This window comes from Clostridioides sp. ZZV14-6150 (assembly GCF_020657875.1).
In the GTDB taxonomy this organism is placed as follows: Bacteria; Bacillota; Clostridia; order Peptostreptococcales; family Peptostreptococcaceae; genus Clostridioides.
Window position 1 is genome coordinate 57,672 of the sequence record NZ_JAGWDA010000007.1, and the last position, 57,671, is coordinate 115,342.

Genomic DNA, 57,671 nt, shown 5'->3' on the forward strand with positions numbered 1-57,671 from the left:
TAAAATAAATATTCAATTTTATAAAAGATTTAAAATTAGTGTTATGTTATACTAATTTAAGGGTATTTTTTAGACGTATTGATAAAGGAGGATTTAAAACTTATGATAAAACAATTTGTCAAATATTATAAACCATATAAGAAAATCTTTACATTAGACCTTATAGCAGCATTCTTATTTTCTTTATGTGATTTAGTTTATCCTATGATAACTAGAAATATAATGGATGACATTGTTCCAAATAAAAATTTAAGAATGCTAGTAGTTTTTGCAGTTGTACTTATACTTATATTTATAGCAAAAGCAGGACTTAATTATTTTATGCAATATTGGGGACATGTCATTGGTGTAGATATGCAAGCTGATATGAGAAATGAGGTATTTACACACTTACAGAGGCTTCCAAATACTTATTTTGATAATAATAAATCTGGTGTAACTATGTCTAGAATAGTAAATGACTTAATGGATATAACAGAACTTGCACATCATGGTCCTGAAGATTTATTCATTTCTATAGTAATGTTAGTTGGTTCATTCTTTATACTTATAGATATAAATATTCCTCTTACTCTTATAATATTTGCTATATTGCCATTTATAATTTGGTTTGCGATAACAAAAAAAGATAAGATGAATATAGCTTTTATGAAAAGTAGAGTTACTATAGGTGATGTAAATGCAACTTTAGAAAATAGCATAGCTGGAATGAAAGTAACTAAGTCTTTTTGTACTGAAAAGGAAGAATTAAACAAGTTTGTAAGAAGCAATAAATTATTTAGGAGAGCACGACAAGATTCTTATAAAGTAATGGCAGAATACTATTCTGGTATGAACTTATATATGGATATTTTGGAATGGGTAGTTGTCATAGCTGGTGGATACTTTACTTATCTTGGAAAAATTACTTTAGGTGATTTTGCTGCATATATATTATATGTAAAAATGTTTATACAACCTATGAAGAAATTGATAAACTTTACAGAACAATATCAAAATGGTATGACAGGTTTTAAAAGATTCATAGAGATAATGGAACAAGACCATCAAAAAGAAGCTAAAAACCCTGTTGAGCTTGAACATGTAAAAGGTAATATCGAGATAGAAAATATATCTTTTACATATGAAGATGATACTCAAGTATTAGATAATCTGAGTCTGTCTATAGAAGCTGGTAAAACTATAGCTCTAGTTGGACCTTCTGGTGGAGGAAAGACTACATTATGCAATTTATTGCCAAGATTTTATGAATTTGATAAAGGTGATATAAAAATTGATGGAAAGAGTATAAGGGATGTAAGCTTAAAATCATTGAGAAAAAATATAGGTATAGTACAACAGGATGTATTTTTATTTACAGGGACTATAAGAGATAATATTCTTTGTGGAAATCCTAGTGCTACAGATGAAGAGATGATTGATGCTGCAAAAAAAGCTAGAATACACGATTTTGTAAAAACTCTGCCAGATGGATATGACACTTATATAGGAGAAAGAGGAGTAAAATTATCTGGTGGGCAAAAACAAAGAATTTCAATTTCGAGAATCTTTTTAAAGAATCCTCCAATAATAATATTGGATGAAGCTACTTCCGCTTTAGATAATGTAACAGAAAGAGAAATTCAAGAGTCTTTAGAAGAATTAAGCAAAGATAGAACAAATTTAGTTGTTGCACATAGATTGACTACTATAAAAAATGCTGATGAAATCATAGTACTGACAGATAAAGGAATTGAAGAAAGAGGTACTCATGAAGAGTTAGTAAACAAAAATGGCGTATATAGTAGATTACACAATAACTAACATATAAATTAAATTTATAAACATAGAATATATTAAGATTCATAAAGCAAATTCATTTTATATTAATGAGATGTTTTATGAAAAATGTATTCTATGTTTTATTTTTTGCAAATTATGCTCAATTATCTTTATAAGAGTACTGTAAAATAGCCAATGTATAGGATAACGTTTTTACAAAAAGAATAATTTAGAAAACTAACTTTAATTAATAGAATTTATAGAATTTTATGAAAAAAATCGAATTTTGACTTGAAATGTTTTTCAAAAGTAGTAAAATAATGGATAACTATACATACATTGTATACAAATATATTTATTTATGAGGGGGGATTTTGTATGGAAGCAATAACAGCTTTTTGTCTAGTTTTAGTATCACTGACGATAGGAGATGTAGTTTCAGCAAAAACTAAAGCTTTTGTTCCATCAGTTTTTGTATCAGCAATTATATTTATAGTAGGATTTTGGACTTTTTTCCCAGAAAATATCGTGGACCTAGCAGCTCTAGGAACACCATTGGCACAGTTAGGTATGCTTTTATTAATAACTCATATGGGAACTATGATGAGTATTAAAGAGCTAGCAGGTCAATGGAAGACAATAGTAATAGCACTAGCAGGGATAGTAGGAGTATGTGTAGGAGCTTTAGCATTAGGAACTCTAGTGTTTGGATGGGATACGGCAGTAATAGCTACACCTCCTCTTACTGGAGGATTAGTTGCATCTATAATGATGGCAGATGCTGCTACAGCAAAAGGTCTTGCAAGCTTAGCAGTTCTAGCAATTTTAATGTATGTGGCACAAGGGTTTGCAGGTTATCCTATCACAGCATTAATGCTTAAAAAAGAAGGAAAAAGACTTTTATCAGATTTTAGAAGTGGAAAAGTGACTGTAACTAAAGTTGAAGAAGAAACTAAAAAAGTACCTGAGCAAAAGAGTAAGTTTAAGATAATTCCAGATTTACCTGAAAAGTATGATACTACATATATGATAATACTTAGATTAGGACTTGTAGCATGGTTAGCAGTGCAATTTACAAATCTTACACATGAAGTTGTATCAAGATATGTTATCTGTTTAATATTTGGTGTAATAGCATCAGAACTTGGAATAGTTGACAGAAAACCACTTAATAAATCAGGTTCATTTGGGTGGTTAATGACATCATTGATGGCTTTCATATTTGCAGGATTAGCAAAAGCTACACCAGCAATGCTTGCTGAAATGGCTGTTCCTCTTGTAGGAATTATAATTTTTGGTGTAATAGGTATGGGGATATTCTCTATTATAGTAGGTAAGCTTTTAGGTGAAAGTAAGGAAATGGCATTTTCAGTTTCACTTACAGCACTTTATGGTTTCCCACCAAATTATATATTAACTGAAGAAGCAGTAAAGGCCTTGGCTGAAACTCCAGAAGAAAAAGAATTTTTGATGGATAAAATGCTTCCAAAGATGCTTGTTGGTGGATTTACTACAGTAACAATAGCTTCTGTAGTAATAGCAGGTATTTTTGTAAATCTTATATAAATTTTAACTAATAAATAAGGCATTTAAATAATAAGAAGAATATGTTACACTTGGAGGTCTGGAATGAATATTAAAGAAATAACAAATGGATATAAAGATTATGTAATCAAACTTAGAAGAGAATTTCATGAAAATCCTGAAAAAAGTATGGAAGAATTTAGAACATCAAAGAGAATTAAAGAAGAACTTGATAAGATAGGAGTACCATATGTATCAGCTGGAGGCACAGGTGTAATTGCAACTATAAAAGGAGCTAATCCAGGAAAAACTGTAGCACTTAGAGGAGATATGGATGCACTTCAAGTTGTTGAATGTACAGGTGTAGAATACAAATCAAAAAATGAGGGGCTTATGCATGCTTGTGCACATGATGGTCACACATCAATGCTTTTAGGAGCAGCTAAGGTTTTGAATGATATTAAAGATGATATTAAGGGAACTGTGAAATTATTTTTTCAACCAGGAGAAGAAGTAGGTAAAGGTGCAAGAGCTATGATTAAAGATGGTGCTATGGAAGGTGTAGATGGTGTATTTGGAATTCATCTTTGGAGTGATGTGGAGTGTGGGACTGTATCAGTTGAAGAAGGTCCAAGAATGGCTTCTGCTGATTTCTTCAAAATTACTGTAAAAGGTAAGGGTGGCCATGGTTCACTTCCTCATCAAGGTGTTGATGCAGTACTTGCAAGTTCTGCATTAGTTATGAACCTACAATCCATGGTTAGTAGAGAAGTAAGTCCTTTAGAGCCACTAGTTGTAAGTGTTGGAGTTTTAAATTCTGGAACAAGATTTAATGTAATAGCAAGTGAAGCTGTTCTAGAAGGCACAATAAGATTATTTAATCCAGAACTTAGAAAACAAATTCCTACAATTTTAGAACGTATATCAAAATCTACAGCAGAAGCATATAGAGCAGAAGCTGAGTTAGAGTATGGATATTTAACACCAGCTGTTATAAATGACAAGGAATGTTCAAAGATAGCTACAGATGCAGTAATTAAGCTATTTGGAAAAGAAAGTATAGCACTATTTGAAAAAGTAACAGGAGCAGAGGATTTTGCTGAGTTTATGAATATTGCACCTGGTGCATTGGCATTTGTAGGCGCTAGAAATGAAGCCAAAGGAGCTTGTTATCCTCATCATCATGGGTGTTTTAATATAGATGAAGATGCCTTAGAGATTGGAACTGCTTTATATGTTCAATATGCAGTAGACTTTTTAAATAAATAATTTTAATATACTATAAAGAAAAAGCAGAGACTAAGTTTATACTCTGCTTTTTTATTGTCTATAATTACTATAAATGTTGACTATAAAAAAAAGATATGATATTATAAAAGAAAATGATAATCAATATCAATTAAAAAAGAAGGTGATTTAATTGAGTAATATAATGTTTGCGTTTTTAATAACTTTGTTTGCTGGTTTGTCTACTGGAATAGGAAGTTGTATAGCGTTTTTTGCTAAAAAGACCAATACTAAATTTCTTTCTGTAAGTTTAGGATTTTCTGCTGGTGTTATGATTTATGTATCTATGATAGAAATATTTCCTAAGGCACAAGATGCTTTAACGAAGTCTATGGGAGAAAAATTAGGAAGCTGGTCAACTGTAATAGCTTTTTTTGCAGGAATGGCTATCATTGCAATTATTGATAAGTTAATTCCTCAAGAAGAAAATCCTCATGAGATAAAGAAAATGGAAAATGTGGATGAAAAAAATATACAAAAAAATAAATCTCTCTTAAGAACTGGGATATTTACAGCAATGGCTATAGCAATTCATAATTTTCCAGAAGGATTAGCTACATTTATATCAGCACTTGATGATGCTACAATAGCAATACCAATAGCTATAGCAATTGCTATACACAATATACCAGAAGGAATCTCTGTATCTGTACCAGTGTATTATGCTACAGGAGATAAAAAGAAAGCTTTCTATTATTCTTTTTTATCTGGAATGTCAGAACCTTTAGGGGCAATTATTGGATATGTACTTCTTAGAAATTTTCTAAATGATACTACACTTGGAATTGTGTTTGCCATTGTTGGAGGTATTATGGTATTTATATCCCTTGATGAACTACTACCATCAGCTAGAGAATATGGTGAACATCATTTATCAATTTATGGATTAATTGCAGGAATGATTGTCATGGCTATTAGTTTATTGCTATTTAAATAGATTTTTAGATATCTAATTGTAACCTAAAATTAATATCAAAATGATATAATTATTAAAATAGATTATTATATGTCAAAAATATCATTTTGGAGGTGAATCTTATGGAAAAGAAAATGAAGTTTAAATTTGATTGGTATAGTTCACCTGATAGGATAGAAGAATGGTTAGAAGATATGGAAGAACAAGGATATAACCTATATAAGATAAGTAAACTTGGAGGAATCTTTTATTTTTATAAAGGAACTCCAAGAAAAATAAAATACGCTATTGATTATTATTATGATGCTGAGGAAGATTATTTTAATAAATATAAGTCTAGAGGGTGGAACCTTATATTTAGAAGTATTGGTAGTTTTATAGGTACATCTTCATGGTATGTATGGACTAAAACATATGAAGATGTACCTCCTAAATTATATAGTGGTTTAGATAACAAAGATAAAGTAAAATCAATTTTATTCATGAATTTATTTTTATTTACTATTTTAGTAGTTATTTTTATATATTTATTGTTCACTGAAATAAGAAATTTATTTAATGGTTATGGAGTAGATATTTGTACTATCGCATTACAAATTATGTTATTAACTTTGTATTTGGTACAATTATATAGAAGAATAATGTATTACTTAAGGATTAAAAAATTAAATAAATAAAGGGAGAAGTGTCTCGAAATAATTTTGAAAAATTATTTTGAGACACTTTTTTTATCAATAACTGTTATTCTTTATATATATTCATATCAGTTATAATCTTTTAGATTTTATTTGAATCTTGAGTATTGATAAGAATAATTTAAAAATGTTATTCTAAGGTATCAGATATTTAAAATCATATTTAAATATCTCAATAAAAAAATTCTAATAGTGTGTAATAAGAAAGTGCATTAGGAGGAACTTATGATTAGGATAGCAATTTGTGAAGATGAAAAAGAAACACAATGTTTAATAGAAGAATATCTTGATAATCTATTAAAAACTATGAATATAGAATATGAAGTACAAAAATATAGTTCTGGAGAAGATTTACTTAAAGGAAGCTTAAAAGATATAGATATACTGCTTCTTGATATACTAATGGAGCAAATGAATGGAATGGATACTGCAAGAAAGATTAGAGAAGTGGATAATAAAATGGAGATAATATTTATAACCTCTTTAATAGATTATGTGCAAGAAGGGTATGAAGTAAGAGCTTATAGATATTTGCTAAAACCCATAGAATTAGAGGAATTAAAAAAACATATATTAACTTGTATTAAAGATATTGAAACAAATAAAAGTAATTACGTTGTAATAAAGAACAAGTCTAATACATACAAGATTTATTTAAATGAAATAAAATATATAGAGATTCAAAAAAAAGATATGTTAATACACACAATAAATAAGGGTTTTGGAGTGAAGTATAGTCTAGGAAAAATAGAAAAAGATTTAAAACTAGATAAATTTGTAAGATGTCATAAAAGCTTTATAGTTAATCTAAGTTATGTAGAAAACATAAAGCCAAATATTGCTATTTTAGAAAGTGGCGAAGAAGTACCCATTAGTAGATATAGGTATAAAGAGGTTAAGGAGAAATTTTTAAAATTTCTTGGTGATACAATATGTTAAATTTTATGTCTGAGTTATTATTAATTGTATCTATATGTGTACGATTTATTATTATGAAAAGGATATTAATTTATAAAAAAGATAATAAAGAAGACAAACAAATTGTATTTTATACTTTATTGGGAATAATTTATATTGTAGTTAAAATAACTATATTATTTAATATACAAGAAAATTATATTAATAATATATATTATTTGATTGATGTTATAGTATTTATTGTCTGGGGGATATATTATAATTATTTTTACAACATAGGATATATTAAATACATAATTTTCTTTTTGCTATTTAATATTTATTATGACTGTTTTAAAGATGTTGCAGATAGAATTTTATTTTTTGTAGTTACAGGTAATGTTGTTTCATCTAAAGAGTGGCTTTTAGCATCTTATTCTGATAATATGAAAGTTTACATATACAGGAATCTATTTATTATATTTGTATATATGATACTTAGTTTTTTGTATAATCGATTAAAATTGCTTAGTCAAGATAAAAGAAATTATGTATATTTATTATTTGCTTTAATAGCCAACACAATGAATATAATTGGAGTCTATATATCAAGGAAATTAGAACGGTTTAGATGGTTACATTCAGAACCATATTATTTTGAGAATTTTGTAAATCCAAAGGTAATAGGAGCTAGTAGCCTTGTTCTCATATTATTGTTTAGGCAAATAATAAAAGATAATAAGTTAAAATCTCAGAATGAATTAATAAAAAATAAGTTAGATATGCAATATGCTCATTATTTAAGTATCCAAGAATCTCATATGAGAGTTAAGAAGCTTTATCATGATATAAACAATCATATTTGTTGTATAGATAATCTTAAAAGTGATGGTAAAGAAATTAATAAGTATGTAAATAATTTAAAAGATGAAATTAAAGAGTTTAAATCTATTTATAATACAGGAAACATGATATTAGACATTATAATAAATGAAAAGAGTGCAATATCTACAAAAAAGGGAATTAAATTTATTTGTGACATAAACTTTTCAAAAGTTGATTTTATAAAACCTATAGATGTATCAAGTATATTTGCCAATATTTTAGATAATGCAATAGAATCATGTGAGAAAATATCAGATGAAAATATTGATAAATATATTAGAATTAAAGGAACTATAACAAAATCATTTTTTGTACTTAAATGTGAGAATAGTAAAGCAAATAATATTATTTCTAATAAAAATATATTGTTAACAGACAAAATGGATAAATTTATACATGGAATAGGAATTCAAAGTATTAAATCGTCTTTAGAAGAGTACAATGGAGAATTATTATTTGAAAATCAGAAAGACAAATTTATACTAAATATATACATACCATTGAATCAAGATGCTGACAGTTGGGTCGATTAAGTTACTAGTTGGGGCATATATATTAGAGCAAGCTAGTGAAAATTCATCGAATAACTCAATTGAAGATAAAAAAGATGACTCTATTAAACTGTTTGAAGATTATTCAAAAAAAGCTAATACTGTAGAAGGATTGGAAGAAGTTAAAAAAGATTTATCTCAAAAGTTTTCAAAGGTTATAACAGATAGTGGTTATAAGATCGCTAATTCAAATTCAGATGGTAGTTTTGTAGTATCTATAAATGGATTTGAAAATCCACCCGAAAAAGATATTAGAAGTTTATTTTACTCTATGTCTGAAGATCAGAAAGAAGGAAAGGCAGTGGTAGACATTCTATGTGCCAAAGAATATCCTGAGAATGATAAGTTAGATAAAAGGGATAAGTATATTAACTTTATATACAACATATTTAAGTCACTAACTAGTTCCAATTTAACTGAGAAAGAATTTGCAGATGCAGTTATAAAAACATTTAATGAAGGTGTAGGCTCTGTAGAGCTTCCTTATATGAATGATATACATGTTGAAGTTAACAAAGTTAAAAAATCTACTAAGGTTTTAAAACTAAGTTTAGAATATGAGTTTGATATTTCAAATCATTAATATAATAAAAAAATTATGGCACTGTAGAAATGTATTATAGAGAAATTTGTGATTTAAATTAGAAAATAAAGTGCATGTCTTATATTTAGGCAAGTATTTTTATTCAAAAATACATTATTTATGGTTGCCATTTCATGTTAAAGGACAGTATAATATAATTAAAGTATGTTATAACATACAAAAATTAATGTATATTATCCAAAGGGGGATTTTAAATGAGTCAAACTGATAGAATAGAAGCATTTAGACAAGAATATGTTAATTCTAAACCTATGATATGTTGTGAAAGGGCTAGAATTTTTACAGAATCACATAAAAAGACTGAGGGAGAAGCCATATGTATAAGAAGAGCAAAAGCTTTTTTAGATGCATGTAAAGAACTTCCTATAAAAATATTTGAGAATGAATTAATTGTAGGTACAGCTGGTAAATTCAGAAGAACAGGTATATTAACACCAGAATTTTCTTGGCAATGGGTAGATAAGGAAATGGATACTTTTGATGAAAGAACTCAAGACCCATATGTAATATCAAAAGATCAAATAGAATTTATAAGAAAAGAGATATTTCCATATTGGAAGGGTAAATCTTTGGAAGAAGTTTTTTTAGCAAGAATTCCAGAAGATACAGCTAAGATATTGGTAGATACAGGAATAATAGATAATGATTCTAAGTGGAGACAGGCAGTAGGGGAAGTAACTCCAGATTATCAAGATATATTATTTGTAAAAGGATATAAGGGTATCAAGGAAGAAGCAGATAAGAAGATAAAAGAACTAGACATATCAATTTCAGAAAATATTGAAAAAATAGATTTCTATAAGTCTGTTTCTATCGTTGCAGATGGTATTATGACATTGGCAAATAGATATTCAAAACTTGCAAAAGAAATGAGTGAATCAGAGAAAGATTCAAAAAGAAAGTTAGAACTTATAAAAATATCAGAAGTATGTGAGAATGTACCAGCAAATCCTCCAACTAGTTTTTATGAAGCGATACAATTTGTATGGTTTGTGCAATTAGGTGGTGTTTTATCTGAAAATCCATTAGCATTGAACTTAGGTAGATTTGACCAATATATGTATCCATATTATGAAAAAGATACTAAAGAAGGGAATATAACTAAATCAGAGGCTCAAGAGTTGATAGAGGCTCTATGGATTAAGCTATCAGAGTGGGTATGGACAATATCAGCAAATACAGCAAATTATTTTGCAGGATACAACCAATTTCAAAACCTTACTGTTGGTGGCAAAAAGAGAAATGGAACTGATGGAACTAATGATATTTCATATATGTGTTTAAAGGCAACAGAAAGTGTAAAAACTCATCAACCAGGTTTAAGTGTTAGAATAAGTCAGGGAGCACCAGATGATTTTGTTATGGCAGTTGCGAAATTGGTAAAACAAGGTACTGGTTTTCCTGCTATACACAGTGATAGTGCAGGAGCACAAATGTTACTTCAAGATGGATATGATGCAGAAGATGCAAGAGATTGGAGCAATTGTGGTTGTGTTGTTCCTCACTTTAGAAAGACAGGTCAATGGACTTCAGCAGTAAATATTAATTTTGCAGCAGCACTGGAATATGCTATGAATGAAGGTAAGAGTAGATTAACTGGAGAAAAAATGGGATTAGATGTAAAAAATATCAACGAATTTGCATCTTTTGAAGAAGTTAAAGAAGCGTTTTTAAAGCAACTAGCATATCTTATAAAAAATTCTGTTATAGGAACTACTGTTGCTCAACAAATTCATAAAGAAATAGTACCGAGACCATTTTTATCTACTTGTGTAGATGGTTGTTTGGATAAAGGTGTTGATTTGAGTAAAGGTGGAGCAAAATACAATATAGGACCTGTTTTAACAGGTATAGGATTAGGTGTAGTTTCAAACTCATTGGCAGCTATAAAAAAATTAGTATTTGAAGATAAGGTTACTACATTAGAAGAGTTAACAAAGGCATTAAATAATGATTGGGAAGGCTATGAAGAATTAAGAAAGCTTGCTTTAGATGTTCCTAAATATGGAAATGACAATGATTATGTAGATTCATTGGCTATTGAAGTTTCTGATTTTTATTATAGTGAAACTAGAAAATATAAGGATATTTTTGGCTCTAAATTTAATAGTGCATTTATGGGTATATCAAACTATGTTCCAACTGGAAAAATAGTAGGTGCAACTCCATGTGGAAGAAAAGCCACAAAACCTTTGACAGAAGGAGTTTCTCCATTTGTCGGAACTGATACAACAAGTCCATTAGCAGCTATGAAATCTGCATCAAAAATAAATCATGATGTTCACACTGGAGGAACACTTCTAAATTTAAGATTTAATCAAGATTTGGTTGAGACAGAAAGAGGACTTAGAAACCTAGCTTCTATGGTCAAATCGTATTTTGCACTAGGTGGATTCCATGTACAATTTAATACAATATCAAATGATGTCTTATTAAAAGCTCAAGAAAATCCAGAAGAATATAAAGATTTATTAGTGAGAGTTGCTGGGTATAGTACTCAATTTGTTAATTTATCAAGAGAGATGCAAGATGCTATAATAGCTAGAAACTCACATAGTAAATTTTAATTATGAGGTAGATTATGAGTAAAAAAGGTAAAGTTGTAAAGGTACAACATTTTTCAGTAAATGATGGTGATGGAATAAGAACTACTATATTTTTAGAAGGATGTAAATTAAAATGTAAGTGGTGTTCTAATCCAGACTCATGGAGTAATATAGTAAAGCTAGGAGTTATGAAGGATAAGTGTATATCTTGTAATAGGTGTATAGATGTTTGTCCTCAAAATATAAGTTCATTATCTGATAGAAGTCAAATAAATAATAAGTGTGATTTGTGTGGAAGATGTGTTAAAACATGTCTCAATGATGCTATCTGTATAATGACTGAAGAAATGAGTGTTGAAGAGATTGTAAAGGAAGTTGAAAAAGATTTTATATTTTTCTTTGAGTCTAACGGAGGAGTAACTTTTTCTGGAGGAGAACCCACACTTCAAATTGATTTTTTAAGAGAATTAGTTGATGTTTTTTATAATAAAGGTATAAACATAGCAATTGAAACTTGTGGATATTTTGAGTGGAATAAAGTGAAAGATGTCTTTGAAAAAATAGACCATATATTTGTAGATATAAAATCTATGGATGATAATGTTCACAGAGCATATACAGGAGTAAGTAATGAGATAATATTAGAAAATATATGTAGACTTTCAAAATTAAACAAATCTATGGTTATAAGAGTACCAATTATTTCTGGAGTGAATGATAGTGAAGAAAATATAAGAAACACTGCATTATTTGTAAAACAAAATGTTTTAGGTGGAAAGATGGAATTACTTCCATATCATAAATTTGGACTTGATAAATATAAAGCATTAGGGCTTGAAGATTATATGTATGAATTTGATGAAATTTGCAATAGCCATATGTTAAAATTAAAAGAGATAGTAGAACTTACAGGCGTAAAAATCATAGAATACAAATAGACTATCAGGAGGATTTTAACATGGATAATAAATTTCCTAATGTAGGAGAAAATTTAAGGTTATTAAGGCAAGACATGGGCATAAGTTTAGATAAAGCTTCAAAGATGACAGGAGTTAGTAAAGCAATGCTGGGACAGATTGAAAGAGGTGAATCGAGCCCCACTGTATCTACCTTATGGAAAATTTCATCTGGATTCAAAATAAATTTTACAACACTATTAAATGAAAATACAAACACTTATGAGGTTATAAAAAAAGAGGATGTGGAACCTATTATTGAACAGCAAGGCAATATGAAGTTATATCCCATATATCCTTTTAGCCCTCAAAGAAGGTTTGAACTTTTTATAATTGAGCTTGAAGCAAATTGTACACATGTTTCATCTACACATAGTCATGTTCTGGAAGAGTATGTACTTGTAATAGAAGGTAAACTTGAGCTTAATGTAGATGGAAAAACTTATATTTTAGAGTCTGGACATTCAATTAGATTTGATGGGACGCTAGAACATTTATATAAAAATTTAAATAATGGAAAAACTGTATTTCATAATATAGAAGTTTATAGATAATTTTATAGTTATCCATTTTGGGAATAAATATTTATTACCAAAATGGATAACTTATTTTTGTAATGTCGAAAAGATTTGTATACATGTACTAACATTATTGTTTTAAAATAAACATAAAAGCATTATAATAATATTAATAAAATATAATAAAGAGGAAGAATATATGATTATGAAAGTTTTATTGACAGTATTAGTATTAGCAATCTTATATATTCTGTATAAGTATGAAACTCAACATATAGAAACAACAGAATATACCATATTTAATGAAAAAATTCCAAAGGAATTTAACGGCTTTAAAATAGTTCAAGTAAGTGATTTACATAATAAGGTATTTGACAAAAACAATAACAAAACATTGATAGATAAAATTGAATCCTTAAATCCAGATGTTATATTTATAACAGGAGATTTAGTTGATGGAGAAAATAAAAATTTTCAAATTGCATTAGATTTAATTGATAATTTAGTAAAAAAATATGAAGTATACCATATAGTTGGAAATCATGAACAAAAATCTTTAATAAAAAAATATAAACATCTATATAAGGATTATTTTAAGGAATTGTATTCAAAAAAAATAATAAATATGGAAAATGAATCTGTAAGAATATATAAAGGAGATAGTTATATTAATCTATATGGTTTAATCATACCATTGGGATGCTATCCATATTTTTTTGCTAATAATAAAAAGTTAGAATTGAGTGACAATTTCGTAGAAGATAAGTTAGGTAAAATAAACGAAAATGAGTATAATATACTTTTAGCTCATACGCCGTTCTTCTTTGAAAAATATGTAAAATGGGGAGCTGATTTAGTTCTGGCTGGTCATGTTCATGGCGGTATAATAAGAATACCTTTTGTTGGAGGTGTACTATCTCCAAATAGAGAGTTTTTTCCTAAGTATGACTGGGGAAAATATGAAAAAGGTAGTAGCACTATGGTTTTAAATAAAGGCTTAGGAGGCTCAAAAGTTCTTATTAGACTTAATTGTAAACCAGAAGTAGTAAGGATTACATTAAGGTCTAATTAATAAGGTTTTTTGTGTATATAAACATCAATGACATATATATAAAATTGATGTAAAACCATATCAAATAGATACAATTATAAATTTTTAATAATTATTTGATTAATTCAAATAAAATGCTATTTTTAGCATGTAATATTTAAAATATAGGGGGTAGTCAAAAATCATGGGTGATATGAGTAGATTTTATGAATCTGTAAAAAACAAATATCCAAAATTAAAAGATGGAACTAGAGTTCATATGTGGCCAAAAGAAAATATCATAATTGGTCCCATTTATGATGAGGCAAATGGATATGAAAAAAGTATAGGGAGTGTGGATAGTTTAAGTTGGAAGCAAGTTGTTGTACTAGCAGAATGTGATGGGAAAAATACTACTAAAGATGTATTAGATATATTATCCAACAGATACAGAAATATCCCTGATATGAGAGATAAAGTTATGGAATTTTTTATGTTTTATGATAATGAGTATTTAACCTTTGAAGATGAGGCACAAACATTATCAAGTGTTTTTGAGATAACAGGAAATAAAGTATATCTTACACCTTTATACTTTACAATAGAGATAGATGGTAATGACAATAGGGTTCAATATTTTTCTGAAGTTATAAGCTTATTAAAGTGTATGTATGAAAAAGGATGTAGGTTTATAGAAGTTATTGGTGAAGATATTCTAAAAAATAAAGATATGAAAGTAGTATTTCAATATATGCTAGACCATTTTGATTTAATTATAGTAACTAAAGATAGTTTTACTATTGAAAGAAGTTTGATAAGAGAATTAGATGATTATCGTCATAAAGTAATATGGAATGTATATTCAGAGAATGACAACATACATGTTAAATTAAAAGAAGATATAAAAATAACTAGTTTAATAAAAAGAGGACATACAGTAGTAAGAGGAGCTAGAGGAAAAGCAATAAAAATAGAAGATATGAGGTTTAAAGATATAAGAGAAAGATTTTCAAAATATGGTGCAGAATGGAGCCATGTATACATTTCTTCTGACGGCAGTGTAAAATCTTATTCCATTCAAAAAGATAAAAGAGTTTATTTAGGCAATATATTTGACAATTCAGTTGAGGAAATTTTCTTAGAGATGCAAAATAAGATTGATAATCTAGAAATTGTATATCAATAATTATCAAAATTAAGTTTTAGGAATAATTTATAGATTGGTTGTTTAGTTTTGTGTCAATAATTGTTAATGAGGTGATATAACTTGTTAAGATTGTTGAACAAATTTTTTTATGATACTTTACTTAAATGCTGGCTTTTTATGATGCTATGGATTTTTAGAGAACTTTTTACAGAGACAAAATTAGTCAAAAATTTTAAACTTCATAAAATATTTATGTAAAAATCATATAAAATTCATATAACAGATGTATTATATAGAGTATAGAAAGACTAGCTTAAAAACCATAATATAATACCCTATTGTAATGATAACCCTCCCTCACATCCTCAAATAGAGTTATCATTACAAGAATTAATCCATAAATTTAAAATTTATGGTTTTTTTTTATTTAATTTGTTTTATTATCTAGGAATATGATTTATTATAGAATATATAATAAGTAATATAAAATACATTTGATTAAGTTTTTGACATGTTTTTAACTATACTAATAAGGAGGAGTATTTATGAATGTAAATAATCGCAAGTGCCCAGAGTGTGGTGAACATAGTAAAAAATTTGAAGTAATAGAAGAGAGTGAGGAGTGTGTGACATTTGAATGTTACACTTGTGGAACTATATCTATACTAAAGTATTGTGACAACTGTAAAGAATTTGTATTTGTAAATATTCCAAACAATGTAGAGACATATGAGTATTGTTGCAGTAAATGTAATAATAAGATTTAATATAATTAAAATATATAATTTCATATGTCGTTTATACAAATATCATATAAAATTCATATATGTAATGTATTATAGAAATATAGAAAGAACTAGCTTAAAACATAATATAATTACCCTAAATTTATAATGACAACTCTCCCTCACATCCTCAAATATAGTTGTCATTATAAAATACTTTGGCTGTTTCAAAAATGTAAAATCATTTTAGAAGCAGTCTATTTTTTTGTAAAAAAATAAAGAAGGCAACGGGAAGCCTTCTTTCGTGTAAAAAAAGTTTAATTTTTTGTTAAGATTTGTTTGTTTATTTTATTTTATATTATCTTTATAATATGTTTTTATTTGAAGGTTGGCAATGGATTTTGCACAACTGGTCATTATGAATGTAAAAGTGGAATATTATTAATAAATAATAATTACAAAATTGTAATTATTATTTATTAAGCAAATGCGTAAAATATTACATTAATGGGTATATAATTAATAATATACTAGTTTGGGGAGGATAAAATTATGAATTATAAAACAATCATATTAAATAGAAAGTCTGTTAGAGAATATAAAAAGACAGATATTAAAGAAGAGTATCTTAGTGAGATTAAGAAATACTCAGAATCTTGTAAGAAACTAGTTCCAGAGATAGAAGTTGATATAAGAGTAATGAATAGAAGTGAAGTTTTTGACAATTTAGATAAAATAGCAGGATATAAAGGAAATATGATAGATGCACCAAGTTATATTATAATATTATCTGAAGTAAAAGATAATTACATCGAAAATTCAGGATACATAGGAGAAAATATAATTTTTAAGGTAACAGACCTTGGAATAGGCTCTTGTTGGGTTACTTTTGAGGATAGCAAAAAGGTATTAGATAAACTTGGTATTGACTCAGACAAAGAGGTAACAGGAATTATTGCTATTGGATATGGAGAAAATGCAAGCAATACTAAAGTACTAAATGCTACAAAGACTGGTGAGAATTATTCAAAATCTGATATGCAAGTTGTTTCAGACAATAGTTCTTCTCGTTTAGGTGTAGAAGAAGTAGTTTATATGGATGAGTGGGGAAATAATGCAAATACAAATATATTAGAAGAGAGAGCACTTCTTGATGCATTCCATTATGCAAGATTAGCTCCATCTACATTAAACAGACAGCCATGGAGATTTATAGTTGATGGAGGAGTTGTAGTTTTAGCAGTTAGAAAAGATGGTCATACTAATTTATATGAAGAAAAAATAGATATTGGTATAGTTATGCTTTATTTTGCAACAATAATAAGTGCAACTATGTTTGAGTTAAAATGGAATTTAGGTACTCCAGATAAAGATTATAAAATACCGGAAGAATATAAAATAGTTGGATATTGTAATATATAAAACAGTTTAATATTTAATTTAGTTTTACTTAAATTAATTTCTATAAAGAGTTCAAAGACATTATATAGAATAATGTCTTTGAACTCTTTTGTTGTATAATTTAATTTTAGCATTATTAGTTGACAAATTTTATGTAAAAGAGGACTATTAATGTAAATTATTGGATTTGATATAAAGCCAATATAAAATTGATAGCTAAATGAGTAAATGTTATACTTTAAACTGAATCTGTATCTATTTTTGAAATAGTATTTTAAAGCTTACAATTTTGTGCATAGATTGAGAGGTATATTATTTTATTAAACTGTATAATTTGCTTGGAGGGAATGTTAAATGGAATGGATAAATAAATTAAATCAAGCTATTACTTACATTGAAGACAATCTTGAAAGTGGAGTGGATTATGCAGAAGCAGCAAAAATTGCATGTTGTTCCACCTTCCATTTTCAACGAATGTTCTCATATATTGCAGAAGTACCTTTGTCTGAATATATTAGACGTAGACGTATGACTAAGGCAGCACTTGAACTACAAAACAGTAATATCAAAATTTTAGAGCTGTCTGAGAAATATGGTTATGATTCGCCTACATCTTTTAATAGGGCTTTTCAAAACATACATAATATTTCTCCATCTGCTGCTAGAGCGAAAGGCGTTGTTTTAAAAGCATATCCTAGGATAACCTTAACTATTTATGTAAAGGGAAATGTAGAAATGCAATATCGTATTGTGGAAAAAAAGGGATTTCGTATTGTTGGAGTAAAAGAACATATGAATATGATTGTAGAGGAATGTTTCGATAAGGTTCCCAAGTTATGGGCTAAATCTATACAAAATGGAATGGTTGAAAAACTTTTGAAATTAATAAATCATGAACCTTATGGATTACTTGGAGTCAGTACATGTATGAATGGAAAGGACTTAGACTATTATATTGCTGCACCAACAGATAGACATACTTTAGAAAATACTTATGAATATTTTATACCATCAGGTACATGGGCAGTATTTGAATGTGTTTCTCCAATGCCAAATGCTACTGCTATACAGGAATTGCAAAAAAGAATTATTACTGAATGGCTACCAAGTTCTGGGTATGAGTATGCTAGTTTACCAGATATAGAACTTTATCCTAAAGGTGATATTAATGCTCCTGATTATACAGTAGAAGTTTGGATTCCAATTAAGAAACAAATTCAAAACTAGAGAAATAAGATGAAATTTTAAAATAGCAGACTAAAAATAGTCTGTTATTTTTTGTGAAATATGGAAAGTAAACTTTACATAAAACGTATATAGGTGTATAATTATGGAAAGTAAACTTTACATAAAATGAAATGATTTAAGGTGATAAATGTGAAAAATAGATTAGAAGAAATAAGAAAAAAGAAAGGGATAAAGCAAGAAGAGCTTGCCATTGCCTTACAAGTCTCAAGACAAACTATTGGTTCATTAGAAAATGGCAGATATAACCCATCAATTATTTTAGCATTTAAAATAGCAAGATATTTTGATATGAGTATTGAAGAAATATTTATTTATGAGGAGGAGTAAAAATGAAAAAGAACAGATTATATATAGGTATTGTTTATCTTGTTTTTGGAGTTTTATTTATTTTATTAGCTACATTGACAGAATTTTCATTTGAAGCTTTTATATGGGGACTTGCTGGAGCATCTTTAGGTCCTGGAATATGTATGATACTCCAGTATATATATTGGAGTAAACCTGAAAGGGCTAAAGAGTATGAGAAAAAGGTAGAGAATCAAATAATAGAGATGAATGATGAGAGAAGAGTTATGTTACATGATAAATCTGGACGTATTACCAACCAAATTATGTCTTATGTTTTAGTGATTATTATATTTATAGTATCTATATTAGTGTATTCTCAGTAATGGTAATAAGTAAATGGGTTTTAATTGGGCTTGGGTTACTTCTTTTATTTCAATTTATTTGTAGCGTAGTTGTATATAATAAATTGGATAAAAAGTTGTAATAAAAAATTAAAAATCACAATAAAAATATTAACGTTTTAAGTTTTAGATTTTTAAGATAATTTCAGATGATATCTTTAATAATTATATATACAAATTTATAAAAAGCCACAAGTATATATTATATTTTGTGGCTTTTTTATAGATAAAGATTATATAGGCTTTAAAGAAAAATATTGTAGTACTTTATTTCAGAGTAATTTCTATATGCTTTTAAAGGGATTAATCTTCATATAAATCGCCACTGTTTTCTTTATTAAGAGTTCCATCCAATTCAACCATTAGAAATTTTGTAAGTTTTTTAACTACAGGTCTATGTAGTGTATTTTTGGGTACAATAATAAATTCTCCTTCCTCAACTTTTGTTAATCCTTCTTGAGTTTCTAACTCAAACTCTCCTTCGATTACATAAAATAGTTCATCTGATTTTTCATGAATATGAAAATCTAAGCTTCTATTTGCCACTTGAACAACACTTAGTACATTATTATTGATAATTCCTATTTTTTTATAGATGTATAGTTGTTCGATATTATTTACTTCTTTAATTATATTAGATTTTGTTAACATTATAAGCCTCCTGTAATTATTGGTTTTATTTGACTTTTAGTATATGTATATGCTAACATTTATTTGACTATTTGTTAAATAGATTGATTAGATTATATCAATCTTAAATTTAGATAATACTGGAGGTGTCATAAATATGGAGTTAAAACATCTGAAGACCTTTTTAACACTTAGTAAAATCAAAAATTTTACTAAAACTGCTGAATATCTTAATTATGCACAATCAAATATTACGACTCAGATACAGCAACTAGAAAAAGAATTAGATGTACGTCTTTTTGAGCGTATAGGAAAAAGTGTAACACTAACTAGAGAAGGAGAAATGTTAATTCCCTATGCAAAAAAAATGATTCTACTTTCATCTGATATTAAAAATATGTATGAAAACCACACTGATTCAGGGCGTATTGTTATTGGGGCTTCAGAATCTATTTGTATTTTTAAACTACCTGAAATTATTAAAATATATAAAGAGAAATATCCTGATGTTGATTTGTTTTTGAAGACTTTGGATTCATCTGATTTTATTCCATTACTTGCAGACAATACAATTGATGTTGCGTTTATCCTTGATTCTCCTGTTACTGATAAGTCTGTTGTTTCTGTATTGAAAAATGATGAGCCAATATGTATTTTATCTGCTCCAGATAGTAAACTAGTGTTAAAAGAAAATGTGTCTATTCAAGACTTTCAAGATATTCCTTTTATTTTAACAGGGGAGGGCTGTTGTTATCGAAGTCTATTTGAAAAAGAATTATCTGAATCAGCTGTAGTTCCTAAAATAGTTCTTGAAACAGGGAGTATTCAGGTAATTAAGCAAACAGTGCTTAGTGGTCTTGGATTGTGTCTTCTCCCAGAGCTTGCAGTAGAGAAAGAATTAAAAAGGCATGAATTAATTAAGGTTCCATATTCTACAAACTATAACATTGTTTCTCAACTCATTTATCATAAAGATAAGTGGATGTCTAAGAATCTTTGTGATTTTATTTCTATTGTTAAACAGATGTACTAGAGTATTTTTAAATTGGTTATGTTACACGAATTGAAAATATAGACTACTTTAAAGCAGTCATAATTGCATATTTTGGATAAGTTGAAGTTTACTGAATAAAAGCTAGAAACAAATCAAAAATCATTTATTTCCATACATAATATTGAAAGTAAAAGAATAAGTTTTAATGAATATTTAGGGAATATGGCAATAAAAAAGCTCTTTAGTCTAAACCAAAGAGTTTTAATTTATTGGTGCCGCTGATGGGACTCGAACCCATATGGTTTCCCGTACGATTTTGAGTCGTATGCGTCTGCCAGTTCCGCCACAGCGGCTTATATTTTAAATCCAAACTACTTGTATATCCTACCAGATTTTCTGAGAACATGCAAGAGGAATATTGAATACAAAACACTCATTAAACTGTCAAAATATCATAAATACTAGCATTTTCTTACGCAAACTTATGAATCAACACAGTTGATTTTGAGTTAATTGCATCTACCAATTCCATCACTCGGTCATGTCATGTTTATTATTATAGCAAAAAAATATATTGTTTGCAACATATTTAATTTTAATATACTATTATTATTATGGGAATATTAAATAATAGCATATTGGTATATAATATATATGTTACAAAAATAGAGAATCTTTAGGAGTGATATAATTTGGAAAAAAAATTAATTATAATAGATGGAAATTCAATAATAAATAGAGCATTTTATGCTTTGCCAGAAATGAATAATAAAGAAGGCTTAAAAACTAATGCTATATACGGATTTACGACAATGTTGTTTAAAATAATAGATATATATAAACCAACACATATAAGTGTAGCTTTTGATAGAAAAGCACCTACATTTAGACACTTAGAGTATAAAGAGTATAAAGCAGGAAGAAAGGGAATGCCAGATGAATTAGCGGAGCAATTACAGCCACTAAAAGACCTTTTAGATAAATTTAAAATAAATAGATTAGAAATAGATGGTTATGAAGCTGATGATATTATAGGAACTGTTTCTAAAAAAGCAGAGGATAATGGATATAAGGTATACATAGTAACTGGAGATAAAGATGCCATTCAACTTGCTTCAGATAAGACTACTACTCTTATAACAAAAAAGGGTGTAGGAGAAGTTGAAGAATATGACTTTAACTCTGTAATTGAAAAATATGAAATGACTCCAACTCAGTTTATTGACTTAAAAGGGCTTATGGGAGATAAGTCAGATAACATACCAGGAGTACCTGGAATAGGAGAAAAAACAGGAATAAAACTTATAAAAGAGTTTTCTAGCATAGAGAATTTAATAGAAAATACAGATAAACTTAAAGGAAGTGTAAAAAAGAAGATAGAAGAAAATAAAGAAATAGCCATTCAAAGTAAAAGACTTGCAACAATTATAAGGGATGTACCAATAGAAGTAAATTTAGATAGTATGATTTTTGGCGATTATGATAAAGATGAACTTTTAGATAAGTTTAGATATTTTGGATTTACAAGTCTTTTATCAAGATTAGTTGATTTGGTTGACTCAGATGATACTGAACAAGTAGAAGAAAAAATAGAAATATTAAAATTAAAAGATATAGATAAATTTATAGACGAAGTAAATAAAAAAGGACAAGTTATTTTAAAAACTGTTAGAGGACAAGGTAATATACTTGAAAAAAATATAATATATATCTTTATAAGTGTAGATGGAGAAAAAATATATTATATAGATTCAGATGAGATGACAAAATTAGATGGTATACTTTCAAATAAAGAAATCAAGAAATTTGGATATAATTTAAAGGATGATTATATATCTTTAAAGCCATATAATATAAACTTGGAAAATATAAATTTTGATATAACAATAGCTGAGTATTTAATAGATTCTACTTCATCTACCTCATATGACTGTAGTGCTATAGCTATGAAATACTTATCAAAAAAAGTTAAATCAAAAGAAGAATTACTAGGTAAAGGTGTTAAATCTAAGAACTACGAAGATTTAGAATTTGAAGAGTTGGCTGAGTATATGGGGCAAATAATATGCACAGTTAAAGAAACAATTCCTATGATGGAAAGAAGTTTAATCGATATGAGTATGGATGGTCTTTTTTATCATGTAGAAATGCCTTTAGTGGAAGTTTTAGGACATATGGAGTATGAAGGTATAAAAGTAGATAAGAGTATATTAGATGACCTAAGCATTGAGTTTAAAGAAATAATTTCTACACTAGAAAAGGAAATCTATGAATTATCAGGAGAGCCATTTAATATAAATTCACCAAAACAATTAGGTGTTATATTGTTTGAAAAATTAGAACTTCCAATAATCAAAAAAACTAAGACTGGATACTCAACTAATGCAGATGTTTTAGAAAAATTAAGGGATAAACATCCAATAATCGATAAAATAACTGAGTATAGACAAATAGTAAAGCTGAATTCTACTTATGTTGAAGGTCTTCTAAACATAATAAATCCAGAAAGTAATAGAATTCATTCATCATTTAATCAAACTATAACAACTACTGGAAGAATTTCATCTACAGAACCAAATCTTCAAAATATACCTATAAAAATGGAAATGGGTAGAAAAATAAGAAAGGTGTTTATTGCAGATGAAAATTGTAAGCTAGTTGACGCCGATTACTCACAAGTAGAACTTAGAGTTCTTGCACATATGAGTCAAGATGAAAATATGATAGAAGCATTCAAACATAATGAAGATATTCATACTAAAACAGCTTCACAAGTTTTTAATGTTTCTATGGAAGATGTAACTAGTGAGCTAAGAGGTGCAGCTAAGGCAGTAAACTTTGGTATTATATATGGTAAAAGTGATTTTGGATTGGCGGATGATTTAAATATACCTGTTCCAAAAGCAAAAGAGTATATAGAAAGTTATTTTGCTAAATATCATAAGATAAAAGAGTTTATGGACACTACAGTAGAAAAGGCTAGTGAAGATGGTTATGCTGTGACTATCTTAAACAGAAGGAGATATATACCAGAAATAAAGTCTAGCAATTTTATGGAGCGAAATAGAGGGAAGAGATTTGCAATGAATGCACCAATACAAGGAAGTGCAGCAGATATAATAAAGATTGCTATGATAAATGTTCACAAAAAGTTAGAAGAAAATAATTTGAAATCAAAACTTATACTACAAGTTCATGATGAATTGATAGTTGAAGCAATTGACGATGAAATAGATATAGTTAAAAAAATTGTAAAAGATGAAATGGAAAATGCTGTAAATATGGATGTTCACTTAGATGTAGATTTAAATGTTGGTAGTTCGTGGTATGAGACAAAGTAGGTGATTTTATGTTGATATTAGGACTTACAGGAGGAATAGGCTGTGGAAAAAGCAGCCTATCAAATATATTTAGAAAATTTAACATTACTATAGTGGATGCAGATATTATATCTAGACAAATATTTGATGATAAGTTGTTATTAGAAGCAGTATTTAAACATTTTGGTCGAAATATAAAAAAGGATGATGGGACTTTAGATAGAAAAGCTCTTGGGAAAATAGTTTTTAATGACGAAGAAAAACTTAATGAGTTAAATAATCTGACACATCCAATAATAAGAGAAAAAATAATAAGTGATATAGAAGAAGCCAGAAAAAAAGGCGAAAAGATAGTAATATTAGATGCAGCAATATTAGTAGAAAGTGGATTTTTGGAAATAGTAGATAAGCTATTAGTGGTTACTTGTAAACAAGAAGTACAAATTAGCCGAATACAAAAGAGAGATAATTGTAGTAAACAAGAAGCACTTAGCAGAATAAATTCACAAATGAGTCAGGAAGAAAAATCCAAATATGGTGATTATATAATAGATAATTCGGGAACAATAACTGAATTAGAGAATAAAGTATACAAATTTATTGAATACATGAAGGAGAATTGGCGTGAATAATAAGAAAGTATTGATTCTATCTATTTTTATAATCTTATTTGGGGCACTATTAATGGAAAGTAAAATAATACATAAGTTTTTGTATCCTAAAAAATACTCAGAGTATGTAGAAAAATATTCTAAAGAATTTAATTTAGATGAAAATATAGTTTACAGTGTCATAAAAGCAGAAAGTAAGTTTAATAGCTCTGCTGTTTCAAAAAAAGAGGCCAAAGGGTTAATGCAAATACTAGACATGACTAGAGATTGGGGAGCGGAAGAACTGAATCTAGAAAATATCGATATTTTTGACCCAGAAACTAACATAAGAATTGGTTGTTGGTATTTAAATAAATTATATAAAGAATTTGGTTCATTGGATTTAGTAATAGCTGCGTATAATGGTGGTTCAGGTAATGTAAAGAAATGGTTAGAAAATAACGAATATAGTAAAGATGGAAAGAATCTACATGATATACCTTTTGAACAAACTTCAAAGTATGTAGAAAAAGTAAAAAATAATTATAAAAATTATAATAAGATATATGGCGAGAAGGGGAAAAACTAATGAAGAAAATAAAAGTCTTAACAGTAATTTTAGCTATAACTCTTATGATAGTTGGTTGTAGTAATACAAAAACAAAACAAAGTAGTAGCGAATCAAGTATTAAAAGTCAAAGCTCTATAGATGCCAAATATATAAACTTAACGATGGTGACTCCTAAGACTATAAACCCTATAACAAATACTGATAAGTCTGTTGGCTACATAATGAACTTAATCTATGATGGTTTGTTTACAATAGATGAAAACTATAATGTAACTCCTCAGTTAGTGAAGGAGTACAATATAGCTCAAGATGGAATGAGTATAGATATAAAGCTAAACGATGCAAAATGGCATGATGGAAAAGCTGTTACTTCAAATGATGTAAACTATACAATTGGTTTAATTCAAAAAAGTGCAGAAAGTCCATATAATGAATTTACAAAAAATATAGCTTCTGTAAATATTAAATCAGATAAAGATTTTACAATAAAATTTAAAGCTAAATATGCTTTTTCTATTGATAGTTTAATTTTTCCAATAGTATCTCAAAATCATTTAGATTCAAAAGATGTAAATGACAAAAATAATAATATGATAGGAAATGGGAAATATAAAATAGAATCATATACAGAAAGAGAAGGAATGATTTTATCTGTGAACAAGGATTACTATGAAGAAGTTCCTAAAGCTATGAAAAATGTAAAAGTGGGAATGGTTCCTAATGAAGATGCTAGAACATCTATGGTTATGGCTCTTGATAGTGATATAACAAATGTTACACTGAATGATTTGAGCAAATTTCAAGAAAAAGAGTTTAATATAACAAAATATCAAGGTAGGGATTATGAATGTGTATTATTTAATTACAATAATTCTTTTTTTAAGGATGTCAATTTTAGAAAAGCAATTGCACATTCTATAAATAAAAATAGAATTATTAGTGAAGGTTATATGGATGATGCAACTCCTGTTAATTTTCCACTTAACTCAAAATCAAAATATTATAGCAGTGATGTGAAAGATTTAGAATACAATAAAGATAAAGCAATTGAGTATCTTAATAAAATAGAATATGCAAATATAAATGCAGTGAATACAAAAAATGATAAAGTAGATAAAAAACAAAAAAAATCAGCTAAAAAAAATACAAAAAAACTTACTGCTGAAGAACAAAAAAAGGCTGAACAAGAAGAAGCTGAGAGAGTAAAAAAAGAAGCTGAAGATAAAAAAAATAAAGAAAAAGAGGAAGTAAAGAAAAGACTTTCTGAAATGAATTTAAAAATAATAGTAAATAAAGATAATAGTGAGAGGCTAAAAACATCACATATAATAAGTGAAAACCTAAAAGCTATAGGAATAAACAATACAATAAATCAGTTATCAGATAAAGAAATGGAAAGTGCGCTTAATTCTAAAAATTACGATTTAGCATTGGTAGGGTGGAATTTATCGAGCGTACCAGATGTAAGTAGTATAATAGCAAGCAGTGGATATACTGATGATAAGTTAAATGGATATATGTCTGCACTGACAAGTTCTGCATCTGAAATTGAAACAAAGAAAGCATATAAAGTTGTACAGAAGTATGTTAGAGACAATGCAACATTTATCAGTTTAGCTATTAGAAACAACTATATTGTAAGCAATAGTAGACTAAAAGGAAAAATTACTCCAAATGAATTTGATGTATATGAGGGAATCTCTAACTTAGATATAAGCTCAAATGAATCAAAATAAATTAAATGATTAATTTATATTTAAAAAATTTAAACTGTATGATAAAATACCCTTGTAGGGTATAAGGAGGTAATTGATATGAAAAAGAAACTATTAGTAGAAGGTATGAGTTGTGGACACTGTGTAAATCATCTTAAAACTGCATTAACAGAAGATATAGATGGTGTTGAAGTTTTAGATGTAGATTTAGAAAATAAATGTGCATCTGTAGACATGAAAGATGATGTGTCAGTTGATAAGTTAAAAGAAGTAATAGCAGAGTTAGGCTTTGAATTAAAAGGAATTGAATAAAAAAATAATAAAATAAAAAAAGACCTCTATTGGGGGAGTAATAGAGGTCTAAAAATGGGGGAGATTGAGTATGTTTGATTTTACATTACTATTATCTCCCCTTTTAAATTAATATATACATAAAAAGTAAAAAATTTCGAGAAAGATTCACATTTCTTAAACTTTTTGAATATACTATAAATAGCTAAGGGAGGGAGTATCATGGAGTCTAGAGGATATAAAGAAGATTTAAAAAAAATGATACTTGATATGGCCCACAAAGAACTTGAGAGTTATGTATCACAAAAAGGAGCAAAAAAATACTTTGAAGGTAATTTGGATAAAGTTATTAATAATAATATAAAAAAATTCAATCAAAGTATTGGTCTTAATAGAGTATATTTAAAAATGTTAAAAAAGTGTGCATATCAAGAAAGTGTAACTTCGATATCAAGAACCATCAAAAAAGAAACATTATTTAAATCAAAAAAAGAGCTATTTGCTTTTTCAGAGTACTTAAAGCTTAATGTTAATAAGCGACTTTCATATAATCAGATTTTAAGAAAAATATCAAGGTATATATACTATAATAGAAATTCATATGCTCAAAAATACGTTACTTTCAAAAGAGGAGATGAAGAATATTTTTTAGAACCTGAGAAAATAAAAGATGAATTGATATCAAGCTATAGGTCAAAAACTAGAGAAGATATGAAATCAATAGCAAAACTTTTAGATATAGAAATAGAGGAAGATTATAGTGCTGAAGATATTAGAAAAAAAGTAATAAACTATATTATAAAAGAAAAAATTAAAAATTAAATATAAAAATTTTAAAAAATAAGTTCTATTATTTTACACAATCAAGATAACTTGAGTACAACTTTTTCATGTGTTTAATAGAACTTATTCTTTTTTTGACATATTCTTTTAAATAATTTAATGCTACTTAGGTATTACACAGCATTATTCAAATTTTTAACTTAATTTGATTTAAATAAAGTTATAATAATGATATAATATAAAAAAAGTAAAAATTGGAGAGTGATTTCAAAATGAAGTTTAGTTTTTGCCATAACAATTTTAATGTTACTAACTTAGAAAAAAGTTTGAATTTTTATGATAAAGCTTTAGGTCTAAAAGAAGTAAAGCGTAAAGAAGCAGAAGATGGAAGTTTTATACTAGTTTATTTAGGAGATGGGATTACTAGCCATACATTAGAGTTAACTTGGCTTAGAGATTGGGATAGACCATATAATTTAGGGGATAATGAGTTCCATTTGGCTTTAGAAGTTGAAGAGTTTGATGAGGCAAAAAAACTTCATAAAGACTTAGATTGTATATGTTTTGAAAATGAAAGTATGGGAATTTATTTTATAGCGGACCCAGATAATTATTGGATTGAAATACTTCCTAAGAATCATTAATTTTAAGAATATAATTATAATTTCTTTACAATTAATAATAGAATAAGTTATCATTAAAATATAGTTCTTAAAAATGGATAATAGTGGTATGACTTTATGATTATAAAAATATGTTGGGGGGAGTGATAGTAGTGAAGAAAGCTATAACGGCTTTAGGGATTGGAGCAGTAGCAGTATCTGTTAGTTCTATACATGCAAGTGCCCTTGAAAAGGGAGTTGTGACAGCTAGTGCTTTAAATATAAGAAGCGGGCCAAGTGCTGATTGTGACAAAGTAGCAAAGTTATACAAGGGAAAAACTGTAGAAATTTTAGAAAAATCTAATGGATGGTATAAAGTAAGAGTATCAAGTTCTGTTGTTGGCTGGGGAAGTGCAAAATACATATCAACGAGTGGTTCATCTGGAAGTACTTCAAACCAAAATAATTCAACATCAAGTGGAACATCTATTAGTGGGAATGGAAAAGTAAATGTCAGTTCTAGATTAAATATAAGAAGTGGTGCAGGTACAAACTATTCATTAGTTGGTAAAGCAAATAATGGAGATGTAGTAAAGCTATTAGAACAAAGTAATGGATGGTATAAAATAAAACTATCAAATGGAGTTACTGGATGGGCTAGTAGTCAGTATATCTCAAAAACATCAGAAGATGTTGGAACAAATAATTCTAATTCAAGTAATACTAATAACAATAATAACGACACTGATAAAAATCAATCTAGTGAAGTATCGCTTGAAGGCAAGAAGGGGAAAGTAACATCCACTGTAAGTTTAAATGTAAGAAGTGGCCCTGGGACAAGCTATTCTGTAATAGGAAAATTAAGTGGTGGAGATGTTGTTGAGCTAAGGGCCAAAAATAATGGATGGTATAAAGTGAAATTATCAAATGGGACAACTGGATGGGTAAGTTCTAGTTATATTTCTGAGACTAATGAAGGATTAAAAGAAAACTCTAGTTCATCGTCTAATAGTAATTCCCAATCTAATAGTAATTCAAACTCTTCATCTATTGGAAATTCAGATAAATCGACTGTGAATGGTTCAAAAGTAGTAGACTTTGCATATACCCTTATTGGAATACCATATCAATGGGGGGCCTCAGGTCCAGATAAGTTTGATTGTTCTGGATTTACACAGTATGTTTTTAAACACTCAGTTGGACTTTCTATCCCAAGAGTTTCTAGAGAGCAAGCTCAATTTGGAAGTGCAGTTTCTATGGGTAACTATGCACCAGGAGATTTAGTTTACTTTGATACTGATGGAGATGGAGCAACGAACCATGTCGGTATATATGTAGGCAATAGTAAGTTTATACATTGTAGTGGAACTCAAACTAATCCTAATAAGGTTAAAGTGGACAATTTGACTACTTCATATTGGTCTAAAGCATTACTTGGAGCAAGAAGATTTGCTTAGTAGATATAATTTTTATTAAAAAATTAAAATAAATAAGTTTTCTATTCATAAATTGAGACTCTTAAAAATATACTTTATTAATAATATAATTTTGGGAGGGGACAAACTAATGAATAGAAGAAAGACGATATACAGAGGATTTAATAATAATAGACATAAGATAGATGTGCGTAAGTATATAATAACTATTGCTTGTTTATGTTTAATTGGCTATTATTCTTATACAAAAATAAAAGATAGCAAGATGTTAGAGTATATATCAGCTAAAATACCATTTCTAAATAGTTCATCAGATATAACTTATAAAGATATATCTGATGAATTAAATGCCATAAAAAATGGAAAAAAATCTAAATCGCAAACCAATTCAAAGGATAATCAAAATAATAGTTCAGAAAAAGCAGTAAATAATACTAAGGAACCAGAAAAAGTAAAATTAGCTACTATTGAAGGATGGGATATATATACTATCCAAGTTGCTGCAATAGATAATGATGATGATTTGAAAAAAATACAAACATCATTAGTTAGTAGCGATATACCTTTTTCAGTTATGGAGAAAGATGGAGTAAAAAAAATACAAACATACTCTTCTTTTGATGAAAATGAAGTTAGAAAACATATGAGTTCTATAAGAAAAGTATTTCCAGATGCGTTTTTATCTCATTTAGATGCACCTATGCTATCTTTAGAATATACAAGCAATTATGCTTATATAGATAGTATATCAAAAGAGTTAAATAAATTAATAACAAACTTTAAAGAAGAATCAAGTTTTTGGTCGAATGATGAAAATAATGTAGATATGGAAAAATATAATACTATTTTGACAAATAGAAAGGCAATATCACAAAATATATCAAAAGAAGCGGAAAAGATTGATTATTCTGAAATGCGTTTATTTAAAGATAATTTAATTGGTTATGTAAACAACATAAACGAAAAAATTGATACTGCCTCAAAAGCAGCAAATGAAGAAAAATATAGTGTAAGTAAAAGTCTACTTTTATCATCTATGCAAGAGTATTCTTTGTTTATAAATTCTATAAAATAAAATACAGAAAATTTAGACTTTAGAAAGCTATAGGAAAAGGATTGTTTAATAAGACAATCCTTTTCCTCGTTTTAACTTAATAAAGAGGCATTGATTTATAAAATAAATTATAAAAATAGGGATATTTTTTTAACAATTGTTAAGATTTTTTAATATATATAGTATACTTATAGAAGGCAGAAAAAATGTTTTTTTATAGATAAGGGGGTAAAACAATGAAACTCTTAACTTTTAAGGGAGGGATACATCCTCCATATAGAAAAGAGTACTCTAACACAAAGGCACTTGAAAAAGCTCAAGCTCCAAAGATAGTTTACATTCCTCTTCAACAACATATAGGGGCACCAGCTAAACCTATTGTTGAAGTTGGTGATGAAGTAAAGTTTGGGCAAAAAATAGGTGAACAGCAAGGTTTCGTTTCATGTAACGTTCATTCTTCAGTATCAGGTAAAGTTATTGCTATTGAACAACATGAAGTACCAGGTGGTTCAGCTCAATGTGTAGTTATAGAAAATGACTTCAAGGAAGAATTACATGAAAGTGTTCAACCAAAAGGTCAGTTAGAGGATTTGAGCAAAGAAGACATAGTAGGTATCATAAAAGAGGCAGGAATAGTAGGTATGGGTGGAGCTACATTCCCTAACCATGTAAAAGTATCTCCTCCACCAGATAGTAAAGCAGAAGTAGTTATATTAAATGGGGCAGAATGTGAGCCATATTTAACTGCAGACCACAGATTAATGGTGGAAAACCCAGAAGATGTTGTATTTGGTTTAAGAGCATTAATGAAAGTATTAGATGTTAAAAAAGGATTTATAGGAATTGAAACAAATAAACCAGATGCTATAGAAGCAATTCAAAATGTAGCTAAAGATTATAGTGAAATCGAAGTTGTTGGCCTTCAAGTGAAATATCCACAAGGAGCAGAAAAACAACTTATTTATGCGTGTACAGGTAAGGAAGTTCCATCAGGCGGATTGCCAATAGCAGCAGGTGCAGTTGTTGACAACGTTGCCACAGCAGCTCAAATAGCTAAATCTATTAAAACAGGGATGCCTTTGGTAGAAAGAATTACTACAATAACAGGTAGTTGTATCAAAGAACCTAAAAACCTAATAACAAAAGTTGGTACATTAGTTTCAGAAATAATAGACCAATGTGGTGGTTTTAAAGAAGGTAAAAAAGTTGGTAAAGTTATAATGGGTGGACCTATGATGGGTGTGACTCAATATACTATTGAAATAGCAACTAATAAAGGTTCTTCAGGAATTTTATGTTTAGATGAAGAAGAATCACGTACACCAGATGTTCAAAATTGTTTAAGATGTGGAAGATGTACAGATGTATGTCCATCATTCTTACAACCACTTTTCATAAGTGCATATTCTTTGAAGGAAGATTATGACACAGCTGAATATCATAGAGCTATGGATTGTATAGAATGTGGGTCTTGTTCATTTATTTGTCCAGCAAGAAGACCATTACTTCAATCTATAAGATCAGCAAAAAGAGAAATAGGAGCAAAGAGAAGAAAGCAAGCTGCTCAGAAATAAAGAAAGTTAAGGGGGAAAAACGATGGAAAATAAGTTGATAGTATCATCTTCTCCTCATGTGAGAAGTAATGAAGATACTTCATATATAATGAAACAAGTTATTATAGCACTCCTTCCAGCAGCAGTAGCAGGAGTATACTTCTTTAGACTTAATGCATTGAGTGCTATGTTTTTTTGTATACTTGGTACAGTAGGTACTGAATTTTTATATCAAAAACTTATGAAGCATAAAAGTACTATAGGAGATTTTTCAGCTGTTGTAACAGGATTATTATTAGCATTTAACGTACCAGCATCACTTCCTTGGTGGATGTGTCTAGTAGGAGGAATATTTGCAATATTAGTAGTTAAAATGGTATTTGGTGGAATTGGATGTAACTTTGTCAATCCAGCACTTGCTGCAAGAGCATTTTTATTAGCATCATTTCCAGTAGCAATGACTGCTTGGACTCAACCAGGTGTTAATTGGATAGGTAAAAATTTAGATGCAGTTACTACAGCAACACCATTAAGTTTTTTGAAAAATGGAGCAGCAGGATTAGCTGACCTTTCTAGTAATGGAATCAGCCTTGCTGATATGATGATTGGTAATATTGGTGGATGTATAGGTGAAACATCAGCAATATTATTATTATTAGGTGGAGTATACCTAATGTATAAAGGCATAATAAATTATGTTATCCCAGTATTTTACATAGCAACTGTATTTATATTAACATTCCTTTTAGGTGGATTTAATATAAATTTTGCAATATATCAACTGTTTGCTGGAGGACTTATGTTAGGTGGATTCTTCATGCTTACGGATTATACAACTTCGCCTATGACTAAAAAAGGTCAAATCATATATGCTGTATTAGCAGGTCTTATAACAACTGTTATAAGAATGTATGGTGGATATCCAGAAGGTGTATCTTACTCAATACTACTAGTAAACTGTCTTGCACCACTTATAGATAAGTTTGTTAGAAACAGAGTGTTTGGGGAGGTGGCTAAATAATGAATAGTATGGTAAGACTAGGTGGAACTTTACTTGCTATAAGTGCAATAGCCTCATTAGCACTTGGAGCTACAAATCAAGTTACAGCTCCAGTAATAGAACAAAGAAACATACAAGCAAACAATGAACTTAGAAAAGCAGTACTTCCAGAAGCAAAAGAGTTTAAGGAAATGAAGGAAAGTACTTATAAAGACCTTGGAGATGGCCTTATAGCTGAGGTATATGAAGGGTTAGATGGTTCTGAGGTAGTAGGATATACTTTAAAAGCTAAACCAAGTGGATATGGTGGAGAAATTGAAGTTATGGTAGGTATATCAGCTGATGGCCAAGTTACAGGCGTTGATATTGGTAATATGTCAGAAACAGCAGGACTTGGAGCAAAAGCTAAGGATGATGCATTTAAAGGTCAATACAAAGGAAAAACTGCTGAACCTCTTGAAGTAGCAAAAGGAAGCACAACAGCAGAGAATCAAATATTAGCAATATCAGGTGCAACTATTACATCTACAGCAGTTACTACAGGAGTAAATGCTGCAATAGATGTTTTCAATAGTGCTCTTAATAAATAAGGAGGGTTAATTATGAATTTAGCTAAAGTATTTAAAAATGGGCTAATAGATGAGAACCCAACATTTGTGCAAGTTATAGGTATGTGTCCAACACTAGCCGTTACAACTTCAGCAATAAATGGAATTGGTATGGGTCTTTCAACAGCAGCAGTTTTAATATGTGCAAATCTAGTTATATCTTTAATAAGAAAAATTACACCAGATAAGATAAGAATACCTATATTTGTAGTAATTATAGCTACATTTGTTACAATAGTAGGAATGGTTTTAAAAGCATATGTTCCTGCTCTTGATAAGGCTCTTGGTATATATATACCATTAATAGTTGTTAACTGTTTAATACTAGCTCGTGCAGAAAGTTTTGCTTTTAAAACTGGTCCACTAGCTTCAATTGTTGATGGTGTAGGTCAAGGTCTTGGATTTACTGTTGCACTTACAATAATAGGTGCAGTTAGAGAATTACTTGGAAATGGTAGTTTATTTGGAATGACTTTATTTGGAGCATCTTTCCAACCAGTATTAATATTTATATTACCACCAGGTGCATTCTTAACATTAGGATTCTTATTTGCAGGATTTAATAAATTAAGAAGTAAAAAAGCGTAGTGGAGGTGTAATAAATGAATTTAATACTTTTATTTTTAAGTATCGTTCTTGTTAATAACGTTATAACATCTCAGTTCTTGGGTATATGTCCTTTCTTAGGAGTTTCTAAGAAAGTTGATACAGCAGTAGGGATGGGAGTTGCAGTTACATTCGTTCTAACTCTAGCTTCAATTATAACTTATTTTATACAAATTTTATTAGTAAAGACTGGAACTGAATTTTTACAAACAATAGCTTTTATTTTAGTTATAGCTTCTATAGTTCAGTTCGTTGAAATGGTAATTCAAAAGATGAGTCCATCTTTATATCAAGCATTAGGAGTTTACTTACCTCTTATAACTACAAACTGTGCAGTTCTTGGTATAGCTCTAGTTAATGTTCAAAAAAGTTATAACTTAGTAGAAACAATAATAAACGGATTTGGAGCAGGAGCAGGATTTACTTTAGCAATAGTAATATTCGCAGGTATAAGAGAAAGACTAGAATTAGCTGATATACCAGAAGCGTTTAAAGGTTTCCCTATAACACTTATATCAGCAAGTTTAATGTCAATAGCTTTCTTAGGATTTACAGGACTTATAAAGCTATAAAAAAGAGGGGTGAAAATAGTGATACTTACGGCTGTAGTAGTTTTAGGAATTATGGGCTTAATCTTCGGGATAGTATTAGATTTTGCTTCTAAAAAGTTTGCTGTAGAAGTAGACGAAAGAGTGGAAGCTATACTAGGAGTACTTCCAGGTGCTAACTGTGGTGGTTGTGGATTTCCAGGATGTGGAGGTCTTGCAAGTGCAATAGTTGAAGGAAAAGCACCAGTTAATGGTTGTCCTGTAGGTGGAGCAGATGTTGGTGTAAAAGTTGGAGAAATAATGGGAGTAAGTGCTGAAGCAGGTGAAAAACAAGTAGCAAAAGTTATTTGTAAAGGAACTTGTTCAAGCGCAAAAGATAAATACGTGTATGAAGGAATATCTGATTGTAGAGCAGCAAATGTTTTAAATTCAGGAGCTAAAATGTGTAAGTTTGGATGTTTAGGTCTTGGAACATGTAAGACTGTTTGTAAATTTGATGCTATTTCTATAGTTGATGGAGTAGCAGTAATAGATGAAGAAAAATGTGTTAACTGTGGAAAATGTAAAGAAGCATGCCCTAAGGGTATAATAATTACAAAACCAGAAAGCCAATCAATAGTTGTAGAATGTAATAGCAAAGAATTTGGTAAAGCTGTTAAAGAAAAATGTACTGCTGGATGTATTGGTTGCGGAATGTGTGTAAAAGCTTGTCAATTTGATGCAATAATATTTGAAAACAAAATAGCTAAAATAGACCCTAGCAAGTGTGTAGGTTGTATGCAATGTGTAGAAAAATGCCCTACAAAAGTAATTTCAGGTGATATAGCTAAGAGAAAGAAAGTTACTATTGACCAAGAACTTTGTGTAGGATGTACAGTGTGCAAAAAACAATGTAAGTTTGATGCAATAGAAGGTGAATTAAAAGAAAAACATAAGGTAGATGCAGACAAATGTGTAGGATGCCATTTATGTATGGAAAAATGTCCAAAGAAAGCTATTAAAATTTTGTAATATGGACAAAATAAAGATATGGAATAATTTCCATATCTCTAATGAGTACATAAAACAGAGGTATGGAATAATTTCCATACCTCTATTTTATGTATATTTATTTTATTGGTAATAAATATAACAATAGTGTAACAAAAAAGGTTCGACATTTCTGTTGAATTTTTTACAATATAGTGATAGACTAAATAGGTACAAATTACGTACAAATGAGGTGAATAAATGAATATAATCTTGGCATCAGCCTCTCCAAGAAGGAAAGAAATTCTAGAGAATACAAATGTAAGATTTGATATAATTAAAAGTGAAATTGATGAGATTATATTGGAAGGTGAAGCACCAAAACATTTAGTTATGAGATTAGCTTTTGAAAAAAGTATGTCTGTAGCATCTAAACATAAGGAAGATGTTGTTATTGGAGCTGATACTGTTGTTGTTTTAGATAATGCTATTTTAGGAAAGCCTAAAGATGAGTCTTGTGCAAGAGACATGCTAAGGAGACTATCTGGAAGAGAGCATCAAGTCATAACAGGTATTAGCTTAATAAACTTGTGCAGAGATAAAAAAATAATTGACTATGTAATCAGCGATGTAAAATTTAAAACGTTATCAGAAAAAGATATTGAGGATTATCTGAAAACTAAAGAGTCATTTGACAAAGCAGGAGCTTATGGAATACAAGGATATGGAGCCTTGCTAGTTGAAGAAATTAGAGGAGATTATTTTAATATAGTTGGACTTCCAATTTCAAGGTTAGGTGACTTGCTAAAGGAACATTTTAATATAAATCTTTTTTATGGAGTGTGATTTATCTGAAAAAGTCATTTAATTCAACCATTAAGGTAAAAGAAATGGCACTAGAGGAAAGACCCAGAGAAAAGATGCTTGCTGAAGGAGTAAAAAGCTTATCAAATGCTGAATTGTTGGCTATACTTTTAAGAACTGGTAACAAACATAAAAACGCCATCGAGTTAGCTAACTATATAATAAATAGAGATATTCAGGGTATTAGACATTTAGAAGAAATGACAATAGAGGAGCTGTGTAATATAGATGGAATTGGATTGTCAAAATCAGCCCAAATTAAAGCAGCTTTAGAACTAGGCTTTAGAGTAGCTAGTTTTAAACCTATGAAGTATAAAATAAAAAATCCTTGGGATATACATAAATATTATATGAATAGTCTGAGGTATTTGAAAAAAGAGGTTTTTAAGGCAGTTCTTTTAAATACAAAAAATGAGATAATATCTGATGTAGATGTATCTGTAGGGACTTTAAACTCATCATTAGTCCATCCTAGAGAAGTTTTTAAAGAAGCTATAAAGAGAAGTGCAAGTAAAATAATAGTGATGCATAATCACCCCTCAGGAAGTGTAGAACCATCAAAGGAAGATAAAAATATTACATCCAGACTTATTAAATGTGGAGAAATAATTGGGATTGAAATAATTGACCATATAATAATTGGAGATGGATTATACTTTAGCTTTAAAGAAAATATGATAATTTGACTTTATATGTGATAAAATAGTAGGAGAATGTTTTAAACATGATTCTTAATTAGTAGGAAGGAGTAAAATCATGGCTAAGGAAAAAAAGAAAGAAAAAAGAGGTTTTTTTAGTTTTAACAAGATGACAAAGGATATGGGAATAGATTTAGGGACTGCAAATACATTAGTTTACATAAAAGGACAAGGTATTGTTGTTAGAGAACCCTCAGTTGTTGCAATAAGAGATGACAGTAAAGAAGTTTTAGCAGTAGGTGAAGAAGCTAAAAAAATGATAGGTAGAACACCAGGAAATATAGTGGCTATAAGACCAATGAAAGATGGAGTAATAGCTGACTTTGATATAACTCAATCAATGATTAGTTACTTTATACAAAAAGCAGCTGACAAAAAAGGTGTTGTAAGTCCAAGAATAGCTATATGTGTTCCTTTTGGAGTTACAGAAGTTGAAAAGAGAGCTATAGAAGAAGCTGCAAGACAAGCTGGTGCTAAAGATGCGTTCCTTATAGAAGAACCAATGGCAGCGGCTATAGGAGCTGGATTAAAGGTTGAAGAACCAGAAGGTAATATGGTAGTTGATATCGGTGGAGGTACTTCAGAAATAGCTGTAATATCTCTAGGAGGAATTGTTACTGCTAAATCTATAAGAATTGGTGGAGACGAATTTGATGAGTCTATAGTTGCCTATGTAAAAAAAGAATATAATCTTATGATAGGTGAAAGAACTGCTGAAAATGTTAAGATTAGCATAGGATCTACATTTAAAGATGATGAAGAAATAAATATGCAAATAAGAGGTAGAGATTTAATATCAGGATTACCTAAAACAATAGAAATATGTTCTACAGAAGTTAGAGAAGCATTAAAAGAGCCTGTGAGTTCAATAGTAGATGCTATAAAATCTACATTAGAAAAAACTCCACCAGAATTAGCATCAGACATAATGGAAAACGGAATAATGCTAACAGGAGGGGGAGCTATGCTTAGAGGCCTTGATAAACTTATTACACAAGAGACAGGAATGTCTGTTCAAATAGCAGAAGCTCCTCTTGATTGTGTTGCACTTGGAACAGGAAAATCTGTTGAAGACCAAGAAATTTTTGAAAAAGTATTAATGATGAATGCTAAAAATTAGAAGTTGGTGATGGCCTTGAGATTTGACAAGAATAAAAATGAGAAAAAAAGGATTAATGTTAAAGTGATAGCAACGGGCGTAGTTGCTATCACTTTAATTGGAATTGTGGGTATATCAATTGGTAAGTTTTCAAATGGAAGCCCAGTAAATTTAGGAATAGCATCAGATGCTATTACAAGTGTAGGAAAAGGAGTAAATGATGGATTTTCATTTATAAAAAATGGTTTTAAAGATATCTTAAATTATAGAGATAACTCTGAGAAGGTAAAAAAATTAGAATCAGAAAATGAAAAACTTAAAAAAGATGTTATAGCCTTGAATACCAAATTAGATAAGACAGAATCATTAGAAGAATTAAAGAAGACACTTAACTTTGTAGAGGAAAAATATAAAGCAACAAGTATCTCTACAAGTGTTGTAGGTAAAAATGATGGAAATTGGTATGAGAGTTTTATAATAGGTGCGGGAAAAAATTCAGGTGTAAAAAAAGAAAGTATAGTTATGAATGGCAGTGGTCTAGTTGGTATAGTTTATGAAGTTTCTAACGATTATAGTAAGGCAATTTCACTATTAGATTCTAAATCATCTGTAAGTTTTAAATTAGCAAAAAATGCTAGTGCTAAAGGCGCGATTACTCAAAATACTACTTTAGACAATAAGGATAGTTATAATAGTAAAGGCTACTTACAAGGTTATATGTTTGATTCATCATATAATGTAATTCAAGGAGATATAGTAACAACATCTGGTCTTGGATTTTTCCCAGAAGGCATACCAATTGGTGAGGTTGAAAAGGTAATTGATGATAAAGATAAATCACTAAAATATGTAGTTGTAAAACCTTATGTTGATTTTAAGAATATAGATGACGTTGTAGTCATAGAACCAAGAAATATAGGATAAAGGGGATAAAAAACAATGAAAAAAGTTTTACTTTGTCTATTGGGTATTGTGGTTATGACTATAGAGAATAGTATAACAAATTATATAAATATTTTTGGTATAAGCTTTAATTTAGTTCTTATATATGTGACTATAATTTCTCTTTATTTGGATGAATTAGAGGGTGGAATTATAGCAGCCATAATAGGGCTTATTAAGGACATAACCATTGGTGGAATTCTTGGTGTAAATGCATTAGTTTTGTTTGTTATTGCATATGCGATTGGGCACATGAGGGATCAGCTATATAAAGGTAGCTATATTATTACTTTCGTTTTGGTTTTAATAGGAAGTTTAATTGATTCAATTGTCAATATAGGTACATCTAGTATAATCTATCAAAGCTATAGCATATCAACACTTTTAGTAAAGGGTCTACTAGTAGCACCAATAGTGAATAGTTTAATTGGTTTAATAATATATCGCTTGTCTAAAAGAGCAGTTTTAAAACTTAAAGAAGATTAGTTGGTGATTTCATGGAAGAAAATAAACAAGTTGATAGATTGAAAATAATGAAAATAGTCATAAGTTTGATATTTTTAGCTATTTTAGTAAAAATAGTCTACATGACTACATTTAAATATGAATACTACAATGAGTTAGCTGAAAATAAAACATATAAAAAATTGGCAATAGAAGCTCCAAGAGGAGAAATAAAAGACAGATATGGAAGATTGCTAGCAGGAAATAAAAATTTATTTACGGTTCAGGTTTCAGGTAACGATATTAATAAAAAAGATGCTAATAAGCGTTCAAGAGCAAATGAAATATCATTGAAGCTTATAAATTTACTTGAGAAAAATGGTGAAGAATATGTAGATGAATTTCCTATATATGTAGAAAATGGAAAGTACTATTATACATATGACAGAGAGATTAGAGAATATAAATCAGAAAATGGAATACCAAGTGATTATAATGCTAAAGAGAGTTTTTATTACTTGGTAGATAAACTTATATCAGCAGGAATCTTGTCTCAAGAAGATAAAAGGCTAGATGCAACAAAATTACAAGCAAAACTAAATGAAAATGGATACTATCCTCCTATTTTAGTTAGTAAATGGATGTTTACAGCAGAGAGAGATAAGAGAGATTGGTTGGCCAGTTATAAAATAAAAGAGACTAATTTAAGTGCTGAAAAAGCGTTTGAAAAAGTAAGAAATAGTGATGCATTTAAGATTGATAAAAGTTTAAGTAATGAAGATGCAAGAAAAATAATGGTTGTAAGAGACTTAATAAAATCAAAAGGATATTCTCAATATAATCCAGTAACAATTGCAAAAGATGTAGGAGAAACTACCATTGCACAGATTGAAGAAAGTGCTATGGACCTTGTTGGTGTTTCAGTAGCAGTTGAACCAGTGAGATATTATCCTAATGGAACTTTAGCTTCACATATGTTAGGGTATGTAGGAAAAATGCCATCAACTCAAATAGAATCATATCTACAAAAAGGATATAAAACAGGAGATATGGTAGGTCTTGCAGGAGTAGAAAAAAGTAATGAAAGCAAGCTAAGAGGAACTGATGGTTATAAAATGGTTAAAGTTGATGCATTGGGTAGAATCAGCAAAGAGATTGAATCTAAAAAACCTAAATCAGGAGATACTGTATACCTTACATTAGATAAAGATTTACAAGAGGTTTCAGATAATGCATTGAAACAGATAATAGAAGTTGCTTCAAAAGGAGGTACTTTTAAAAGTAAGTTTGGGGATAAGCCAATTAGTGCATATGCAGGAAAGGCACAATCAGCAGCTCTTATAGCTATTGATGTTAAAAATGGAGAAGTTTTAGCTTCATCAAGTTATCCTGACTATGACCCAAATAAATTTGCAAAAGGTATTTCTACAGAAGACTATAAAGCACTACAACCAAAGAATCCAAATGACTTACTAGCAGGAAGTCCACTATTAAACTTGGTTACACAAGGGGAATTCCAGCCAGGTTCTTCATTTAAGATGGTAACCTCAATGGCAGCTTTAGAAAATGGCCTAAATCCAAATTTCACTATAAATGACCCTGGAGTTATTATGCTAGGGAAAAAATCATTTGGGGACTATGTGTGGAACCATGGTAGAGGAAATCATGGTATGACAAATTTATATAAAGCTATACAAGAGTCTTGTAACATATACATGGCAACTATTGGTACAGGTAAGACATGGCCAGATGGAAAAAGTATTGGCATAGATATGAATGCAAATAAGATACTTGAGTATGCAAAATTATTTGGATTAGATGAAAATACTGGGCTTGAAGACGAAGTAGAAGAAAGAGCAGGTAAGGTGCCTAGTACAGAGGATAAATTAAAATCAACACAAGCATTGTTAAAATCAGCTTTAGATAGAGAAATGGCCAATGACTTTGTTGATATAACTAGAGATAAAAATCCTAAAGAATACGAAAAAAGAATCGATGAAATTGTAAGTTGGGCAGCTGAAAAGAAAACTCCTGGTAGAGTAGAAACAATGAATAGATTGAAAAAATTGGACGTTAAAGAAAATAGAGTGGAAGATGTAGCAGATATGGCAGTATTTAGTTACTTTAACTTTGCAAAATGGAGTACTGCTGATACATTCAACTTAGCTATAGGGCAAGGTGAAAATGCCTATACACCAGCTCAAATATCAAGATACGTAGCTGCTATAGCAAATGGAGGTAATTTAGTAGAATTATCTGTAGTTGATAGAGCTGTTTCAAGTGATTATTCATCAGTAAAAATCAATGACCAAAAGAAAGTGGAAAAAATAGCTTTCAAAAATCCTGATAATCTAAAGGAACTAACAAAAGGTATGAAATTGGTTGCTAGACAAGGTACAGCAAAAAGTGCTTTTGCTGATTTCCCAATAGATGTAGCAGCAAAGACTGGTACAGCTGAGAAAAGTGGTAAAATACCTACAGATAATGAATATGAATATTTAAAGAGTCATATGTCATCTTATAATGTTAATCTAAATGATGCAATTAAAATGGCTGATAAGATGAAGGCAGAAAAAGAAAAAGAACTTTCATTAGCTAAAGAAAAAGAAATAAAGAAAAAATTAGAAAATAAAGATTTAAAAGACGAAGAAAGAAAGAAATTAGAAGAAGAATTAGAAGATGGAGTAAAAGTTAAATTAGAGGATACTGATAAAGTGAATTCTTCATATTTAAGAAAAGCTATAAAAGAATTAAATCCAAAAATAACAGATGACCAAATAGATAAGTTTAAAGCAGATTATGGTTCTTTTACATGGACTGTTGCATTTGCACCAGCAGATGACCCAGAAATAGCTGTTGTATGTGTAATTCCTCAAGGGGATTCAAGTGTATTCTCACTTTTACCAACTAGAGAAGTTATTGGAACATATATGGGATTAGAGCCAACTAATGGCAAAAAAGACAACAAGACGGATGATGTTAATAATTCTTCTGACGAAAATATAAATTTCGAGTCACAAATCAATAGATAAGCTAAATCCATTTATAAACTTTAGCTTTATGTAGAAAAAATAAAAGGGTTTAAAGCGCATTTGAAGAATATAAATGATATATCACTCTGGAGGTTGTTATGTCTTTAAGAGAAATTTGTAGTCAAGAACTAGTAGAGTTCAAGGGTAATAAAAGAGGGATAATAGTAAATATAAAAAGAGAAGCTCCATTTGAAGAAATACAAGAAAATATAATAAACAAATTGGAAGCATATGTTGGTTTTTTTAATGGTGCTAAAATTAGTAAAATTAACAGTGATTATTTGACTGACATGGAGATTCTAGAATTAAAAGAAGGAATTACTTCTAGATTTGATGTAGAATTTGTTGAAGATCAAAAAATTGAAGAAGATAATAATTTTCAAACAAAATATGTCAATACCCTAAGATCTGGTGAAAATATTGAATTTGAAGGTGATGTAGTCATATTAAATGATATGAGACCTGGTTCAAAGGTCATTTCAAAATCAAATACAGTTGTTATGGGAGATATAAATGCTGGCGCTAAGGTTGTAGCAGGAGGAAATGTTTTTGTAATGGGTAAAATAGAAGGTTTTGTGCATGCAGGTTCAGAGGGTAATGAGTTTGCCTATGTTGTTGCTGGAAATCTTAATCCAAAAATATTGCAAATAGCAGATAATATTGCAGAAGCTCCAGATGATGAAGAAAATTATGAAATTGAATCAGAAATTAGCCCAGAAATAGCCTTTGTGAGTAATGGAAGAATTGTAATCGAAAGCTATTTGTCAAAGTTGGACAAATAGAAAGAAAAATAGGGGGTAGTATTATGAGCGAAGTTATAGTTATAACATCCGGTAAAGGTGGAGTTGGAAAAACTACTACCGCAGCAAACTTAGGAACTGCGCTAAGCCTAGAAAATAAAAAAACTGTAGTTGTAGATGCAGATATTGGACTTAGAAATTTAGATGTAGTAATGGGTCTTGAAAATCGAATAGTTTACGACATAGTAGATGTTGTTGAAGGAACTTGTAGGCTTAAGCAAGCTCTAATAAAAGACAAAAGATTTGATAATCTATATTTATTACCAGCAGCACAAACTAGAGATAAAAATGCTGTATCAGTTGAGCAAATGGTTGACCTATGTGAAAAATTAAAAGAATCTTTCGAGTATGTAATAATAGACTGCCCAGCAGGTATTGAACAAGGATTTAAAAATGCAATAGCAGGTGCAGATAGAGCTATCGTGGTTACAAATCCAGAGATATCAGCAGTAAGAGATGCAGATAGAATAATAGGTCTATTAGAAGCAAATGAAATAAAAGAAATAAGATTAGTTATAAATAGAATTAGAAATGATATGGTTAAGCGTGGAGACATGATGGACAAACAAGATATAATAGAAATACTAGCAATAGATTTATTAGGTCTTGTTCCTGATGATGAGAGTATAATTATATCAACAAATAAAGGGGAACCAGCAATACTTGATTCAAAATCTCTTGCTGGTCAAGCATACAAAAATATCGCAAAAAGGATACTAAATGAAGAAGTTCCTCTACTTGAACTTGAAGTTGAAGATGGATTCTTTGGTAGACTAAAAAAAATGTTTAGCATGGCTAAGTAGCAAAGGAGGATACATCTGTGTTAGATTTATTTAGAGTTTTTTCTAACGAAGCTAAAACTAGTAAATCTGTTGCTAAAGAGAGGTTAAAACTAGTTTTAGTTCATGATAGAGTAGATTGTTCACCACAACTTTTAGAGATGATAAAAACAGATATTTTAAAAGTAATAGCCAACTATGCAGAAATAGAAGAAGATGGCCTTGAAATAAAAATGTCTAAATGCAGAGGTGAACATGATGACAAACCTGTATCTGCATTAGTTGCTAATATACCATTAAAGAATATTAAAGATAGATGTATGTAATTAGTGCTTAAAAGGGGGATATCCTTATTGGTATATGCCCCTTTTATTTAATTAGGTGTTTAAAGATAGAAAGACGGTGATTCTTTGAAAAAAATCAATATTAATTATAAGTCGACAATTAAGTTGATAAAACAGTTAGACTGGAAACTTATAGTTACAGTATTAGCTATCTTTATTTTTGGACTTGTTATACTTAGTAGTGCAACACATGCTAATTCTACAGGTTCATATGAGCAATTACTTAAGCAAGGACTAGCTTTTGTGCTTGGAATAGGAATGATTGTAGTCATACTATTTTTTGACTATAATCTTCTAGGAAGGTACTATAAAGCTCTTTATATAATAAGCCTTGTTTTATTAGCTCTTGTTTTATTACCTGGAATTGGTGTAGAAAGAGCTGGAGCAAGGTCTTGGTTAAATTTAGGTCCACTTGATTTGCAAACATCTGAAATAGTCAAATTAACATTTGTACTTAGTTATGCAAAGATACTTGAGACAAAAAAGGATAAATTAAATACATTAAAAGAAGTTATACCTGTTGTAGTTTATTCTCTTCCATTTATTGGATTACTACTTGCTCAACCAGACTTAGGAACAGGAATTGTATTTTGTTGTATGGTATTTGCAATGCTGTTTACAACAGGTCTTAGTTCTAAGCTAATAAAAAGAGGAATAATAATACTATTGGTATCAATGCCATTGATGTATTTAATGATGGCAGACCATCAAAAAGTAAGAATAGAAGCCTTCCTAAATCCAGAAGATATAACATTAAAGGGAAACTATCAGGTTATGCAATCTTTGATAGCAATAGGCTCTGGTGGTATGACTGGAAAAGGTCTATATAATGGAAGTCAGAACCAAGAAGATTTCTTACCAGTACAAGACAGTGACTTTATATTTGCTGTTGTGGGTGAAGAACTTGGTGTAATAGGAATGGCAGTGCTTATAATCTTATTTGCAATATTTCTATTACGGATTTTAGCAATTGCAAGAGATGCTAAGGATTTTTATGGAACCCTCATTGTAGTTGGTGTTATGGGTATGTTTGCTTACCAGATAATCCAAAATATTGCTATGACTGTTGCATTAATTCCAGTAACAGGAGTAACATTACCTTTTGTAAGTTATGGAGGAAGTTCACTATTAACATCTTTAGCCAATTTAGGATTAGTACTAAATGTTTGTATGAGAAGAAAGAAAATAAATTTCTAAGTGTAAGACTTCTAAACATAAATTGAGGAGATTGAGTAGAATGAATATAGCATTAGTAGCACATGACCAAATGAAAAATACTATGGTAGGATTTTGTATAGGTTATGAAGCGATTTTAAAAAAATATGGATTATATGCAACTGGAACTACAGGAAAAAGAATAATGGATGAAACAGAATTAAAGATTACTAGATTGGCATCTGGACCTTTAGGCGGAGACCAGCAAATAGGTTCTTTAATAGTGACACAAGAGATAGATTTAGTTATTTTTTTGAGAGACCCACTTACATCTCAACCTCATGAAACAGATATACAAGCTTTGATAAGACTTTGTGATGTGTACTACGTTCCAATAGCTACAAATCTAGCTTCTGCGGAAATATTTATAAAAGCTCTTGATAGGGGAGAACTATTATGGAGAGAAGTTAGGAAGAACAAAAGTCAGCGTGTCTAATAAAAATAAATAGTATATAAAATTAGAGGTAGCTAAAATAGCTACCTCATTTTAATTTGTTCTATAAGATAAAAACTCTAATATAAGTTTTTTATATAATTTGAATGATGGACTATAGATATATGTCATTTAAATAAAAATAACTATTTAACTAATTTTGCAAATTTTGCACCAAATTCCATACATTCGTTTAATGTTTCTTCACTAGGGAAGAATTTTTTCTTAAGAGATTCTACAGGCATTTTGAATGTCATAGCTTTAAGTAAAGTTTCAGCCATAGTTATACCTTCACCACTCCAACCAAATGAACCAAATACTCCTGCTATCTTACCTTGATTAGCCATTGGGTCTATAACAGAGAATAAATCCCACATAGGTTTAACCATTGTTTTGTTTATAGTTGGAGAACCTAACAGTATTACTTTTGATACTACTAATGTATCATGCATCTCTGTCAATGTCATATTTTCTAAATCATATAATTCAGCTTTTGCACCTTCTTTATCAAGTCCTTCTTTTATCTTTTTAGCCATTTCTAAAGTATTGCTATAAGCTGATAAGTAGAATATAGAAACTTGATTTTGATTAGTTGTATTAATAGCTTCTGTAGACCACTCAACATATCTCTTTACAGCCGCCATTGGGTCTTTAGTAAGCATTGGACCATGAGAAGTCAATATAGTATCAAATTCTATGTTCATTCCTACAACCTTATCTACAGCACTTAAAACGTGCTTAGCAAATGGCTTAACTATGCAATCATAGTAATGTTTAGCTGATTTTAGATAATCTTCACTGTTTACCACTTCTGCATCAACACTTGCAAAGTGACAACCAAATGCATCACAAGTTAAAAGAGTCTTGTCCTCTTCAATGTAAGTAAACATTGTATCAACCCAATGTAAGAATGGAGCAGTTATAAATTTAAGATTTCTCTTACCAATATTTAAAACTTCACCATCTTTTATTACATGACAATTAAAAGGTCTATTTATTTGACCATCTAAGTATAATTTAGCAGCTTTAGTACAATAAACTTCTATATTAGGATTTAAATCTAATAAGTATTTTAAACTACCAGCATGGTCTGGCTCTGTGTGATGGACTACAACATAGTCAATTTTAGCTATATCAGTAACTTCTGATAAATTACTTAAAAATTCATCCTTAAAATTTGCTTTTACTGTGTCAAATAAAACCGTTTTTTCGTCCTTTATTAAGTAAGAATTATAAGTTGTCCCAAACTCAGTTTCCATTATTATATCAAATACTTTTAAACCTTCATCTACTACACCAGTAAAGTAGATATCTTTTTTTACTTCAAAAACTTTACTCATTTTTAACCCTCCTAAAAATTATCATTATATAAATAACATACCCCATTTTGAGGTTAGTGAAACAAAAGATGTCATTATAAGTCACTAAAAACATAGTTTTATGTTTATAATATATCATATTTAGTAAAAAATCTGTATTTTAATAAAAATTTAATAGAAAATATTATTAAATATTTTTAGATATCCTATTTTGTGAATAATATAGCTTTTAAATTCAATATTTTAGTTATATTTTTGATAGAAAATATTTTATCGTGTATAATATTACTTATAAATAAGAATAAAAATAAAGAACTTGTTTGGAGGAATTTTAATAAATGAATAAAGTAGACTTGAAAAAAATCTTAAAAAAAGTAGAAAAGCCTGCTAGATATCTTGGGAATGAAATAAATTCAATTCATAAAGATACTAGTAATAGTGAATTGATAAGATATGCACATTGCTTTCCAGACCTGTATGAAGTTGGTATGAGTCATCTAGGGAGCCATATATTATACGATGTAATAAATAAAAGTGAAGATGTATCTTGTGAGAGAGTGTATTCTCCTGCTGTTGACATGGAAAATATAATGAGAGAAAAAAATATACCATTATTTGCATTAGAGTCAAGAGAGCCTATAACAAACTTTGATTTTGTTACTTTTACACTTCAATATGAACTTTCATACACTAATATCTTAAATATATTAGATTTAGCCAATATACCAATATTAAAAGAAGAAAGAAAATTGGAAGACCCATTTATAATGGTTGGTGGTCCTTGTGCTTATAACTCTGAACCTTTAGCAGATTTTGTAGATGTAGTAATATTAGGTGAAGGTGAAGAAGTTAACTTAGAAGTAGTAAATGAGTATAAAGAGTGGAAGAAAAATAAAACAACTAGAGATGATTTTTTATACAGAATATCAAGTATAGAAGGAGTATACATACCAAGTTTTTATGATGTTAAATACAATGAAGATGGCACAGTTCAAAGTGTAACTCCTAATAGAGAAGGGATTATTAAGAGTCCTACTAAGAGGATAATAAAAGATGTTGAAACTGTAGATTATCCAGAAAAATTAATAGTACCTTATATAGATACTGTTCATGATAGAATAGTGTTAGAATTGTTTAGAGGTTGTACAAGAGGATGTAGATTTTGTCAAGCTGGTATGATATACAGACCAATAAGAGAAAAGAGTGTTGAAAGACTTAAAGAGATACTTGACAAATTAGTTAAAAATACTGGATATGATGAGATATCATTATCATCACTTAGTACAAGTGATTATAGTAAGTTGTCTGAGCTTACTGATTATTTAGTAGACGAATATGCATCTAATAATATAGGAATTTCACTTCCATCACTTAGATTAGACAATTTCTCAATGGAGATTGCTGATAAAATACAACAAGTAAGAAAGTCTGGACTTACTTTTGCTCCAGAGGCAGGAACTCAGAGACTTAGAGACGTTATAAATAAAGGTGTTACAGAAGAAGACTTAGAAAATGCAACAGAAAGAGCTTTTGAAATGGGATGGAATAGTGTTAAACTATATTTTATGATTGGATTGCCAACTGAGACTTATGACGATTTGGATGGAATAGCCAAATTAGCTTATAAAGTTATTGATATTTACAGAAATGTAAATGGAGGAAAGCTAAAGAGAAGCTTTGGTGTTACAGTAAGTACATCTACATTTGTACCAAAACCATTTACACCTTTCCAGTGGCATGGTCAAGATACGACAGAAGAAGTAGTTGATAAGCAAAGACATTTAGTCAATAAATTGAGAAATAACAATATAAAATATAACTACCATGATTCAAAGACTAGCTTAATGGAAGCTGTAGTAGCTAGAGGAGATAGAAAGATAGGAAAAGTTATATATGACGCATTTAAATTAGGTGCAAAATTTGATGGCTGGGCAGAACACTTCAGTTTAGATATATGGAAGGAAGCTATGGAAAAAAATAATCTTTCTATAGATTTCTATGCACATAGAAATAGAGGGTATGAAGAGGTATTCCCTTGGGACCATATAGATGTAGGTGTAAGTAAAAAATTCTTGATTAGAGAAGATGAAAATGCTAAAAAAGAAAAAATCACTTCTGATTGCAGACATAATTGTAATGGTTGTGGAATAAATATACATGATATAGGAAGGGGGCTTTGTTAATATGAGTAAAATAATGAGAGTCAAATTTAAAAAAGAAGGTGATATGATATATATATCACACCTTGACCTTCAAAGATTATTACAAAGAGCATTTAGGAGAGCTGAAATAAATTTATCACATTCTCAAGGGTTTAACCCTCATCCTAAGATGAGTTATGGTAATGCTTTAGCATTAGGAACAGAAAGCCAAGGCGAGTATGTAGATATTGAGATAGAAGATGATTTATCGGTAGATGAGTTTTTAGGTAAAGTGTCAGTTCAACTTCCAGAGGGGATAGAATTTATTAAAGCAAAGGAAATTGATAGACAGACACCTTCTCTTTCTTCTGTGATAGATTATGGAGAGTATCTATTTAATATAGATTTAAAAAGACCTTTGACTAAAGAATTTGTAAAAAGAAAAGTAATTGACTTTATGAATAATAAAGAAATAATCATAACAAAAAAGAATAAAAAAGGAAAAATGGTTGAAGTTGATATAAGACCTATGATAAGAACTTTTGATGTTTTAAATTTAGAAGATGACCATATTACTCTTACAGCTACTATAGCTACAGGCTCAAAAACTAATTTAAATACTAATATACTTATTCCTAAAATGTTAGAGATGTTTGAACTGGATATTGACCCATTAGAAGTTGATATATTGAGAAGAGATTTATATGTATTAGAAGATGGGGAATTAGTGACTCCTATGTAAGTTCGTGAGAGGTGAAGTTGTGAAGAAGATAGTTATTGAGTCCTTAATAGGGTCTCAGAAAACAGCAGTGCTTGAAGATGGAAAGTTAGTAGAACTTTTTGTTGAAGATAATTTAAATAAAAAAACTGTATCCAATATATATCGTGGAATTGTAAAAAAAGTTATACCAGGAATAGAAGCATGTTTTGTAGATATTGGATTTAAGAAACTTGCTTATTTACAGTTAAAAAAAGAAAGTACCATAAAATCTGGTCAAGATATTTTGGTTCAAGTAAATAAAGAAGAAATTGGTACTAAGGGTGCAAAATTAAATACTGAAATTAGTATATCTGGAAGGTATATTGTTTATATACCTTCCAACGACAGAACGACGATATCAAATAAAATTACTGATGAAAGAGAAAGATTTAGATTAAAAAAAATTACCAAAGCAGTGAATAAAGAAAATTTGGGGTTAATAATAAGAACTGAAGCTCAAGGATGTACTCATGATGAAATAAAAAAAGATATAGAAGAGTTGAAGTTGAAGTATGATAATATTTTAAAAGAATATAAACTTGGTATAGGACCAAAGTTATTATATAAGTCCTTAGATTTTGCAACTAAATATGTAAAAGACAATGTAAATGATGAGATTGAGTCTATAATTACCAATAATTATGATAAATATTGTGAATTAAAACCTACTTTGAAGCTTATAAATAATGATTATATTGATAAATTATGCCTTGAAGAAAATAAAGATGTATTTGATTTATATAGAATAGAATCTCAAATAGAAAAATTATTAAATGAAAAAGTATGGTTAAAGAGTGGTGGTTATTTAATAATAGAAAAGACAGAAGCTCTTACCGTTATAGATGTAAATACAGGTAAGTTTGTTGGAACTGGTAAACTTGATGATACTGTTTATAAAACAAATATTGAAGCTGCAAAGGAAATTGTAAGACAACTTAGAATTAGAGATATAGCTGGAATAATAATAATTGATTTTATTGATATGTATAAAAAGAAATATCAAAATGAGGTATTACACATATTAGAGGAAGAGTTTAGTAAAGATAAGAGAAAAGCTGAAGTGTTAGGAATGACAAAACTTGGCTTAGTGGAAGTTGCAAGACGAAGAGAAAAAGAGTCTGTTGATAAGTATTATTTAATGGCTTGCCCATGCTGTGATGGAATGAAAACTATAAAATCTATACATCATATAGTAGATAGTGTCGAAAAAGAAATTATGAGAATAAGTGAGCATACAGTTTACAAAAACATAATAATAGAATTCAATGATTTTGTTTTTAAACAAATAAAAGAAGATTATATGGATATAATTGATAAAATTGGTGAAAAATATAATATAAAAATTTCTTTAAACGCAAACAGTGCATTAAAACACAACAAAACAAATGTTATTTTTGATAAAGTAGTTGACAATAAAATGTAAATATTTTATAATTAATAATTGTAATGCCGCACAGTAAAGGTCTAAATCTTCTAATGAAGTACCTTGTACTGGCGAGTTTGAGGCCGAGGAGGTGTATTTAATGTACGCTATAGTAAAGACTGGTGGAAAGCAATATAAAGTTTCTGAAGGTGATGTATTATTCGTTGAAAAGTTAGAAGCTAACGCAGGTGATGTTGTTACTTTAAACGAAGTATTAGCTTGCTCTAAAGATGGAGAATTAAAATTAGGTTCTCCAGTAGTAGAAGGAGCATCTGTTCAAGCAAAAATTGTTGAGCAAGGTAAAGCTAAGAAAGTTATAGTTTTCAAGTATAAAGCAAAAAAAGATTACAGAAGAAAACAAGGACATCGTCAATCATACACTAAGATAGTTGTAGAAAAAATCAACGCTTAGTTATTGGACTAGTTATGATAAAGGTTAAATATTATTATAATGATGATTTCTTGTTGCAAGGTTTTTGTTTAAAGGGACATGCTGATTTTGCTGAAATAGGCTATGATATAGTCTGTGCTGCAGTTACGTCTAATGCTATTGCAGTTATAAACTCTTTAGACAAGTTACAAAAGATTGAATTTGAAAAAGTAGTAGGAGAAGAGGGGCATATCGAATGTATAGTTAAAGATACATATCTAAAAGATGCACAGTTATTACTAAATCACTTTCAATTAGCGGTTGAAGAAATTAAACGGGAATACCCAAAAAATATAAAAATTTTAAAAAAGTAGGGGGTGACTCCATATGTTAAACATGAATTTACAATTATTAGCATCTAAAAAAGGGGTAGGTTCTTCTAAAAATGGTAGAGATTCTATATCTAAAAGATTAGGTGTTAAGAGATTCGATGGGCAATTAGTAACTGCTGGAAGTATAATAGTTAGACAAAGAGGAACTAAAATACATCCAGGAACTAATGTTGGAAAAGGTAGCGATGATACTTTATTTGCATTAGTTGATGGTACTGTTAAATTCGAAAGAAAAGACAAGAAGAGAAAAAAAGTTAGTATATATCCAGTAGCAATAGCTGAGTAATATACATAAAAGGAGTGTTGAGGCACTCCTTTTTCTTATAATACTGATGAATTTATAATAGTATTTTTGGTAATGCTAATTAAAAGTTTTTAATTAAGTAGGTGAAGAATTTGTTTATAGATAAAGCGAGAATATTTATTAAAGCTGGAAATGGTGGAAATGGTTCGGTAGCATTTAGAAAAGAAAAATATGTTCCAGCTGGTGGGCCAGATGGTGGAGATGGTGGTCGTGGAGCGAGCATCATATTTGAAGTTGATTTAGGTCTTAGAACATTAATGGACTTTAAATACCAGAAAAAATATCAAGCTCAACATGGTGGCGACGGTAGCAAAGGTAAAAGAGCTGGTAAAAATGGAGAAAGCTTAATATTAAAAGTACCAGCAGGTACAGTAATAAGAGATGAAGCGACAGGTCTTGTATTAGCAGATTTAAAGAAAGAAGGAGATACAGCAGTAGTTGCAAAAGGTGGTATAGGTGGTAAAGGTAATCAACACTTTGCAAATGCAGTAAGACAAGCTCCGGCTTTTGCAAAGTCTGGTACAGATGGAGAAGAAAGATGGATAACTCTTGAACTTAAAATGATAGCAGATGTAGGTCTTTTAGGATTTCCAAATGTAGGTAAGTCAACATTTTTATCAGTTGTAACTAAAGCTAAGCCAAAAATTGCAAACTATCATTTTACAACATTGACACCAAATTTAGGTGTTGTTCAAACTAAGTTTGGAGATAGTTTTGTATTGGCAGATATACCTGGAATTATAGAGGGTGCTTCTGAAGGTATAGGATTAGGTCATGAATTCTTAAGACATGTTGAAAGAACTAAGGTATTGATACATATTGTAGATATATCTGGACTAGAAGGTAGAGACCCGATTGAGGATTTTGACAAAATAAATGATGAGCTTAAATTATATAATGAGAAGCTTTCAACAAGACCTCAGGTTGTAGTTGCAAATAAATTTGATATATTGGAAGATGAAAGCCAATTTGAAAAATTTAAGGATGAATTAGAAGGTAGAGGATATACAGTATTTAAGATGTCTGCAGCAACTCGTCAAGGAATAGATGATGTAATTGCCTATGTTTCTAAAATGTTAAAAGAAGTAGAAGATGTGGAATTAGTTTCAGAAGAAGAAATGTATAGACCAGAACTTGATATTGGAACAGAGGAAGAATTAAACATAGATGTTGAAGATGGTGTATATGTAGTTACAGGTAAGGCACTTAGAAGAATAATGTATTCTGTGAATTTTGATGATATGGAATCACTTCAATATTTCCAAAAAGCTATGGAAGGTCAAGGTGTATTTGACAGGCTTAGAGCGATGGGAATTGAAGATGGGGATGTAGTTAGAATTTACGAATTAGAATTTGAATTTTACAATTAATTTTGATATAGAATTATAGAGGTGATAATATGTTAAAAGGAAAGCAAAGAGCATATTTAAGATCTTTAGCAAATACTTTAAAGCCTACTACACAAATTGGTAAGGAAGGCGTTACAGAAAGCTTTTTAGAGCAATTAGAGGATATGCTAAGAGTTAGAGAACTAGTAAAGGTTACTATACTAGAAAATGCAGGTCTTGATGCTAAAGAAACTGCTAATGCAGTATGTGAAGCTTTAAGAGCAGAGTTTGTTCAAGCTATTGGTTTTAAATTTACTATTTACAAGAGAAATATTGATGAGCCTAAGATACTTTTCCCAGGGCATGAACAGGCAAAAGCTAAGGTTAAAAATAACAATGTTACAAAAAAAGGTAAACCAACTAAAAGAGCAGTTAGATAATTAATTAGATTATTTTAGAAATAATAAGTTAAAAAATATAGTGACAATTGGAAAAAATTGTATTATACTATTAACAATAAATTTAAATTAGCAATCTTATCAAGAGAGGCAGAGGGACTGGCCCTATGAAGCCCGGCAACCAGTATATTTTAATATACATTGGTGCTAAATCCTGCAGCAATTACGCTGAAAGATGAGTATAAACCCGTCATATGGCTTGAGTTTATACTCAAGCTTTTTTAATTGGCATATTTATATATATAAATAAATTAATATAATCAAAGATGATGGGGGTATGTAACAGTGAAGATAGGAATATTAGGGTATGGAACAGTAGGAAGTGGATTAATAGATTTAATAGAGAATAATACTTCAAAAAGAGAAATAGAAATAGTTGGAATTTTAGTTAAAAATAAAGAGAAGCATAAATCAAAGAGATATTTTGATAAGGTAACAACAGATATAGAAGATATATTTAACAAAGATATTGATATATTAGTCGAAGTAATTGGAGGACTAAATCCAGCTCTTGATTATGTAACAAGAGCTCTAAATAAAAAAATACATGTAGTAACAGCAAATAAAGATTTATTAGCTGAAAGAGGTAGTGACCTTATAGAGCTGGCTAACTTAAATGATGTTAGCATTAAATTTGAAGCATCAGTAGCAGGTGGTATTCCAGTTTTAAAGCCATTAATAGAATCATTAGAAGGTAATAGTATAAAAAGTATAAATGCTATTTTAAATGGAACATGCAACTTTATATTATCAAAGATGTATGATGAAAATTTACCATATGATGTAGCTTTAAAACAAGCACAAGAGCTAGGCTTTGCAGAAGTTAATCCAGATGCAGATGTTTTAGGATATGATAGTGCTAGAAAATTATCTATATTATCTACTTTATCTTATGGGAAAATAGTATATTGGAAAGATTTATTATTAGAAGGAATAACTTCAATAGATGAAAAGGATATAGAATATGCTAAGAAATTAAATTGTAAGATAAAATTAGTTGCTAGAAGTAAATATGAATTGGGTGAAGTAAGTGGATTTGTTAGACCAGCATTGGTGGATAATGATAATATGCTGTCTAAAATAGATAATGAATTTAATGTAGTAATTATAGTGGGAGACTCAGTAGGAGAACTTTCTTTTGTAGGTAAGGGTGCTGGAAGAGGTGCAACAGGAAGTGCTGTTTATGCTGATATCATAGATATAATAGATAATAGGAGTTCAAATATAAAGTCTTTTTCAAAAGGTAAATTGGATTTGAGTGGTCTTATAGAAGATGAATGTAGTGCGGTAGTCAGATTTAGTGAATATAATAGAGAGGGCATTTTAAAATGTTTAGATAAGTATGTAGATAGCTATAATATTATAGATGAAGAGGAGCTTGCTATTTTTGTAAATGCAAAATCAGAGCATGAAATTGACAGGTTCTTAGAAGATGTAAAAAGAAATGACTATAGTAAGTCAGTTAAAAAACTATTAAAAGTAGATTAAAACATCTATGTAATGATTGTAAAAATTTAAAGGTGAAGAAAAACAAACGTTTATTTTGTTTTTCTTCACCTTTTTAACATCTGGTGACTTAATAAGATAATAGAAAAATAGATAGATTATAACATTTTACTTATTCAATAAAAAAATTTTCACTAGCCTCGTTAATAGCTTGCTGGGTTACCCTTATATATCGCTGTGTAGTGGCTACAGAACTATGGTTTAAGAGTTCTTTAACTAATTCTAAGTTATTGTTACTCTTTTCAAATTGAGTAGTAGCATAGAGCTTTCTGAAGCTATGTGTGCTTATGTTATACAAATTTAAGTATTTACAAATTATCCTCAATTGTTTCTGGATAGCTTTTGTCTTTATATTTACTAAGTAGTCATC

The 57,671-nt window shown here is 29.2% G+C and carries 57 protein-coding genes, 1 tRNA gene and 1 riboswitch (1 of these 59 only partly in view); of the genes, 54 read left to right on the top strand and 4 right to left on the bottom strand.

Translation table 11 applies throughout. From position 1 onward, the window contains the following. The first annotated feature begins 102 nt into the window (after nucleotides 1-102). The 18 genes from KGF41_RS09760 (at nucleotide 103) to KGF41_RS09845 (ending at nucleotide 19,362) form a co-directional block, all read left to right on the top strand. Nucleotides 103-1,803: an ABC transporter ATP-binding protein gene (locus KGF41_RS09760; RefSeq protein ID WP_227841996.1), complete on the top strand. Its 1,701-nt coding sequence runs from the start codon at nucleotides 103-105 to the stop codon at nucleotides 1,801-1,803. A gap of 336 nt (nucleotides 1,804-2,139) precedes the next feature. Further along, a complete protein-coding gene (locus KGF41_RS09765; RefSeq protein WP_227827041.1) occupies nucleotides 2,140-3,327 on the top strand; it encodes a hypothetical protein in 1,188 nt (395 codons plus the stop codon). Between the two features lie 63 nt (nucleotides 3,328-3,390). Beyond that, nucleotides 3,391-4,554 (top strand): M20 family metallopeptidase, encoded by a 1,164-nt coding sequence (locus KGF41_RS09770; protein WP_227827042.1) that lies wholly within the window; start codon nucleotides 3,391-3,393, stop codon nucleotides 4,552-4,554. Nucleotides 4,555-4,717: 163 nt separating this feature from the next. Further along, a complete protein-coding gene (zupT, locus tag KGF41_RS09775) occupies nucleotides 4,718-5,509 on the top strand; it encodes a zinc transporter ZupT (protein ID WP_413840768.1) in 792 nt (263 codons plus the stop codon). A gap of 101 nt (nucleotides 5,510-5,610) precedes the next feature. Further along, nucleotides 5,611-6,165 carry a DUF2812 domain-containing protein gene (locus KGF41_RS09780; protein ID WP_227850132.1) on the top strand — a complete coding sequence of 185 codons (555 nt, stop codon included), beginning with the start codon at nucleotides 5,611-5,613 and terminating at the stop codon, nucleotides 6,163-6,165. A gap of 243 nt (nucleotides 6,166-6,408) precedes the next feature. Further along, nucleotides 6,409-7,122, top strand: a complete 714-nt coding sequence (locus KGF41_RS09785; RefSeq protein ID WP_227841994.1) for a LytR/AlgR family response regulator transcription factor — start codon at nucleotides 6,409-6,411, stop codon at nucleotides 7,120-7,122. A 284-nt stretch (nucleotides 7,123-7,406) separates the two neighbouring features. Further along, a complete protein-coding gene (locus tag KGF41_RS09790; protein ID WP_227856613.1) occupies nucleotides 7,407-8,498 on the top strand; it encodes a sensor histidine kinase in 1,092 nt (363 codons plus the stop codon). After that, nucleotides 8,476-9,099 carry a hypothetical protein gene (locus KGF41_RS09795; RefSeq protein WP_227827047.1) on the top strand — a complete coding sequence of 208 codons (624 nt, stop codon included), beginning with the start codon at nucleotides 8,476-8,478 and terminating at the stop codon, nucleotides 9,097-9,099. Before KGF41_RS09790 ends, KGF41_RS09795 begins: the two co-directional genes overlap by 23 nt. A 215-nt stretch (nucleotides 9,100-9,314) precedes the next feature. Next, complete coding sequence (locus tag KGF41_RS09800) at nucleotides 9,315-11,687, top strand: formate C-acetyltransferase/glycerol dehydratase family glycyl radical enzyme (protein ID WP_227850134.1); 2,373 nt, start codon at nucleotides 9,315-9,317, stop codon at nucleotides 11,685-11,687. A 14-nt stretch (nucleotides 11,688-11,701) separates the two neighbouring features. After that, entirely contained in the window at nucleotides 11,702-12,604 is a 903-nt protein-coding gene (locus tag KGF41_RS09805; protein WP_227827049.1) for a glycyl-radical enzyme activating protein, read from the top strand. 20 nt (nucleotides 12,605-12,624) lie between these two features. Further along, the gene (locus KGF41_RS09810) at nucleotides 12,625-13,176 is read left to right on the top strand and encodes a helix-turn-helix domain-containing protein (RefSeq protein WP_227827050.1); all 552 of its coding nucleotides are present in this window, start codon (nucleotides 12,625-12,627) and stop codon (nucleotides 13,174-13,176) included. A gap of 163 nt (nucleotides 13,177-13,339) precedes the next feature. Next, complete coding sequence (locus tag KGF41_RS09815) at nucleotides 13,340-14,212, top strand: metallophosphoesterase (protein ID WP_227827051.1); 873 nt, start codon at nucleotides 13,340-13,342, stop codon at nucleotides 14,210-14,212. A 163-nt stretch (nucleotides 14,213-14,375) separates the two neighbouring features. Further along, nucleotides 14,376-15,356: an SPASM domain-containing protein gene (locus KGF41_RS09820; protein ID WP_227827052.1), complete on the top strand. Its 981-nt coding sequence runs from the start codon at nucleotides 14,376-14,378 to the stop codon at nucleotides 15,354-15,356. Nucleotides 15,357-15,862: 506 nt separating this feature from the next. After that, nucleotides 15,863-16,084 (top strand): hypothetical protein, encoded by a 222-nt coding sequence (locus KGF41_RS09825; RefSeq protein ID WP_227827053.1) that lies wholly within the window; start codon nucleotides 15,863-15,865, stop codon nucleotides 16,082-16,084. 510 nt (nucleotides 16,085-16,594) lie between these two features. Then, on the top strand, nucleotides 16,595-17,464 hold the full coding sequence (locus KGF41_RS09830; RefSeq protein WP_227827054.1) for a nitroreductase family protein: 870 nt from the start codon (nucleotides 16,595-16,597) through the stop codon (nucleotides 17,462-17,464). 333 nt (nucleotides 17,465-17,797) lie between these two features. Beyond that, on the top strand, nucleotides 17,798-18,670 hold the full coding sequence (locus KGF41_RS09835; RefSeq protein ID WP_227827055.1) for an AraC family transcriptional regulator: 873 nt from the start codon (nucleotides 17,798-17,800) through the stop codon (nucleotides 18,668-18,670). Nucleotides 18,671-18,820: 150 nt separating this feature from the next. Continuing rightward, nucleotides 18,821-19,018, top strand: coding sequence for a helix-turn-helix transcriptional regulator (locus KGF41_RS09840; protein ID WP_227434059.1), 198 nt, complete (start codon nucleotides 18,821-18,823; stop codon nucleotides 19,016-19,018). A 2-nt stretch (nucleotides 19,019-19,020) separates the two neighbouring features. Beyond that, nucleotides 19,021-19,362: a hypothetical protein gene (locus KGF41_RS09845; protein WP_227850135.1), complete on the top strand. Its 342-nt coding sequence runs from the start codon at nucleotides 19,021-19,023 to the stop codon at nucleotides 19,360-19,362. 321 nt (nucleotides 19,363-19,683) lie between these two features. Here KGF41_RS09845 and KGF41_RS09850 read toward each other — a convergent pair whose 3' ends face one another. Further along, a complete protein-coding gene (locus KGF41_RS09850) occupies nucleotides 19,684-20,031 on the bottom strand; it encodes a cupin domain-containing protein (RefSeq protein WP_227827057.1) in 348 nt (115 codons plus the stop codon). A 136-nt stretch (nucleotides 20,032-20,167) separates the two neighbouring features. Here KGF41_RS09850 and KGF41_RS09855 point away from each other — a divergent pair, with 136 nt between their 5' ends. Further along, nucleotides 20,168-21,043: a LysR family transcriptional regulator gene (locus tag KGF41_RS09855; protein ID WP_227827058.1), complete on the top strand. Its 876-nt coding sequence runs from the start codon at nucleotides 20,168-20,170 to the stop codon at nucleotides 21,041-21,043. 231 nt (nucleotides 21,044-21,274) lie between these two features. Here KGF41_RS09855 and KGF41_RS09860 read toward each other — a convergent pair. Further along, nucleotides 21,275-21,357, bottom strand: a tRNA-Leu gene (locus tag KGF41_RS09860). A gap of 339 nt (nucleotides 21,358-21,696) precedes the next feature. Here KGF41_RS09860 and polA point away from each other — a divergent pair. From polA to KGF41_RS09990, 26 genes are all read left to right on the top strand, one after another. Then, a complete protein-coding gene (polA, locus tag KGF41_RS09865) occupies nucleotides 21,697-24,345 on the top strand; it encodes a DNA polymerase I (protein ID WP_227827059.1) in 2,649 nt (882 codons plus the stop codon). 8 nt (nucleotides 24,346-24,353) lie between these two features. Continuing rightward, entirely contained in the window at nucleotides 24,354-24,956 is a 603-nt protein-coding gene (gene coaE, locus KGF41_RS09870) for a dephospho-CoA kinase (protein ID WP_227827060.1), read from the top strand. Next, nucleotides 24,949-25,503: a lytic transglycosylase domain-containing protein gene (locus KGF41_RS09875; RefSeq protein ID WP_227827061.1), complete on the top strand. Its 555-nt coding sequence runs from the start codon at nucleotides 24,949-24,951 to the stop codon at nucleotides 25,501-25,503. Before coaE ends, KGF41_RS09875 begins: the two co-directional genes overlap by 8 nt. Next, a complete protein-coding gene (locus KGF41_RS09880) occupies nucleotides 25,503-27,221 on the top strand; it encodes an ABC transporter substrate-binding protein (protein ID WP_227827062.1) in 1,719 nt (572 codons plus the stop codon). The genes KGF41_RS09875 and KGF41_RS09880 overlap by 1 nt, the downstream gene beginning before the upstream one ends. 78 nt (nucleotides 27,222-27,299) lie before the next feature. Further along, nucleotides 27,300-27,512 (top strand): heavy-metal-associated domain-containing protein, encoded by a 213-nt coding sequence (locus tag KGF41_RS09885; protein ID WP_227434065.1) that lies wholly within the window; start codon nucleotides 27,300-27,302, stop codon nucleotides 27,510-27,512. A 201-nt stretch (nucleotides 27,513-27,713) separates the two neighbouring features. Continuing rightward, nucleotides 27,714-28,313 (top strand): hypothetical protein, encoded by a 600-nt coding sequence (locus KGF41_RS09890; RefSeq protein ID WP_227841990.1) that lies wholly within the window; start codon nucleotides 27,714-27,716, stop codon nucleotides 28,311-28,313. Between the two features lie 233 nt (nucleotides 28,314-28,546). Then, nucleotides 28,547-28,918, top strand: coding sequence for a VOC family protein (locus KGF41_RS09895; protein WP_227434067.1), 372 nt, complete (start codon nucleotides 28,547-28,549; stop codon nucleotides 28,916-28,918). A 131-nt stretch (nucleotides 28,919-29,049) separates the two neighbouring features. Beyond that, a complete protein-coding gene (locus KGF41_RS09900) occupies nucleotides 29,050-30,333 on the top strand; it encodes a C40 family peptidase (protein WP_227850136.1) in 1,284 nt (427 codons plus the stop codon). A gap of 109 nt (nucleotides 30,334-30,442) precedes the next feature. Continuing rightward, complete coding sequence (locus KGF41_RS09905; protein WP_227827066.1) at nucleotides 30,443-31,387, top strand: hypothetical protein; 945 nt, start codon at nucleotides 30,443-30,445, stop codon at nucleotides 31,385-31,387. 215 nt (nucleotides 31,388-31,602) lie between these two features. Beyond that, nucleotides 31,603-32,940, top strand: a complete 1,338-nt coding sequence (rsxC, locus tag KGF41_RS09910) for an electron transport complex subunit RsxC (protein ID WP_227856614.1) — start codon at nucleotides 31,603-31,605, stop codon at nucleotides 32,938-32,940. 22 nt (nucleotides 32,941-32,962) lie between these two features. Next, on the top strand, nucleotides 32,963-33,940 hold the full coding sequence (locus KGF41_RS09915) for an RnfABCDGE type electron transport complex subunit D (RefSeq protein WP_227434071.1): 978 nt from the start codon (nucleotides 32,963-32,965) through the stop codon (nucleotides 33,938-33,940). Continuing rightward, nucleotides 33,940-34,509: an RnfABCDGE type electron transport complex subunit G gene (locus tag KGF41_RS09920; RefSeq protein WP_227434072.1), complete on the top strand. Its 570-nt coding sequence runs from the start codon at nucleotides 33,940-33,942 to the stop codon at nucleotides 34,507-34,509. The genes KGF41_RS09915 and KGF41_RS09920 overlap by 1 nt, the downstream gene beginning before the upstream one ends. 12 nt (nucleotides 34,510-34,521) lie before the next feature. Beyond that, a complete protein-coding gene (rsxE, locus tag KGF41_RS09925; protein WP_227827069.1) occupies nucleotides 34,522-35,115 on the top strand; it encodes an electron transport complex subunit RsxE in 594 nt (197 codons plus the stop codon). Nucleotides 35,116-35,129: 14 nt separating this feature from the next. After that, a complete protein-coding gene (gene rsxA / locus KGF41_RS09930) occupies nucleotides 35,130-35,705 on the top strand; it encodes an electron transport complex subunit RsxA (protein ID WP_054269663.1) in 576 nt (191 codons plus the stop codon). Between the two features lie 15 nt (nucleotides 35,706-35,720). Further along, on the top strand, nucleotides 35,721-36,692 hold the full coding sequence (locus KGF41_RS09935; protein WP_227827469.1) for an RnfABCDGE type electron transport complex subunit B: 972 nt from the start codon (nucleotides 35,721-35,723) through the stop codon (nucleotides 36,690-36,692). Nucleotides 36,693-36,911: 219 nt separating this feature from the next. Then, entirely contained in the window at nucleotides 36,912-37,496 is a 585-nt protein-coding gene (locus tag KGF41_RS09940) for a Maf family protein (protein WP_227827070.1), read from the top strand. A 44-nt stretch (nucleotides 37,497-37,540) separates the two neighbouring features. Next, entirely contained in the window at nucleotides 37,541-38,200 is a 660-nt protein-coding gene (gene radC / locus KGF41_RS09945; RefSeq protein WP_227827470.1) for a RadC family protein, read from the top strand. 70 nt (nucleotides 38,201-38,270) lie between these two features. Beyond that, complete coding sequence (locus tag KGF41_RS09950) at nucleotides 38,271-39,332, top strand: rod shape-determining protein (RefSeq protein WP_285891643.1); 1,062 nt, start codon at nucleotides 38,271-38,273, stop codon at nucleotides 39,330-39,332. Between the two features lie 9 nt (nucleotides 39,333-39,341). Continuing rightward, complete coding sequence (gene mreC, locus KGF41_RS09955) at nucleotides 39,342-40,235, top strand: rod shape-determining protein MreC (protein ID WP_227827071.1); 894 nt, start codon at nucleotides 39,342-39,344, stop codon at nucleotides 40,233-40,235. A gap of 15 nt (nucleotides 40,236-40,250) precedes the next feature. Continuing rightward, on the top strand, nucleotides 40,251-40,739 hold the full coding sequence (gene mreD / locus KGF41_RS09960) for a rod shape-determining protein MreD (protein ID WP_227434076.1): 489 nt from the start codon (nucleotides 40,251-40,253) through the stop codon (nucleotides 40,737-40,739). A gap of 11 nt (nucleotides 40,740-40,750) precedes the next feature. Then, a complete protein-coding gene (locus KGF41_RS09965) occupies nucleotides 40,751-43,729 on the top strand; it encodes a penicillin-binding transpeptidase domain-containing protein (protein ID WP_227827072.1) in 2,979 nt (992 codons plus the stop codon). Nucleotides 43,730-43,827: 98 nt separating this feature from the next. Beyond that, complete coding sequence (gene minC, locus KGF41_RS09970) at nucleotides 43,828-44,511, top strand: septum site-determining protein MinC (protein ID WP_227827073.1); 684 nt, start codon at nucleotides 43,828-43,830, stop codon at nucleotides 44,509-44,511. Between the two features lie 23 nt (nucleotides 44,512-44,534). Further along, nucleotides 44,535-45,332, top strand: a complete 798-nt coding sequence (minD, locus tag KGF41_RS09975; protein ID WP_227434079.1) for a septum site-determining protein MinD — start codon at nucleotides 44,535-44,537, stop codon at nucleotides 45,330-45,332. A gap of 17 nt (nucleotides 45,333-45,349) precedes the next feature. Continuing rightward, nucleotides 45,350-45,634, top strand: a complete 285-nt coding sequence (gene minE / locus KGF41_RS09980) for a cell division topological specificity factor MinE (RefSeq protein WP_054273171.1) — start codon at nucleotides 45,350-45,352, stop codon at nucleotides 45,632-45,634. A gap of 84 nt (nucleotides 45,635-45,718) precedes the next feature. Next, entirely contained in the window at nucleotides 45,719-46,849 is a 1,131-nt protein-coding gene (gene rodA / locus KGF41_RS09985; protein WP_227841988.1) for a rod shape-determining protein RodA, read from the top strand. 40 nt (nucleotides 46,850-46,889) lie between these two features. Then, entirely contained in the window at nucleotides 46,890-47,303 is a 414-nt protein-coding gene (locus tag KGF41_RS09990; RefSeq protein WP_227856615.1) for a methylglyoxal synthase, read from the top strand. Nucleotides 47,304-47,446: 143 nt separating this feature from the next. Here the strand turns inward: KGF41_RS09990 and KGF41_RS09995 are convergent, their stop codons facing one another. Continuing rightward, a complete protein-coding gene (locus KGF41_RS09995) occupies nucleotides 47,447-48,640 on the bottom strand; it encodes an FprA family A-type flavoprotein (RefSeq protein ID WP_227839886.1) in 1,194 nt (397 codons plus the stop codon). A 317-nt stretch (nucleotides 48,641-48,957) separates the two neighbouring features. On the opposite strand from KGF41_RS09995, the gene KGF41_RS10000 reads away from it, so the two are divergent. The 9 genes from KGF41_RS10000 to KGF41_RS10040 all read left to right on the top strand — a co-directional run bounded on the left by KGF41_RS10000 (nucleotide 48,958) and on the right by KGF41_RS10040 (nucleotide 57,283). Beyond that, on the top strand, nucleotides 48,958-50,802 hold the full coding sequence (locus tag KGF41_RS10000; RefSeq protein ID WP_227827077.1) for a TIGR03960 family B12-binding radical SAM protein: 1,845 nt from the start codon (nucleotides 48,958-48,960) through the stop codon (nucleotides 50,800-50,802). 1 nt (nucleotide 50,803) lies between these two features. Then, a complete protein-coding gene (locus KGF41_RS10005) occupies nucleotides 50,804-51,502 on the top strand; it encodes a TIGR03936 family radical SAM-associated protein (protein WP_227827078.1) in 699 nt (232 codons plus the stop codon). A 19-nt stretch (nucleotides 51,503-51,521) separates the two neighbouring features. Continuing rightward, entirely contained in the window at nucleotides 51,522-52,943 is a 1,422-nt protein-coding gene (locus KGF41_RS10010) for an Rne/Rng family ribonuclease (protein WP_227850139.1), read from the top strand. Nucleotides 52,944-53,043: 100 nt separating this feature from the next. Beyond that, nucleotides 53,044-53,355, top strand: a complete 312-nt coding sequence (gene rplU / locus KGF41_RS10015) for a 50S ribosomal protein L21 (RefSeq protein WP_227856616.1) — start codon at nucleotides 53,044-53,046, stop codon at nucleotides 53,353-53,355. A gap of 14 nt (nucleotides 53,356-53,369) precedes the next feature. Continuing rightward, nucleotides 53,370-53,687, top strand: coding sequence for a ribosomal-processing cysteine protease Prp (locus KGF41_RS10020; RefSeq protein WP_227839894.1), 318 nt, complete (start codon nucleotides 53,370-53,372; stop codon nucleotides 53,685-53,687). A 13-nt stretch (nucleotides 53,688-53,700) separates the two neighbouring features. Further along, nucleotides 53,701-53,991: a 50S ribosomal protein L27 gene (rpmA, locus tag KGF41_RS10025; protein WP_003419086.1), complete on the top strand. Its 291-nt coding sequence runs from the start codon at nucleotides 53,701-53,703 to the stop codon at nucleotides 53,989-53,991. A gap of 110 nt (nucleotides 53,992-54,101) precedes the next feature. Beyond that, nucleotides 54,102-55,379 carry a GTPase ObgE gene (gene obgE / locus KGF41_RS10030; RefSeq protein WP_227827472.1) on the top strand — a complete coding sequence of 426 codons (1,278 nt, stop codon included), beginning with the start codon at nucleotides 54,102-54,104 and terminating at the stop codon, nucleotides 55,377-55,379. Between the two features lie 29 nt (nucleotides 55,380-55,408). Next, entirely contained in the window at nucleotides 55,409-55,777 is a 369-nt protein-coding gene (locus KGF41_RS10035) for a YhbY family RNA-binding protein (RefSeq protein WP_227434088.1), read from the top strand. Between the two features lie 93 nt (nucleotides 55,778-55,870). Beyond that, nucleotides 55,871-55,977, top strand: a riboswitch (SAM riboswitch). Between the two features lie 103 nt (nucleotides 55,978-56,080). After that, nucleotides 56,081-57,283, top strand: coding sequence for a homoserine dehydrogenase (locus KGF41_RS10040; RefSeq protein WP_227827081.1), 1,203 nt, complete (start codon nucleotides 56,081-56,083; stop codon nucleotides 57,281-57,283). Between the two features lie 130 nt (nucleotides 57,284-57,413). On the opposite strand, the gene KGF41_RS10045 is transcribed toward KGF41_RS10040, so the two are convergent. Next, a protein-coding gene (locus KGF41_RS10045) for a tyrosine-type recombinase/integrase (protein WP_227434090.1) crosses the window boundary here: on the bottom strand, nucleotides 57,414-57,671 show its end. 309 nt of this gene lie beyond the right edge of the window; 258 of the gene's 567 nt are visible here — the last part of the coding sequence; its start codon lies beyond the right edge, outside the window; its stop codon occupies nucleotides 57,414-57,416.

What these genes read in the sequence shown, in the direction of transcription:
- KGF41_RS09850 (WP_227827057.1), bottom strand. Translation starts at nt 20,031, where the DNA reads ATGTTAACAAAATCTAATATAATTAAAGAAGTAAATAATATCGAACAA.
- KGF41_RS09905 (WP_227827066.1), top strand. Translation starts at nt 30,443, where the DNA reads ATGAATAGAAGAAAGACGATATACAGAGGATTTAATAATAATAGACAT.
- rplU (WP_227856616.1), top strand. Translation starts at nt 53,044, where the DNA reads ATGTACGCTATAGTAAAGACTGGTGGAAAGCAATATAAAGTTTCTGAA.
- KGF41_RS09990 (WP_227856615.1), top strand. Translation starts at nt 46,890, where the DNA reads ATGAATATAGCATTAGTAGCACATGACCAAATGAAAAATACTATGGTA.
- KGF41_RS10005 (WP_227827078.1), top strand. Translation starts at nt 50,804, where the DNA reads ATGAGTAAAATAATGAGAGTCAAATTTAAAAAAGAAGGTGATATGATA.
- KGF41_RS09880 (WP_227827062.1), top strand. Translation starts at nt 25,503, where the DNA reads ATGAAGAAAATAAAAGTCTTAACAGTAATTTTAGCTATAACTCTTATG.
- KGF41_RS09795 (WP_227827047.1), top strand. Translation starts at nt 8,476, where the DNA reads ATGCTGACAGTTGGGTCGATTAAGTTACTAGTTGGGGCATATATATTA.
- KGF41_RS09965 (WP_227827072.1), top strand. Translation starts at nt 40,751, where the DNA reads ATGGAAGAAAATAAACAAGTTGATAGATTGAAAATAATGAAAATAGTC.
- mreC (WP_227827071.1), top strand. Translation starts at nt 39,342, where the DNA reads ATGGCCTTGAGATTTGACAAGAATAAAAATGAGAAAAAAAGGATTAAT.
- zupT (WP_413840768.1), top strand. Translation starts at nt 4,718, where the DNA reads ATGTTTGCGTTTTTAATAACTTTGTTTGCTGGTTTGTCTACTGGAATA.
- KGF41_RS09780 (WP_227850132.1), top strand. Translation starts at nt 5,611, where the DNA reads ATGGAAAAGAAAATGAAGTTTAAATTTGATTGGTATAGTTCACCTGAT.
- KGF41_RS09915 (WP_227434071.1), top strand. Translation starts at nt 32,963, where the DNA reads ATGGAAAATAAGTTGATAGTATCATCTTCTCCTCATGTGAGAAGTAAT.
- KGF41_RS09950 (WP_285891643.1), top strand. Translation starts at nt 38,271, where the DNA reads ATGGCTAAGGAAAAAAAGAAAGAAAAAAGAGGTTTTTTTAGTTTTAAC.
- minC (WP_227827073.1), top strand. Translation starts at nt 43,828, where the DNA reads ATGTCTTTAAGAGAAATTTGTAGTCAAGAACTAGTAGAGTTCAAGGGT.
- coaE (WP_227827060.1), top strand. Translation starts at nt 24,354, where the DNA reads ATGTTGATATTAGGACTTACAGGAGGAATAGGCTGTGGAAAAAGCAGC.
- rsxC (WP_227856614.1), top strand. Translation starts at nt 31,603, where the DNA reads ATGAAACTCTTAACTTTTAAGGGAGGGATACATCCTCCATATAGAAAA.
- KGF41_RS10000 (WP_227827077.1), top strand. Translation starts at nt 48,958, where the DNA reads ATGAATAAAGTAGACTTGAAAAAAATCTTAAAAAAAGTAGAAAAGCCT.
- mreD (WP_227434076.1), top strand. Translation starts at nt 40,251, where the DNA reads ATGAAAAAAGTTTTACTTTGTCTATTGGGTATTGTGGTTATGACTATA.
- radC (WP_227827470.1), top strand. Translation starts at nt 37,541, where the DNA reads ATGGCACTAGAGGAAAGACCCAGAGAAAAGATGCTTGCTGAAGGAGTA.
- KGF41_RS09820 (WP_227827052.1), top strand. Translation starts at nt 14,376, where the DNA reads ATGGGTGATATGAGTAGATTTTATGAATCTGTAAAAAACAAATATCCA.
- KGF41_RS09785 (WP_227841994.1), top strand. Translation starts at nt 6,409, where the DNA reads ATGATTAGGATAGCAATTTGTGAAGATGAAAAAGAAACACAATGTTTA.
- KGF41_RS09920 (WP_227434072.1), top strand. Translation starts at nt 33,940, where the DNA reads ATGAATAGTATGGTAAGACTAGGTGGAACTTTACTTGCTATAAGTGCA.
- KGF41_RS09995 (WP_227839886.1), bottom strand. Translation starts at nt 48,640, where the DNA reads ATGAGTAAAGTTTTTGAAGTAAAAAAAGATATCTACTTTACTGGTGTA.
- KGF41_RS10020 (WP_227839894.1), top strand. Translation starts at nt 53,370, where the DNA reads ATGATAAAGGTTAAATATTATTATAATGATGATTTCTTGTTGCAAGGT.
- KGF41_RS09825 (WP_227827053.1), top strand. Translation starts at nt 15,863, where the DNA reads ATGAATGTAAATAATCGCAAGTGCCCAGAGTGTGGTGAACATAGTAAA.
- KGF41_RS09940 (WP_227827070.1), top strand. Translation starts at nt 36,912, where the DNA reads ATGAATATAATCTTGGCATCAGCCTCTCCAAGAAGGAAAGAAATTCTA.
- KGF41_RS09765 (WP_227827041.1), top strand. Translation starts at nt 2,140, where the DNA reads ATGGAAGCAATAACAGCTTTTTGTCTAGTTTTAGTATCACTGACGATA.
- KGF41_RS09895 (WP_227434067.1), top strand. Translation starts at nt 28,547, where the DNA reads ATGAAGTTTAGTTTTTGCCATAACAATTTTAATGTTACTAACTTAGAA.
- rsxE (WP_227827069.1), top strand. Translation starts at nt 34,522, where the DNA reads ATGAATTTAGCTAAAGTATTTAAAAATGGGCTAATAGATGAGAACCCA.
- KGF41_RS10035 (WP_227434088.1), top strand. Translation starts at nt 55,409, where the DNA reads ATGTTAAAAGGAAAGCAAAGAGCATATTTAAGATCTTTAGCAAATACT.
- KGF41_RS09845 (WP_227850135.1), top strand. Translation starts at nt 19,021, where the DNA reads ATGAAAAAGAACAGATTATATATAGGTATTGTTTATCTTGTTTTTGGA.
- KGF41_RS09890 (WP_227841990.1), top strand. Translation starts at nt 27,714, where the DNA reads ATGGAGTCTAGAGGATATAAAGAAGATTTAAAAAAAATGATACTTGAT.
- rpmA (WP_003419086.1), top strand. Translation starts at nt 53,701, where the DNA reads ATGTTAAACATGAATTTACAATTATTAGCATCTAAAAAAGGGGTAGGT.
- KGF41_RS09885 (WP_227434065.1), top strand. Translation starts at nt 27,300, where the DNA reads ATGAAAAAGAAACTATTAGTAGAAGGTATGAGTTGTGGACACTGTGTA.
- KGF41_RS09855 (WP_227827058.1), top strand. Translation starts at nt 20,168, where the DNA reads ATGGAGTTAAAACATCTGAAGACCTTTTTAACACTTAGTAAAATCAAA.
- KGF41_RS09830 (WP_227827054.1), top strand. Translation starts at nt 16,595, where the DNA reads ATGAATTATAAAACAATCATATTAAATAGAAAGTCTGTTAGAGAATAT.
- KGF41_RS09760 (WP_227841996.1), top strand. Translation starts at nt 103, where the DNA reads ATGATAAAACAATTTGTCAAATATTATAAACCATATAAGAAAATCTTT.
- KGF41_RS09835 (WP_227827055.1), top strand. Translation starts at nt 17,798, where the DNA reads ATGGAATGGATAAATAAATTAAATCAAGCTATTACTTACATTGAAGAC.
- KGF41_RS09805 (WP_227827049.1), top strand. Translation starts at nt 11,702, where the DNA reads ATGAGTAAAAAAGGTAAAGTTGTAAAGGTACAACATTTTTCAGTAAAT.
- KGF41_RS09770 (WP_227827042.1), top strand. Translation starts at nt 3,391, where the DNA reads ATGAATATTAAAGAAATAACAAATGGATATAAAGATTATGTAATCAAA.
- KGF41_RS09810 (WP_227827050.1), top strand. Translation starts at nt 12,625, where the DNA reads ATGGATAATAAATTTCCTAATGTAGGAGAAAATTTAAGGTTATTAAGG.
- rsxA (WP_054269663.1), top strand. Translation starts at nt 35,130, where the DNA reads ATGAATTTAATACTTTTATTTTTAAGTATCGTTCTTGTTAATAACGTT.
- KGF41_RS09815 (WP_227827051.1), top strand. Translation starts at nt 13,340, where the DNA reads ATGATTATGAAAGTTTTATTGACAGTATTAGTATTAGCAATCTTATAT.
- minD (WP_227434079.1), top strand. Translation starts at nt 44,535, where the DNA reads ATGAGCGAAGTTATAGTTATAACATCCGGTAAAGGTGGAGTTGGAAAA.
- KGF41_RS09800 (WP_227850134.1), top strand. Translation starts at nt 9,315, where the DNA reads ATGAGTCAAACTGATAGAATAGAAGCATTTAGACAAGAATATGTTAAT.